The following is a 43,098-nucleotide window of genomic DNA, read 5'->3' on the forward strand; positions in this document are numbered from 1 at the left end:
GACCGGCAGACTTGTGTTCGTCTCGGGGATTATCGTCCCAGCGGTTGGCGTTTCCAGCTTTCCTTCTAGTCTCGCGGCAACGAGGGAGAGGGCGCCATGGACAAGGCGATTGGGTCGGGACAGGCCGAGGAATGGAAGTCGGGCTGGACGCTGGTGCTGGCCGCATCGGTCGGCTTTTCCTTTTTCTCCGTACTACTGGCTGCGACCGGCCTGTTCATGGAACCGCTATCGCGCGAGTTCGGCTGGAATCGGTCGCTGCTCTCGGCCGGACCGGCCATCGCCACGCTCATCACGGCGGTGCTGTCCCCCTTTTATGGTGCTTTGATCGACCGGGCAGGATCGCGGCGGCTCGCTCTCCCCGGGATCGTTGCGGTGATGGCAGCGACGTGCGCCTTCGCCACCGCCAATGGCTCACCCGTGCAGTGGATTGCGCTCTGGGTTGTACTCGGCGTGCTCCTGACCACCATCAAGTCGACCATCTGGACGCTGGCCGTGGCCAGCATGTTCACGAAGGGCAGGGGCCTGGCGCTGGGCTTCACGGTTTCAGGAACCGCCCTCGCGCAGGCCATCGTGCCGCCCCTGGGCAATTTCCTGATCGAAGAAGTGGGCTGGCGCGGCGCGTTCGTGTGGTTCGGGCTGGGCTGGGGCGGTCTTTCACTGCTGCTCTGCTTCCTGTTCCTATACGATGCCCACGATCGCAACGTCCGTAGCGGCAAGGCACCCGCAAGCCGTTCCGGGGACCATCTGCCGGGGCTGACGCGGCAGGAAGCGCTGCGAAGCCGGCCGCTGTGGCAAGTGGCCGTCTCCACTTTCGTCGTGATGTTCCTGACGATTGGGCTTTCCATCCACCTTTTCCCGATCCTGACCGAATCGGGCGTGAGCCGCAGCAATGCGGCCTGGCTGACGTCGCTGACCGGCATCGCGGGGATCATCGGCAAGCTGGCGACCGGGGCTCTGCTGGATCGCTTCAGGCCCAACTGGATCGGCGGGTTGACGATGGGAGTCACCGCCGTGACTTTCTTCCTGCTGACCGTGGCGATGAGTTCCACGCCGGCGATCGTCATCGCGCTTTTGGTCAACGGCTATGCGGCGGGCACCAAGATGCAGATATGCGCCTATCTGACCGCTGGATATGCCGGAATGCGCCATTTCGGCGCGATCTATGGGATGATGTCGGCTCTGGTAGCACTGGCTTCGGGGCTGGGGCCGCTGGCGGCAGGCGCTATCTACGATCGGCTCGGCGGCTATGAGCCCTTTCTCTGGGCCGGAACCGTGGGCTGCCTGATCGGCGGCGCGCTCCTGGTGTTCCTACCCTCATATCCGCGCTGGGATGCCGCGGAATCGCAAGAGAAAGATCAGGTGGCCTGAACGCCTGGTTGAGCCGGGAACACGAGAACGCCCGGTCGGTTCCTAGACCTGCGATGACCAGCACCGACCCCAGTCCTCTAGATCCGCCATTCGGTATCGCGCCGCGTCACGACGGTGTGGGCCGGTTCGCGGTCTGGCGAACGCCTTTGGCGGTTCTGCTGATCGTCTGTGTGATCCTTGCGGCATTCACCGGCTGGCTGGGCGGAGGGGCGGACGAAAAGACCCGGTTCGATACGCCCCTGGCGACGATCGAATTAACGCATGCCGGCATCCTGCGCAGCGGCAACTGGTTCGAGACGCAAGTGCGGATAACGCCCAGGCAGACCCTGTCCGACTTGGTGGTGGGGATTGACGATCCTCTCTGGCGCGGGATGAGCATCGACACGATGGTGCCGGACGCAGAGAGTGCGACCGCGCTGGACGGTGTCTACGCCTATCATTTCGGCAAAGTTCAAGCCGGGCAGCCGTTCGTTCTGAAGTTCGACGGCCAGATCCAGCCCCGTTCGTTCAGGAGCCTGGAGGGCAACCTCCATATCGCCGATGGCCAGGCGGAAATTGCCACGATCCCGCTCCACCTGACGGTCCTCCCCTGATGGAGATCGTGATCCGCGCCTCGGTCATGTTTGCGATCATGTACCTGCTGTTGCGGCTGATGGGAAAGCGCGAACTCGGCCAAATGGCCCCCTTCGAGCTGGTATCGCTGATCGTGATGGGCGACCTCATCCAGCAGGGCGTTACGCATCAGGACTTCTCGCTGACCGGAGCGACGCTGGCCATCGTCACATTCGCGGGCTGGAGTTTGGTGCTTGGTCTGGTCGGCCACCATTCGACGCGCGCGCGCCGCATTCTGGAAAGCGCGCCCGTGGTGCTGGTGCGGGGCGGCAGCGTGATAAAGCGAAACATGGATATCGAGCGGATCGATCGCGACGAACTCGCAGCCGAGATGCGTCTTGCTGGCATAGCCCGGCTCGAACAGGTGGCCTGGGCAATCCTCGAACCGGAAGGCAAGATTTCCTTCATCCGTGCGGACGGACAGGATGTCGATCCTCGCCGGAATGAGGACGACCTAGCGGATTGATGCGAAAAGGGCCGGAAAGCGCATCCGCTTTTCCGGCCCTGATGCGTTTCAAATCAGGCCGCGATCTTGAACGGCTCGATTTCGCCCGAAAGGTAAAGCTTCTTGGCCTTGGCGCGGCTGAGCTTGCCCGAGCTGGTCCGCGGCAGGCTCTTGGGCGGTACCAGTTCGACCACGCAGTTCATGCCGGTGATCGAGCGTACCTTGTCGCGGATCAGGTCGCGCAGTTCGATGCGCTTCACCGGATCGGAGACGCGGCAGTGCACGAGCACGGCGGGAGCTTCCTCGCCATTGTCCGTCTCTACCGAGAACGCGGCGATGTCGCCATGGTTGAAGCCCGGCAGCTGTTCCACGGCCCATTCGATATCCTGGGGCCAGTGATTCTTGCCGTTGATGATGATCATGTCCTTGGCGCGGCCGACGATGAACAGGTAACCATCGGCCATGTAGCCCATGTCGCCGGTGTCCAGCCATCCGTCGACGAGGCAGGCCTCGGTCGCCTCGGGGTCGCGGAAGTAGGAATGCATGACGCTGATTCCGCGACACCAGACCTTGCCGATCTTGTGATCGCCGAGGCTCGCGCCGTTCTCGCCACGGATCACCACTTCCATGTCGCGCACGGGCTTGCCGCAGTTGACGATGGCGCGATAACGAGCCGGGCGGCTGAGATCGCGCGGAGTGCCGGAAAGGCGCTCTTCCTCGACCAGTTCGACGCGGATGCCTTCACCCGGCGGCATGATGGCGACGGCCAGCGTCGCTTCGGCCAAGCCATAGCTGGGCAGGAAGGCCGTGGCCTTGAAACCCGCGTCGGCAAAGGCGTTGACGAAGCTTTGCATCACGTCCGGACGGATCATGTCGGCACCGTTGCCGGCAAGGCGCCAGCGCGACAGGTCGAAGCGGTCGGAAACCGGGCTCTGGCTGGAGATGCGGCGGGCGCAGATGTCGTAGCCGAACGTCGGCGAGTACGAGATCGAGGTGCCCTGGTTGCGCGTGATCAGGTCCAGCCACGCAAGCGGACGGCGAGCGAAGTCCTCGGTCTTGAGGTAATCACCCGAAACCTGGTTGGCGATCAGTGAGAGGAAGCAGCCGACCAGGCCCATGTCGTGGTACCAGGGCAGCCACGAGATGCAGCGGTCGCCGTCCGCCAGTTCCATGCCGTGGCTGTGCGCGGCCAGGTTCGACATCAGCGAACGGTGCGTCACGGCGACGCCATGCGGGAAGCGCGTGGAACCGCTGGAATACTGCAGGTAGCAGATATCGTCCGGGCTGGCCTTGGGCAGCGCGACTTCGGGCGCATCCTTTGCGGCGAAATCGGCCCAGGTGGCATGATCGCAGCCCTGGCGCGTCGCGGCCTGGGCGGTCATCTCGGCGATCTCGTCCGGGCCGACCAGCAGCATCGGGTCCGAGCTGGAAAGCTGGACCGCAAGCTGCTCGATATAGTTGTCCTTGCCGCCGAAGCTGGTGGGCAGGGGCAGCGGCACGGGCCAGGCGCCCGCGTAGACGACGCCGCAGAACAGGGCCGCGAAATCGGCTCCGGTCTCGGCGATCAGGGCCACGCGGTCGTTCGGCTTCACCCCGCGGGCGATCAGCGCATGGGCGACCTTGATCGAATCCGCGCGCAGCTGGCTGAACGGATAGACCTGCTTCAGCGTGCCGCGCGGATCGTGGAAATTGAACCCGCGCTGGCCCTGCGCCGCATAGTCCAGCGCATCGCCAAAGGTGTCGAAATCGGCAAAGCGGCGGGCAAGCGCGTCCTCGTTCGGCGTGGCGACAAGTGCTTCGCTCGCTTGCGGCACCACGTTGATGGTGTCGTTCATTTCGTTCTAACCCGTTGTTGTTTTAACATGTATTCCTGCAGAAACCCGCGCTGCGTCCGGCTTTGACCGTACCGAAGGCAGCAAATCCGCACGACGAGGTTTCGTACGCTCTCCCCAATCCGAGCCGACTGTGGCACGAATAGGGCAAGATGTCCGTCAAGCGTCGCAATCCGCAACCCCTTACCGAACAGCGCCTTGAGGAATTGGCGCTCGCCTATGTCGCGCGTTTCGCGACGACGCAAGGGAAGCTGCGCGATTATCTGCAACGCAAGCTGCGCGAGCGCGGGTGGGCCGAGGAGGCAGACGGAGAGGCGGGCGGGCGGGACGCTCCCGACCTCGATCGTCTGATCGGCCGCTATGTCGAGCTGGGCTATGTGGACGATGCAGGATGGGCGCGTATGAAGGCGGGCAGCCTGCTGCGACGCGGTTACGGCGCGCGTCGTGTCGGCGAGGCGCTCGGCCATGCCGGGCTGGACGAGGAATTGCGAGAGGAAGTGCGCCCCGACGAAGCGGCCGAGCGGAGCGCGGCTCTGGTTCTGGCGCGGCGCCGGCGGTTGGGGCCTTTCGCGGCGGAAACTCCGGACCGACCGGCGCGGGAGAAGCACATCGCCGCGATGCTGCGGGCCGGGCACAGGCTCGATATTGCGCGTCGGATCGTGGAAGCCGACGATGTCGAGGTCGCGGAGCAATGGGTCCGATCGGCCGAAGGAGATTTCTGAATGCGTCGGATGACTATGGCCGTACTGTTCTTTTCGGCCATGCTGGCAGGGTGTTCGCCCGATGGCGCGCAAGCCGTGGACGAAGCGAGGACGGCAGCGTCGGGCGAGGCCGTTCCAAGTCATCCCGTTTCGGGGCTTCCGGTCGTTGCACTCACGATCGAATCGCAAGGTAAGGCGCATTCCTTCGCCGTCGAAGTGGCCAGCACCGAAGCGGAGCAGGCCAAGGGGCTGATGTTCCGCGCGGAAATGGCGGCGAACGAAGGCATGATCTTCCCGAGGAAGGCGCCCGCTCCGGCCGCTTTCTGGATGCGTAACACGGTGATCCCGCTAGACATCATCTTCATCGGCCCGGACCGGCGGATCCTGAACATCGGCGCGAATGCTCGCCCTTATGATGAAACGCCGGTGCCTTCCACCGGCCCGGTTATCGCCATTCTCGAGCTTAATGGCGGCCGCGCCGCCGAACTCGGACTCGCGCCGGGCGACAAGGTCTCGTGGAAAGAACCCGGGAATCGCATGTAGCCCTTGGCATCCCCGACGAACGGCGCTAACGCGCGGCTCATGGGAATCCTGTCCAAGATCTTCACCTGGTGGGACGGCGCCACCATTGGCACCTCGCTCTGGAGTTCGCGTAACGGCGAACACGTCGGCACCGACGCGCAGGGCAACAAGTACTATCGCTCGAAGTCCGCCAAGCAGCGCACGACCGAGGGATGGGACCGTCGCTGGGTCATCTACGCCGGCGCCAACGACGCCAGCAACGTGCCCTCCGAATGGCATGGCTGGCTGCACCACTCCTATGACGAAGTGCCGGAAAGCCATCTGGCGGCGCCCCGCATCTGGGAAGTGGACTATACGCCCAACGCCACCGGCACCGTCACGGCCTATCGCCCGCAAGGCGCGCTCGAGCGCGGCGGCAAGCGTGCCGCCGCTACCGGCGACTACGAGGCCTGGTCCCCGGAAGCCTGAGGGCGGCGTTCGTGAAGCTGGCCCCTTTCGGAAGACGCGTCGCTTTCGCCCCGCTTTCTGCCATTTCGCTTCTGGCCCTCTCGCTTGTGGCCGGCTGCGGCAAGGGTGAGCCGGCGCCCGAAGTGCAGGACACCAGCGTTCCTGACGCGATTGCCGGGATGCAGGCCGGTCCTGCCCAGGCCGCCAAGGGGCAGCAGATCGGTACGCCCAACAAGGACCGCGTGGTCACGCTGGGTGTCCTCAACAAGCGCAATAACCTTACCCAGGACCTGGTGATGAAACCGGGCGAGGCGCGCCGCATCGGCAACCTCGTGGTCAAGGTCGCCACCTGCGAGAAATCGCTCCCCTGGGAGCAACCGCAGGAGGAGGGTGCTTTCGTCCAGGTCTTCGTCGAGGAACGCCGCAGCGCGGCCGAAAAGCTCGGCTGGCGCAAGGTGTTCTCGGGCTGGCTCTTCAGGAACTCGCCAGCGCTGAACGTGGTTGAGCACCCGATCTATGATGTCTGGGTCAAGAACTGCGCGATGAGCTTCCCGGGTGAGGAAGCCTTGCCTTCTTCTGCGAAGAGCGCGGCGAAGGCTTCGGGCAATGCCAGTGCGGCGCCTGCCACTCCGGTTCCTGCGCCGACGGCAACGCCGTCTCCGGCCACGCCTCCAACCCCCGCTGTTGTTTCCGAGCCTGCCGCCGCCGACTGAGCCTGCTGCAAGAGCGCCAGATAGCGCTTCTGCGGCATTTCCACGGCGCCCAGGGAGGCGAGGTGCGGGGTCATGAACTGGCAGTCGAGCAAGGTCGCCCCGCCTAGTCGCAGCGCGGCCACCAGATAGGCCAGCGCGACCTTCGACGAATCGGTCGCTCGCGAGAACATGCTCTCGCCGCAGAATACCCTTTCGAAGCCGACCCCATACAGCCCGCCGACCAACTCGCGATGTCCGCCCCCTTCGTCGCGCCAGACTTCGAGGGAGTGCGCGTGGCCGAGGAAGTGGAGATTCTCGTAGCTTGCCTGGATGCGATGGCTGATCCAGCTTCCGCTCTCGTCGCCGTTCTCCATCTCCTGGTCGGCATCGCGATCGGTGGGGCGGGGGGCGGCGCAGGCTTCCATGACGTCGGAAAAGGCGGCGTTGCAAGTCACCGTATATCGCTCCCGCCGCAATGTCCTCGCCAGCGAATGCGACAGGTGGAAGCCATCGAGCGGGAGAATCGCCCGCAGCCGCGGCTCGATCCAGAAGATTTCAGGATCGTCCCGGCTGTCCGCCATGGGAAAGATTCCGCTGCGGTAGGCCAGCATGAGCAGGTCGGGCTCGATCATCGAAGGGGTGCGGGGCGCGTGCATGATGCTGCCGAAATCCTGATCCGAAGTGCGAGGCGTGCCGGCGTGGCCGGCGCTCAAGACCTTCGTCCGGTTCCCGAAAGCCTTGCGAATTCGGCTATAACGTGCCGCTTCCGGCCGGTAAAATGCAAGGGCGGCAAATAACTTGTCATCGCGGCCTGTAACCCCCTTGTAATCCTCTTCGTCTCCTTCTAGAGGCTCCCTCGCCCGCAGGAGTGTAGCTCAGTTGGTAGAGCATCGGTCTCCAAAACCGAGGGCCCACGGTTCGAGTCCGTGCACTCCTGCCAGCATGTCCTGAAACGCCCGCTACCGAATTGATCGGAAGCGGGCGTTTCGCGTTCCGTGCTGCAATTGCGATAAACGGAGAAGCACGATACCGTGCGTCCCTTGTCATTCGCGGCACTAGGCTTAGAGAGCCGCCTTTGGCGAATCGGGCGTCTGCGCGACCGTGGTCGACGGCCCGGACCAGAATCGTTCGGGGCTTTCTCGAGAAAGAAACAGGCGCTGATGCACGGAACCGCGCGACCGCAGGCGGAACAGATCGAACTGAACAACAGCCGATGGCGCGCCCTGTGGCAGCGCCTGGCCTTGCTGTTGGGACAGGACAAGGCCCTGGTTCTCGGTGTGGTGCTGTCGGCGGTGGCCGCCTTGCCCGCGCTGGTCGCCTGGGCACCGCAGATGACGGATTATCCCTCGCATCTGGCCGGCTACAAGGTGGCGCTCGATCATGGCGCCGATCCCTATCTGACCCGATATTTCGTGTTCAACTGGGAATGGACCGGCAATCTCGGCGTGGAATTGCTGATGGTGCCGATGGCGCCGCTCTTCGGATTGGAGCAGGCGGGCCGAATCATCGTGGCGATGATTCCCTTCCTCACCGGCCTGTCGATCGTAGCTGCTTGCCGTTCGCTTGGCCGCAAGCTGAGTGTCGGACCGATTCTCGCCTTCGCGATGATCTGGTCGCCTTCGCTCTTGATGGGCTTCCTCAACTACGCGCTTTCGATCGCGCTCGGGCTGTTCACCTTCGCCCTCTGGGTGAAGCTGGAGGACAAGCCCTGGCGCTGGGCACCCATGGTTCCGATCAGCTTCGTGGTGTGGCTCTGCCACGTCTCAGGCTGGGGGGTGATGGGCGTGATGCTGTTCGGCTACGAATGGAGCCGTCGTCGCAGCTGGCTCGACTGGCGCCCCTTCATCAAGCCTTGGCCGCTGATCTTCCCGCTTCTGCCGATGCTGGTGGGAATGGGTGCCAATTCGAAGGTGTCGTACGGGCGCTATGTGCTCGAATACAAGTGGGGCATCCTCTACAAGGCGATGCGTAGCTTCGATTTCTACTTCGATATCATCAGCCTGGATCTCGTGCTGCTGGCGTTGGGCTGGGCCCTGCTGCGCAAGCGGATCGATGGGCGCTTCGGTTGGGCGGCGCTGATCCTTCTGGTGTTGACGCTGATCGTGCCGCGCCAGATTTTCGGCGGAGACTATGCTGACTATCGTCTGAGCACCACCGCGCTATTGGTCGCCTGCCTGGCGATCGACCTGCCGATCCGCCGCTGGATGGTGGTGGCCGCAGCTTCGCTGTTCATCTCGCGCACGGCGGTGACGACGGTCGTATGGTACCAGGACGCGCAGACCGCGCGGCAACTCATCGCCGCGCTGGACCAGGTGCCGGAAGGGGCGCGCGTCGCCACCGCCGTGGCGATTCCGCGGATCCAGTGGCGCTTCGGGCCGTTCGAGCATTTCGGGTCCTATGCCGTCGTGCGTCGCAGCGCGATGGAGAATTCGAACTTCGCCTTGCCCGACGTGCACATGCTGTCGATGCGCGATCTGTCCTACCGGTTCGCCGATCCCAGCCAACGCATTCTCTATTCGCCGCGCCAGCACATCGACTTGCGCAAGTTCGGTCCGGCGCGGCACGCCGATTACCTGTGGTACATCGGCCGGATCAAGCCGGTCGCACTGCCGGATGGCGCGCGAATTCTCTATTCGAGCGAGAACTCGTTCCTTGCGCGTCTTGCCGATCCGTCGGCCCCGGGCACTTAAAAGCGCTCTCGGCAGACCTTGCAAATGGAGCGGGCCGAGGCTAAGTCCACGGTTCCTTCCGACATGAGGATCGCATCTGCCCCTCCCGGCCCCGGCCGGGGCGGCGATGACCCCTAGCCGGAAGCCGAGACTTATTTTTCTGCTCAGGCAGCAGGCAAGAGACGCGAGAACGACAGTCATGGCCAAGACCAGTCCCGGCGAATTCATCCGCCAGGTGCGCACGGAAACCTCCAAGATCTACTGGCCTTCGCGCCAGGAGACGGTGACGACGGCGATCTTCGTCGGGATCATGACGGTTTTCCTCGCGGTGTTCTTCCTGGGCATCGATGCGCTGTTCGGCTGGGTCGTCAGCTCGATCCTGTCGCTGCTGTGATCGCCTGAACTAGCTTACGAAGAGAGAATCATGGCCCGCTGGTACATCATCCACGCCTATTCCGGTTTCGAGAACAAGGTGAAGGAATCCATCCTCTCGGAAGCCGAGCGGATGGGGCTTTCGCAGCTTGTCGAGGACGTTCAGGTTCCGCACGAGACCATTACCGAGGTCAAGCGCGGCAAGAAGGTCCAGACCGAACGCAAGACCATGCCTGGTTACGTGCTTGCCAAGCTCGCACTGAACGACGACGTCTACCACCTCGTCAAGAACACCCCGAAGGTCACCGGCTTCCTGGGCTCCAGCGGCAAGCCGCAGGCGATCAGCGAGAACGAGGCCGCCCGCTACTTCGGCGCGGCCGAAGCCGCCGCTGCCGCGCCGCGCAAGACCGTGAGCATCGATTACGAGATCGGCGATTCGGTGAAGGTGCTCGACGGCCCGTTCGCCAGCTTCAACGGCCTTGTCGAGGAACTCGATTTCGACAAGAACAAGGTCAAGGTCGCCGTTTCGATCTTCGGCCGCGCGACGCCGGTCGAACTCGACTTCGAGCACGTCGAACTCAGCAAGTGATCGAAAGGCCGGGCAATCGCCCGGCCTTTTTCTTTGTGCGAAACGGCTAGGGCCTGCGGCCCTCTCGGGTCAGTCCGAAATCGGGTCGTACACCGTGAAGCGCACGCGAGCGCGCTCGACGAAGCCCAGCTTCCGGTAAAGCGCCAGTGCCGTCTCGTTATCGGCATAGCTGTGGAGCAGGGGGCACCGCCCCGAAGCGCGAATCGCGCCGGTCGCACGGAGAGACAGCAAGGCGGCGTAGCCCTTGCCGCGCCCGTCGGGGTGGGTGCAGACCCCGCTCACTTCGACATGACTGGCAGTCCGCACCCGCTGTCCGGCCATAGCCACCAAGCGTCCATTTTCGCGGATACCCCAGAACTGGCCGAGATCGCCAGTGCGCTCCGCAAAGGGGCCGGGCTCGGTGAGGAGGGCGAGTTCAAGCATCTCCGGATAGTCGCGCAGGCCGAGCGGGGCTATGCGCGGATCGTTCGCCGCGCGCTCGATTTCCGCCATTACGTCGTCGCCGCCTTCGAAGACCATCTGCACGCCCTCGGCGCCGCGCAGGATACGGGTGCCGGGAACGGGGATGTCCTCGGCAATGCCGACAAGGCCAAGCGCGGCAGGCCCGGTCGTGCGAACGAGGTTTCCGAAAGCTTCGAGGCTGTCCGGCGAGAGATCCCGGACGCCTGCGAGAGGTCCGATCAAGGGGTGGAAGCGCCGGGCCCGTGCCGTGCCAACGGAGAATTGTGCTTGTTCACCGGACAAGGCGATCCAGATCAGGTTGTCGAGTTCGTTTTCTGTCATATCGCTGCTGCCTATGGCCGGGGTGACAAGCAGCGGGAAGAGGCGAATCCAGCTCTTTCCTTTTGGATCGATCTGGGGTAGGGGCGCGCACTTCGTAACCGGCTTCGTGCCGGTGCGATTCCCTGCGGGAGGATGCCCCGGCGTCCGTAAGACCGCTAAACATGAGCATCTGCCCGGCAGGTGCGAAAGTGTGAAAGGAGCGGCCACATGGCCAAGAAGATCGAAGGTTACATCAAGTTGCAGGTCAAGGCCGGCAGCGCCACGCCGTCCCCGCCGATCGGCCCTGCGCTGGGTCAGCGCGGCGTGAACATCATGGAATTCTGCAAGGCGTTCAATGCCGCCACGCAGGAGCTCGAAAAGGGCATGCCGATCCCCACCATCATCACGGTGTATGCGGATCGCAGCTTCACGTTCGTCACCAAGACCCCCCCGGCGACCTTCCTCATCAAGAAGGCCGTGAACCTGAAGTCGGGCTCCAAGGAGCCGGGCAAGATCAGCGCCGGTACCGTCAAGCGCTCGCAGCTTGCCGAAATCGCGCAGGTCAAGATGGCCGACCTCAATGCCAACGACATTGATGCCGCCACCAAGATCATCGAAGGTTCGGCCCGCGCGATGGGCCTCGAAGTGGTGGAGGGCTGATTCCATGGTTAAGGTAACCAAGAAGCAGAAGTCGCTGACCGAAAAGCTCGGCGAAAACATGAAGCTCTACCCGGTCGCCGACGCGCTGCAGACCCTGCGCGACGTCAAGACCACCAAGTTCGACGAAACCGTCGAAGTCGCGATGAACCTGGGCGTCGACCCGCGTCACGCCGACCAGATGGTCCGTGGCATGGTCTCGCTTCCCGCCGGTACCGGCAAGACCGTTCGCGTCGCCGTGTTCGCCAAGGGTGACAAGGCTGCCGAAGCTCTCGCCGCCGGTGCCGACAAGGTCGGTGCGGAAGACCTCATGGACGACATGCAGGCCGGCAACCTCGACTACGACCGCGTCATCGCCACCCCGGACATGATGGGCGTCGTCGGCCGTCTCGGCAAGCTGCTGGGTCCGAAGGGCCTGATGCCGAACCCGAAGCTTGGCACCGTGACCCCGAACGTCACGCAGGCCGTGAAGGACGCCAAGGGCGGCCAGATCGAGTTCCGCGTCGAAAAGCAGGGCATCATCCACGCCGGTATCGGCAAGATGTCGTTCTCGGACGCCGATCTGCTGACCAACTTCAACGCGTTCGTCGATGCGATCGTCAAGGCCAAGCCCTCGGGCTCCAAGGGCAAGTACGTTCGCAAGATCTCGCTTTCGTCGTCGATGGGCCCCGGCCTCAAGATCGACACGACCGAGATCGCGGGCGCCTGATAGGCACCGGATCCTTCGGGATCACGCGAAACGGATAGAGGGCCGGGGGGAAACCTCCGGCCCTTTTTCGTTGCGGCGATCCCTGGTTGCGCGCCTTCGCCTTGCGCCCGGTCACCGGCGGGTGTATTTCTGCTGAACAACTGTTCAAAACGATAAAACTGGAGAGCGTGCCGCCATGGCCATCCGATTCGAGGACATTAAGGAACACATCGGCTCACGCGTCGTCTGGGACGACCGTTCGGATATCTTCACGCCCGAGGCGGCGCGTGCGATCCGGGCCAAGGTGGAAGAGCGCACCGTGGTGGTCTTTCCTGAGCTGGATCTCACCGATGCCGAACAGCTCGCGATCACGGGCGCCATGGGTGAGAAGGTGCGGCTGACCGCGCGGAACAATGTCCAGAGCAATGATGAGGACGTCTATCAGGTAACGTTGGACGAGAAGATCAATCCACAGCCGGAATATGTGCTGGGTACGTTCTTCTGGCACATGGACGGCATCACCGTGGACATGCCGCCGCCTTTCGCGACGCTGCTGTCGTGCCGCATTGCCCCTGCCATCGGTGGCGAAACGGAATTCGCCAGCACCTATGCCGCCTATGAAGGCCTTCCCGACGAGGAGAAGCAGGCGCTTGAAGGGCTGAAGGCCGTGCATTCGGTGCGGGCCAGCCTCTCGCCGATCGCGGACGCCATTCCCGAAAAGCATCGGGAGCGTGTGCTGGGCATCGGCCTGGTCAAGGAGCATCCGCTGGTCTGGACGCATGAATCGGGCCGCAAGTCGCTGGTGATCGGAACCACGGCGGATCACATCGTCGGCATGGAAGTTCCGGCGGGGCGCGCGATGTTGATCCGATTGCAGGAATGGGCTGCGCAGCCGGCGTTTTCCTTGCGCCACAAGTGGACCAAGGGCGATTTCGTGATCTGGGATAACACCGGCGCGATGCACCGGGCGGTTCCCTATGACAAGTCGACCGGGCGCATGATGCATCGCACGTCGATCGCCGGGACGGAGACAGTGGCGGCCTGACGAGAACCCTCGTCCCCGGCGCAAGTCAGGGGGCGAGGTTGGCTGCCGTGTAGCACTCGACGAGATAGGCCAGCGGACGACCATCAGGCAGCATAAGCATGGCTCTGTGCGTGGAAATGGTTCCCAACGGGCAGTTGAGCGCCGGGCCCGGCACGGTGGACAGGGGCCGGCGCCGAAATTTGAGGTCTGCGACCGCCTTGCCGAAAGGGATATCCGTCGTCCGCAGCTGCTCGTTCATCTGCGGCGTCAGCCTTTGCGGCACATACCAGTTCCACGCCACCGACAGCACCCTGGCGCCACAACTCAGGTGCACGTTTCGCATGACGATACGGTCACCTGGCGTCAGGTTAAGCGCCTTTTGCATTTCCGGAGCCGGTGCCTGATCCTGACCTTCGACAAGCTTTGCGGTAATTCGGGGCGAGGCTGCGAGACCGCGTGATCTGCACCATTCCTCAAGCGCCAGCGTAGCGCTGTCGTGACGGTCGAGCACGGCCTCGAACGCATCGAGGGTCGGCGGTGCCGGGCTCGTGGCGGAGATGGGGGAGCCCATCATCGCAAACATAGCGGCGATTCGGAAGGGAAGCGCATCGAGAGCCAATGCGTCAAATGCCGCCCGGTACCGCCGGACGGCCCATGGCCTCCAGCCCATGCACGAGAGCCCGCGTGCAGGCTGCGAGATCCTCCGCGCTGACGGACCTGATCACGAAGTTGGCACCGGTTCTGCCTTCCGCCCAGAACGGGTAGGAGCCTATCTGGCAGGTTTCATGCGCCTTTTCCGTCTGGCGCAACAGTTCGGAGACTTCGCTTTCGCCTACCCAGCACCCGACCGTTTCGGAGAGCAGCCGGGCGCCGCCTTCAAGCTGGCCGGAAAGCGCATCGAGCATGCCGGCGGTTATGCTGGGCACGCCGGCCATGATGAACACGTTCCCGCAACGGATGCCGGGCGCACCGGTGTAGCGATTGGGGATCAGCCCGGCACCTTCGGGAGTACGCGCCATGCGCAAGCGTGCCTCGGTAAGCCCGCCGCGCGTCTCGTAGTAGGTTTCGAGAATGGCGCGGGCTTCGGGGTGGACGATGACCGGTACGCCAAGCGCCTCGGCAATGGCGTCCACGGTGATGTCGTCGTGGGTAGGGCCGATGCCGCCCGTCGTGAACAGGTAGTCGTTGCGGACCCGTAGCGTGTTCACGGCCTCCACGATCGCGGCGGTCTCATCGGCCACCACGCGAACTTCCTTCAGTCGAATGCCTTGAACCTGAAGCCAGGATGCGACTTGCGCGATGTTCTTGTCGTGCGTGCGACCGGAAAGGATCTCGTCACCGATGACGACGAGGGCGGCGGTGTAGATTCGCAAGGAGTCGGCCATGGCGCATGGCTAGGACAAACGGGACGTTACCGCCAGTCGCGCCTGCAAAAGGTTGCTGCGAGGCCATCCTCACGCACAAAAAAATGGGCCGGTCCGAGGACCAGCCCTTTTGGAAGTTTTTTGGGAGAGGATGCCTGAAAGGCCCGATCCTTATGCTCGCGGAAAGGTTTTGCTGCAAATGCGAAAAACTTTCCTAGAATTGCGTTTCATGCAACTCATCGCTAGGGCGTTGGGAAATCGGACTTGGGCTGAAGGGCGCAACTTTCCAAATTTGCATCCGGCTGGGTTGTTACACGTGACTGATCGTCAACTGCGCCGTCGGAGGATATCGATTTTGGGCGGGTCGTATGCACTCGATACGTGTGGCGGCCGCACCCCTCTCCTCCAAAATTTTCCAACAAAAAAAAGGGCCGGTCCGAAGACCAGCCCATGAAAAGTTTTTGGGAGAGGATGCCTGAAAGGCCTTTTCGATATGCGTCTTTCACCGATTCGCCGCAAATGCGAAAAGATTGGGCAATGTTGCAAGGCGTGCAATCGGGCGATTGCCTCTCCGGAATTCGATCAGCCTAATGTAACAGCGCCATAAAGGTCATGCTCGTCGGCATCCTCGATGAGAACGTCAACGATATCACCGACTTGCAGGTCGCTGCCGGCGCCGCGCAGGAAGACGTTGCCGTCGATTTCCGGAGCGTCGGCCTGCGATCGGCCGGTTGCGCCGATGTCGCCATCCTCGTCCGGCTCGCCGACGTCATCGATGATGACGGGCAGGATGCGGCCCACCTTGGCCTGGAGCTTGGCGGCGCTGATCGCGGCGGTCTTTTCCATGATGCGGGCGTAGCGCTCTTCCTTGACCTCTTCCGGCACCGCGCCGGGCAGGTCGTTGGCGCTGGCGCCTTCGACCGGTTCGAAGCGGAACGCGCCGACACGGTCGAGCTGGGCTTCGTCCAGCCAGTCGAGCAGATATTGGAAGTCCGCCTCGGTCTCGCCGGGGAAGCCCACCACGAAGCTGGAGCGGATGGCGATATCGGGGCAGATCTCGCGCCACTTGCGCAAGCGGTCGAGCACCTTCGCCTCATTGGCGGGACGCTTCATCGACTTGAGCACCGAAGGGGCGGCATGCTGGAACGGAATGTCGAGATAGGGCGTGATCAGCCCTTCCGCCATGAGCGGGATCACCGCGTCGACATGCGGATAGGGGTAGACGTAGTGCAGCCGCACCCAGGGCTTGCGGCCCTGCGAATCGCTCAAGCCGCCCAGCTCGCGGGCGAGATCGGTCATGTGGGTGCGAACCTCGTGGTTCTTCCACATGCGCGTCTCGTGCCGCACGTCGACGCCGTAGGCCGACGTGTCCTGACTGATGACCAGCAGTTCGCGCGTACCGGCCTGGACCAGCTTTTCCGCCTCGCGCAGCACCGCATCGATGCGGCGGCTTGCGAGTTTGCCGCGCAGGCTGGGGATGATGCAGAAGGAGCAAGCGTGGTTGCAGCCTTCCGAGATCTTCAGATAGCCGTAGTGGCGCGGGGTCAGCTTGACGCCTGCTTCGTCGTAGGTCTGCGGGATCAGATCGACATAGGGCGACAGCTCGGGCGGTGCCGCCTCATGCACGGCCTCCACCACGGCTTCGTACTGATGCGCGCCGGTAACGGCCAGCACGTCCGGGAAGCGCGCGCGAATCACGTCGGCCTCGTTGCCCATGCAGCCGGTGACGATCACGCGGCCGTTTTCGGCAATGGCTTCACCGATCGCGGCGAGGCTTTCTTCCTTCGCGGAATCGAGGAAACCGCAAGTGTTGACGAGCACGACATCGGCCCCGGCGTAGTCCGGGCTCATCGTATAGCCGTCGGCGCGCAGGCGGGTGAGGATGCGTTCGGAGTCGACAAGCGCCTTGGGGCAGCCGAGGCTGACCATGCCGACCTTGGGCGGAGAGGGGATTTCGATAGCCATAGGAATGGCGCGCCCGATACGCGCATTGCGACCGAGAGTCACGAAAAACGAATCATGTGAAAACGATTCGCAGCTATTCGCTCCGCATACCGTTAGCGCCCTTGCACCTTGGGGAAGACCCTGTGCAAGGAAGAACCTGTTGGAAAATGGCCATTTGGATAAGGCCAATCGCATAAGGAGCTTGGAGATGGGTCCGGTGAACTGGCTGGCGGTATTTCTTGCAGCGGCGCTGGCCGTCGTTCTGGGGATCGTCTGGAACGGGCCGCCGTTTCAGGACGGACGCAGCCTTTCGCCCGGCAAGTCCACGCGGGCGAGCAATTACGGCCTCGTCTGCTTCGTGTTCCTGATCAGCTCGGTGATGCTGGGCCACAGTTTCGCGCGGATCGGTGCCGAGACTCTGGCGGTGAAGCCCTGGCTCTATTTCATGCAGACGGGCGGCGTCGCGATCGCCTTCGTGCTGCCGGCGATCTGGCTCACCCACGTGCGCTATCGCGCCGAGCCGATGCGCCGGGTCATGGACTGCCTGTTCTGGCTGGTCGCCTATCTGGCCATGGGCCTGGTGTTCTGGCTGCTAGGCTGAATCTTCTCCGGGTTGAGGCCGGTCTTTCGTGGTCGTTGGCAGGATTTCGACGACGATGTCGCCGGCCTTGAGAACGTTCGCCTCGTCTTCCCAGAAGCCGATCGTCCGTTCGCCCCGATAGATTCTTAGACCCTTGCCGCCGCTGGCGAGCCGGTCGAGCGGGTGGCCGATTTCGGAAGGCTCGACCGGCCGCTCCACCAGTTGGACGCGGCCCGCTACCGAGGCGAGGTCGGAGAAGTAGTCCGCCACATGCTGCCCTTCGGCAGACCCGGCTAGCAGTAGCCCGGTGAAGCGCACCGGATTGATGACGTTGTTCGCGCCAGCCTGCCGCGCGAGCAATTCGTTGTCGTCGGCGCGGATCACAACGGTGATCGGCGTTTTGGGTGCCAGATGCCGGGCGGTCAGCACGATCAGGACCGATGTGTCGTCTCGCCCCGCGGAAACGAGGATCGTGCGCGCCGTGCCCACGCGCACGGCGTTCTGCACCTCGTCGCGGGTGGCATCGCCCTGAAGCACGTTGCAGCCGAGCTTCTCGGCCTGTGAAAGGCGCGCCTGCACGGGATCGACGACCACGATGCAGGACGGATCGGTGCCGCGCTCGATGAGTTCCTTTGCCGCTTCCGAACCGCTGACGCCGAAGCCGAGCACGACGATGTGGTCTTCCAGCCTCTCCTGGATGCGCTTCATGCGCCATGTCTCCCAGCTGCGCTTGATGATGAAGTTGTAGGCGGTGCCCACGAAGATGGTGATGACGGCGAGCCTGATCGGCGTGACCAGAACGGCCTCTATCAGGCGGGCCCGATCGCTGACCGGGGCGATGTCTCCGAAGCCGGTCGTGGTGATCGAGATCATCGTGAAATAGACCACGTCGAGGAAGCTGACCTGCCCGTCGTGCACGTCGTTGAGGCCCGCCCGGTCGCTCCAGTGGACCATGATGACGATGAAGATCAGCAGGAACGCGCCGCCCAGTCGCAGCGCGACGTCGGCCCAGACCGGAACCGCCAGCGCGCGGCGCAAGGGCTTGATCGCGGGGCGGCGGAACAGGTTGTGGGAGGAGCGCCTCTTCGACATGCCCGCCGAGTTAGACCTTGTTTGGAAAACGCCCGCAAGAGCGTTTTCCAAACAGACCCTTATCGCGCCTTGGGCAAGTCGGCGAGCGGATCGACCGGCTTTCCGTCCCGGCGCACTTCGAAGTGCAGTTCGTTGCCCTTGGCTAGGCCGGTATGGCCGACGAGGCCGACGCGCTCTCCGGCGGAAACCTTTGCGCCTTCCTTCACGGTGACGCGGCTGAGGAACGCGTAGGCAGTGAACCATCCGTCGCCGTGGTCGACCACGACGAGATTGCCGAACTGCTCCTTCTCCATCCCTGCGAAGCGCACCGTGCCTGGCGCGGCGGCGCGGACCATCGTGCCTTCGGCGGCGGTGATGTCGATGCCGTCATGCGGGTTGGTGCCGGTCTGGAAACCGCGCCGGATGGGGCCGTTCACCGGCCAGGCGAAGCGGGCGGGCTTGCTTGCGGCGGAAGGAGTGGGCGTCGGTGCGGGTGCATCCACGCGTGTGACGGGCGGATCGAGCAGCGTCGGGATCAGCAGCGATTGGCCGGCCTTGACCGGCGCGCCTTCGTCGAGGCCGTTGGCCAGGGCGATCTGCTCCCAGGGCACTCCATACTTATAGGAGATCGAGAAGCCCGTATCCCCCGCCTTCACCGTATGACGGCGGGTGCGGGGGATATGCAGCTTCTGGCCCAGGCGCACCGCGTAAGGCGGCTGCAACCCGTTGGCTTCGGCAATGAGTATGCGCGGGACTTTGGCGGCAAGGGCGATGCTGCCCAGCGTCTCGCCGGGCTGGACGACGTGGACACTCTCTTGTTCCGGCGAGTTGGCCTGTTCCGGCGATTTGGCGGCGGCAATCGCGGCCTTTGCGGTCGAGTTGGCAGCGGCGGCCGCCCGCCTTGCCGGAGCGGCGGGATCGGCTTCCTTCACGGTTGCCTTGGCACGCGGAATCGTCAGCTTCTGGCCGAGCTTGACCACGTAAGGCGGCTTCAGGCCGTTCGCCTTGGCCAGCGCTTCGGGCGACACGCCCGCGCGGTTGGCGATGCCATTGAGCGTTTCACCCGCCTCCACGACATGCACGGCCTCGCCGCTCGGCGCGGCGGCGAGCGGCATCACGGGCAGCGCAAGTGCTGCCAGCAGAAGCGGGAACTTTCGCATCATGCCTCGTAGCGGCTCGCGATCTGCGCCAGAGAGGCGTCGTGGGTGAGGTCCAGCTGGAGCGGCGTCACCGCGATATAGCCCTCGGCAATGGCTTCCAGATCGGTATTGTGGCCAAGCGTGTGCTCGATGCCGTGGAGGCCGAACCAGAAGTAGGGGAAACCGCGCGGGTCAATGCCTTCGACCACCGAGCCGCGGGCATAGTCGTGAAAGCCCTGACGGACGACGCGGATGCCCTTCACGTCCGCTCCGGCGAGCGGGGGGAAGTTCACGTTGATCAGCGTGCGCGGCGCGAAAGGTGCGTCGATCAGAGGCTTGAGCACCTTGGCACCCCATTCCTCGGCGGCCGAGAAGCTGACGTTGTTGCCGAGGCCTTCGCCCGAATAGACCTGGCTGAGCGCGATCGAGCGGATGCCCGCCAGCGCGCCTTCCATGGCGGCGGATACGGTGCCGGAATAGGTCACGTCGTCGCCCAGGTTGGCGCCGCGATTGACGCCGGAAAGGATCAGGTCGGGCGGGCTGGGGAGGGCTTTCCTGAGGCCCATCGTCACCGAATCGGTGGGCGTGCCGGTGACGGAGAAGCGCTTGGGGGCATGTTCGCGCATCCGCACCGGACGGGTCAGGGTCAGCGAGTGGCCCGCACCCGACTGTTCCTCGCTCGGTGCGCAGATCCAGATGTCGTCCGAAAGCTGCGCGGCGATCTTTTCCAGCACGTAGAGGCCGGCGGCGTTGATGCCATCGTCATTGGTGAGCAGGATACGCATCTGTCTAAATTCCTTCGTCACCCTGAACTTGTTTCAGGGTCCATCTCTCCCCCGCGAACCACCGGTCGAGACCGAGCGATGGATGCTGAAACAAGTTCAGCATGACGAGGGGGGGACGGTATGCCTAATTCCTCAGAAGCAGGGCTCCAGCTTCTCGATTCCACCCATCCACGGCTTGAGCGCCTCGGGCACCAGCACGGAGCCGTCTTCCTGCTGGTAGTTCTCCAGCACCGCGACGAGCGTGCGGCCGACTGCGAGACCCGAACCGTTGAGAGTGTGCAGGAACTCGGTCTTCTTCGAGCCTTCGGGCTTGAAGCGCGCGTTCATGCGGCGGGCCTGGAAGTCGCCGCAGTTCGAGACCGAGCTGATCTCGCGGTAGGCGCCTTGACCCGGAAGCCAGACTTCGAGGTCGAAGGTCTTGTTGGCGGTGAAGCCCATGTCCCCCGAGCAGAGCAGCACCTTGCGATAGGGCAGTTCCAGCGCCTGGAGGATCGATTCGGCGGCGGCGACCATCTTCTCGTGCTCGGCTTCCGACTGGTCGGGCCGGCAGACGGTGACGAGTTCGACTTTCTCGAACTGATGCTGGCGGATGAACCCGCGCGTGTCGCGGCCCGCCGAGCCCGCTTCGGAGCGGAAGCAGGGGGTGAGGGCGGTCATGCGCAGGGGCAGGGCCTCCAGATCGACGATCTCGTCCTGCACGGCGTTGGTCAGCGAGACTTCGGCGGTGGGGATCAGCCAGCGGCGTTCAACCTTGTTAGGAATCTTGCGAGTTAATTCCTCAAGAAACTGGCGCATTAATGCTGCTTCCTGTGGGTCATTTTCGTTGAAAGAAACGCCCATGCTCAAATTATCTTGAACGAAATCGACGATGTCGGGTTTTAATGTTGTACTGAACAGGTCTTCCGCGAACTTGGGAAGCTGGCCGGTGCCGAACACGGCCTCGTCCTTTACGAGCAACGGCACGATGCATTCCATGTAGCCGTTGGTGGCCGTCTGGGTGTCCAGCATGAACTGCGCAAGCGCTCGGTGCAGGCGGGCCATCTGGCCCTTGAGGAACGTGAAACGCGCGCCGGAAAGCTTCGCGCCGGTTTCGAAATCGAGGCCGAGCGCCGGGCCGAGGTCGGCGTGTTCCTTGGGCGTGAACGCGTAAGTGCCGGGGGTGCCCCACTTGGCGACTTCCAGGTTCTCGGTCTCGTCAGCGCCTTCCGGCACTTCGGCTACCGGGATGTTGGGCAGGCCGGCCAGGGCATTGTGGAGCTGCTCGGAAAGTGCCTTTTCCTCGGCTTCGAGCGCGGGAAGGGTGTCCTTGAGCTGGGCGACTTCGGCCTTCAGCGCTTCGGCCGTGGCGGTATCGCCCTGGCCCATGGCCTTGCCGATCGCCTTGGAGGCTTCGTTGCGGCGATTCTGCCCTTCCTGCATGCGCGTCGCCACCGAGCGGCGCTGCTCGTCGAGGGCGAGGATGTCGGCGGCCACGGGGAGGGCCCCACGGCGGGCGAGGCCGGCGTCGAATCCTTCGGGATTCTCGCGGATCAGGCGGATATCGTGCATGGCGCGCGCTATGCCGCCTCGGGCGCGGAGGCGCAAGATTCCAGCGGCCGGTTTTGGCGGGCGGAGAGCGGCGATCTTGGGGAAAATGTCTGCCGGATAAGCCATCCCTGGAAAGGGATGGTGGGCGCGGCAGGGATTGAACCTGCGACCCCACCCGTGTGAAGGGTGTGCTCTACCACTGAGCTACGCGCCCGCATATCGCTGCGGAAGCGCGCCTCTAGATGAGTCGGATCGAATTGACAAGCGCCCATCTGGAATTAAATCGCGAGGCATGACCGAAGAGACCAACACCGGCGCGGACGTGCCGCCCGACCACCTTGCCATCAACCCGAAGAGCCCGTTCTTCGATGAGGAAAAGCTGAAGCGCGGCGTCGGCATCCGCTTCAAGGGCACCGTGCGCAACAACGTCGAGGAATATTGCATTTCCGAAGGTTGGGTGCGCGTGCAGGCCGGCAAGACGCTGGATCGCAAGGGCAATCCGCTGACCGTGAAGCTCGCCGGTCCGGTCGAGGCCTGGTACGAGGATCTCGGCGAAGACGCACCCGTCGCGAAGGCCTGAGGGTTTTTCCCGTCAATAATTTCCGGCGATGATGTCGCCGATAGGGTCGCTTCGGCGGCCCTTTTTTCTGGCTTTCGGGGTTTCGGATCTGGCTACGCGGCCATCCTTGCTGTTGTAGATGAAGCCCGAAACCGGCCAATGCGTATTGCCGAGGTTATGGATCGGTGCGTACCAGACGCGCACTTCGCTCCAGTCATTGGCGGGAGAAACGTCTAGCACGGTGACGTTCTTCTCGATCCGCCCGCGCTGGCCCTCGATCGGCGACCAGTTGGCATGGCTGACGAGGATCGTGCGCGAATCCACGACTTTACTGACGGTGGCGACATGCCCGAGTTGCGATCCCGCATAAGCATCCATCGCCATGACCGCGCCAACCTTCGGGGCATGTCCGGTGGCGTAGCGTCCCTTGGCCTGGCCCCACCAGGTATGGGCATCGCCGTAGATCTGGATGCCGGAAAGCTGGCGCGCGTAAGGCACGCATTCGAGGTAGTCGGGGCTTCGTGCAGCGGCGGGCCGGTCGTCGTCCATGCCGGCGAGCGCGTCGTCGATGGCCGAACGGGCGGCAGCGTAATGGGAGGCGGCGGGCGAGAGCGTCGCTCCGGCCAGCCCCAGCATGATTGCGATCCGGTAACCTTTCATGCCCCTCAATTCGGCCCTGTTTGCTTGTGAGAATCCTTCGGGGGATGGTTAATCGCGAAGTAGGATTTTGTTCCCGAGCCGATCCTGCTGCGGTGCGAAAATGCGAAAGTTCCCATTTGCGCGGAATTCGTCTAGGGGCCGGAATCCCTTATCGAGTTATAGCATGTTACCCCAGGTCATCATCATCGGCCGACCGAACGTCGGCAAGTCTACGCTGTTCAACCGGCTTGTCGGCAAGAAGCTCGCGCTCGTCGACGATCAGCCGGGGGTCACGCGTGACCGCCGCTTCGGAGACGCCGAACTGCTCGGCCTGAAATTCCAGATCGTCGACACGGCGGGCTGGGAAGACGACGAGGACGAAACTCTGCCCGGCCGCATGCGCAAGCAGACCGAAGCGGCGCTGGAAACCGCCGATGTGGCGCTCTTCGTGGTCGACGCGCGTGCCGGTCTCACCCCGCTGGACGAGGAAATCGGCCAGTGGCTGCGCGCCTCGCAAGTGCCGGTGGTGGTGCTGGCCAACAAGGCCGAGGGCCGCGCCGGAGAGAGCGGCGTGCTCGAAGCCTATTCGCTGGGCCTTGGCGAGCCGATCACTTTCTCGGCCGAGCATGGCGTGGGCGTCGCGGATCTGTTCGAATCGCTGCTGCCGCATCTCGAACCGCTTCAGCCGGAAGAGCCGGAGTTCCCGGAGGAAGAGGACGAGGAAGCGCTGCTGCGCCGTCCGCTCAAGCTGGCGATCGTCGGCCGCCCGAACGCGGGCAAGTCTACCCTCATCAACCGCATCCTCGGTGAAGACCGCCTGCTCACGGGGCCGGAAGCGGGCATTACCCGCGATTCGATCACCGTGGATTGGGAATGGACCGATCCGAAGACGCAGGAAGTCCGCCAGGTCAGCCTGATCGACACGGCGGGCATGCGCAAACGCGCCAACGTGACCGAGAAGCTGGAACGCATGGCGGTGGCCGATGCGCGCCACGCGATCGACTTCGCGGAAGTCGTCGTTCTGCTGCTCGACGCCACGCGCGGGCTGGAACACCAGGATCTTACCATCGCCTCCAAGGTGCTGGAAGAAGGCCGCGCGCTGATCATCGCGATCAACAAGTGGGACGTCGCTGAGGGCGCTTCCGCGCTGTTCAACGGCATTCGCGGCGCGCTGGACGATGGCCTGGCGCAAGTTCGCGGCGTGCCGCTGCTGGCCGTCTCGGCGCGGACCGGCAAGGGCCTCGACGAACTGATCGCTGCCGGGTTCTCGATTCGCGAGGCCTGGAGCAAGCGCGTGCCCACCGCCGCGCTCAATCGCTGGTTCGACGATGCACTGGCCGCCAATCCGCCGCCGGCACCGGGCGGCAAGCGGATCAAGCTGCGCTACATCACCCAGGCCAAGACCCGCCCGCCGGGCTTCGTCCTGTTCGGCACCCGCCTCGACATGCTGCCCGAAAGCTACCGTCGCTATCTGATCAACGGCATCCGCCGGGAACTCGGATTCGATGCGGTGCCCATCCGGCTCAACTTGCGGATGCCGAAGAACCCCTTCGCCAAGTGACGAAAAGGGCCGCTGGAGATATCTTCAGCGGCCCTTTTCTGTTCAGGATGGATGTGCCGCGGTTTCGGCATCCGATAGTGGCGGTGCGGCGCGTTCTTCCTCGACTTCGATGGCATCGGGCTCCAGCATGCCGTCGCTGTTCTTGATCTCGCGCATCAGCGTCCATACCGCGATGAACAGCGCGGCGATCACCGGGCCGACGATGAAGCCGTTGAGCCCGAAGATCTGTAACCCCGCCAGCGTTGCGATCAGCACCACGAAGTCGGGCATGCGGGTGTCGCGGCCGACCAGGATCGGACGCAGAATGTTGTCGATCATGCCGATGATGAACAACCCGCAAAAGGCGAGCACGGCGCCCTGCCAGACCTGCCCGGTCGCGATCAGGTAGGTCGCCATCGGCACCCAGACAAGGCCGGTGCCGACTGCGGGCAGCAGCGAGAAGAACCCCATCATCACGCCCCAGAGCAGCGAGCCCTGGATGCCGAGCAGCGAGAAGATGATCCCGCCGACCAGTCCCTGCGCCACGGCCACCACAACGGTGCCCTTCATCGTCGCGCGCACGACGATCACGAAATTGTTTACCAGGCGGTCGCGCAAGTGGGGGCGCAGCGGCATGGCGTCGCGGATCAGCGCGCCATAACGCTGGCCGTCCCGCAGCAGGAAGAACGTGAGGTAGAGCATCACGCCCAGCGCCGCGAGAAAGCTCAAGGCGCCCTGGCCGACGGAAAGCAGGCGCGCGACCAGGCCCTGGAGGCCGTTGGCGATGCCGGCGACCAGTTGGCGGCGCAGGCTTTCGAAATCGGCAAGACCGTAGCGATCGATCAGCCGCTCCACCGATTCCGGCAGCGAGGCGCGCAACTGTTCGAACATGCGGGGAAGGTCGATCTGCCCGATCCGGACTTTCTCGTAGATGTTCGAGACTTCCTGGACCAGGCTGATGCCCAGCAGGATGGTCGGGATGATGAACAGCGCCAGCAGCAAAAGCAGCATGATGCCAGCGGCCAGGCTCTTGCGGCCGCCCAAGGCGCGGGTGAGCCTCGCGGTCAGCGGCTGGAAAAGGATCGCCGCGACGACGCCCCACAGCACCGCGCCGAAATAGGGCAGCAGCAGCCAGACGAAGGCTGCGGTGACGAGAATGACGAGGACGCCGAAGCCATAGTCCTCGATCGTGTAGGGGGGGCGCTCGGGTTGCTCCATGACGCCTCCTTAGCATGATTTCGCAAGGGGCAAGCCAGAGGCCTGGGGTGACTGGATTTTTCATCAGGTATGGGCAAGACAGGGTCATCCTCCATTCGAGCAGGAGCCTTCCATCTTGCCACATACCCGTCCGGGCACTTTTGCCCTTCACGCCGCCGCTCTCGCGCTGGCTTGCGCCGCCGTTTCGATCTCGCCGGCTTTCGCCGCCGCCGATGCGCCTGTGACCGGTGCCGGTAGTGCTGCCTCCGAGCGCGGCTTCACACCCGATGACCTGTTCAAGCTCTCGGGCGTCACCGATCCGCAAATCTCGCCCGACGGCAGCCGCATCGCCTATGTGCGGTCGGCCGCCGACGTGATGACCGACAAGGTCGTGCCGTCGATCTGGCTGGTCGACGCGGCGAGCGGCGCGCAGCAGCCGCTGGTGACCGGGGCAGGGGCCCATTTCTCGCCGCGCTGGTCGCCGGACGGCAAGCGCCTGGCTTACGTTTCGAGCGACGGCAGCGGTGCGCCGCAGCTCTATGTTATGTGGCTCGATGGTAGCGCCAGGGTGAAGGTGACGGGCCTTCCCGATAGTCCGGGCAGCCTTGCGTGGTCTCCCGATGGCCGTCAGATCGCCTATACCATGCGGGTGCCGGGAGAGGGGCTCAAGATGGGCTCGCAGCCCTCGGCCCGTCCCGAAGGGGCGCAATGGGCAGAGCCGCTTCAGGTGATCGACCGGGTGAGCTACCGCGCGGACGGCGGCGGCTATGCCAGGCCGGGCTACGACCATATCTTCGTCGTTTCCGCAGACGGGGGCGCGCCGCGCCAACTCACCTTCGGCGATTTCGACGATGGCGGCCCGTTGTCCTGGATGCCGGACGGCCGGCGCATCGTGTTCAGCGCCAACCGCCACGAGAACTGGCAGCATGACATCAACAATTCGGAAGTCTACGCACTGGATATCGCCAGCGGCGCGGTGACGGCGTTGACGTCGCGCAATGGCCCGGACGCCGGCGCGAAAGTCTCGCCGGACGGCCGTTACATCGCCTACCTCGGCTATGACGATGTCAATCGCTCCTATGAGAATTCCGACCTCTACGTCATGAACAGCGACGGAACGGGCTCACGGCTGCTGACGAAAGGCTTCGACCGCTCGATCGACGCGCTCGACTGGTCGGGCAATTCCGCGATCATGGTGCAGTATGACGACCACGCGAAGACCTACGTGGCGCGCGTCGGCCTCGATGGCGGGCTGAAGAACGTGGTCGAGGGGCTGAGCCCCGGCGATCATTTCGACCGGCCCTATACCGGCGGCGCCTTCAGCGTCTCGAAGAACGGGCGGGTGGCCTATACCTCGGGCACGGCGCAGCGTCCTGCCGACCTGTGGCTGAGTAGTGGTGGAGCAGGGCGCAAGCTGACCGATCTCAACGGCACCTGGCTCGACGCCAAGGCGCTGGCGCCGGTGCGCAAGCTGGCTGTCACCGCGCCGGACGGTCGCGCGATCGACGCCTGGCTGGTGACCCCGCCGGGCCTTGCGCCGGGGCAGAAGGCGCCGCTGATCCTGGAAATCCACGGCGGCCCGAACACGGCCTATGCGCCGGGCTTCGCCACCGACTACCAGCTCTACGCGGCGCACGGCTACGCAGTGCTCTATACCAACCCGCGCGGCAGCACCTCCTATGGCGAGGAGTTCGCCAACCTGATCGACCGGGCCTATCCCGGCACCGATTATGACGACTTGATAGCCTCGGTCGATGCCGCCATCGCGGACGGGGTGGCCGATCCGAACAACCTCTTCGTCACGGGCGGTTCGGGCGGCGGCGTGCTGACCGCCTGGATCGTCGGCAAGACCGATCGGTTCAAGGCGGCCGTGACGCAGAAGCCGGTGATCAACTGGATCAGCGAGGCCCTGACGATGGACGCCACGCCGTTCACCTCGCGCTACTGGTTCGACAAGAAGCCCTGGGAAGATCCCATGGAATACTGGCGCCGCTCGCCGCTGAGCCTGGTGGGCAACGTCAAGACGCCGACGATGGTGGTAGTCGGTTCGGAAGACTTCCGCACCCCGGTCAGCGAGGCGGAGCAATACTACGCGGCGTTGCAGATTCGCGGTGTGCCGACGGCGCTGGTCAAGGTTCCGGGAGCAAGCCACGGCGGCATCGCGGCGCGGCCTTCCCAGTCTGCTGCGAAGGCGTCGGCGATCCTGGCCTGGTTCGACAAGTACCGGACCGACAAGCAGCCCGCTAAGGCCGAGTAACAGAGAGTTCGGCGGCGAGCAGGGCGACCAGCTTCGCTGCCGGCATCGCGCGGGACAGCGGTGCGCCCTGTCCCGCCCATTGTGCGCCGAACAGCGGCTCGCCCTGCGCTTTGGCAGCAGCGTTCAGCGCCTTTCCGGCATGGTAGGCGCGCGGATAGGCGGGGACGGGCGGCATGTCTTCCCGCTCGCCCAGTTCGGTGAAGCGGTTGGCGAGGCAGCGGGCGGGACGGCCCGAAATCGCCCGTGTCATTACGGTGTGCCGCGCCGCGTCGGATGCGAGCAGGCTGCGATAGCCCGCATCGGCATTGCTTTCCGGACACGCGACGAAGGCGGTGCCAAGCTGCGCCGCGACTGCGCCCAGGTCCAGCGCGGCCCGGATGCCCGCTCCGTCCATGATCCCGCCCGCCGCGATCACCGGCAGCTTGCCCCAGTGGGCCAGCATGCGGACGAGCGAAAAAGTGCCGAGCCGGTCGTCGCGCGCCGCGGGATCGAACATTCCGCGATGGCCACCCGCTTCCCAGCCTTGCGCTACCAGCACGTCGATGCCGGCAGCAAGGGAAAGCTCTGCTTCGTCTACGCTGGTGACGCTGCCGAGCAGCAGGCATCCGGCCTGTTTAAGCGCGCGGATCGTTACGTCGTCGGGCAGGCCGAAATGGAAGCTGACAACGGCAGGCTTCGCCTCCAGCACGACGTCCAGCATAGCCGCGTTGCCCAGGAAGCTCTCGTAGATTGTCTCAAGGCCGTGTGGCGGCTCCGCGCCGAAAGCAGCGAAACGGGAGGCGAGGGCTTCGAGCCACGCTGCTTCGATCGCCGTATCGACGATTGGCGGCTGGTGAACGAAGAGGTTGAGATTGAAAGGGCGGCGCGTGCGCCCGCGCAGTTCGGCGATCTGCCGTCGCGCCTCATCCGGGGCGATGGCGCCCAGCGCAAGCGAACCGAGGGCACCTGCATCGCAGACTTCGGCGGCGAGAGCGGGCGTGGAAGTGCCCGCCATCGGCGCCTGTATCAGGGGAAGGGAAAGACCGAGGCGCGCGAGAAAATCCATGTCTGCTCGCGCGCCGTCCGGGCTTACTCTTCTTCGCCTGCCGGCTTGCTCTGAAGCTGGCAGTAGTTCTGGATGCCCATGCGGGCGATCATGTCGAACTGCTTTTCAAGGAAGTCCACATGCTCTTCCTCGCTTTCGAGGATGCGGGCGAAGATTTCGCGGCTGACGAAATCGCGCACGGTCTCGCAGTGGGCGATGGCTTCCTTGAGCATCGGAATCGCATCGTATTCGAGTGCGAGATCCGCCTTCAGGATTTCCTCGACGCTTTCGCCGACGCGCAGCTTGCCCAGCGCCTGGAAGTTCGGAAGGCCATCGAGGTAAAGAATGCGATCGGCCAGCACGTCGGCGTGCTTCATTTCGTCGATCGATTCGTGGCGTTCGTATTCGGCGAGCTTCTTGATGCCCCAGTTGTCCAGCATGCGGTAATGCAGCCAGTACTGGTTGATCGCGGTCAACTCGTTGAAGAGCGCCTTGTTGAGAAAATCGATGACCTGCGGGTCGCCCTTCATGGGGATGCTCCTGAATTTGTTCGGGCGGCTTATGGCCTGTTCAGGCGCGCAAGGCAAGCGGACACGCGAAAACACCCGGCCGAAGCCAGGTGTAACCCGCCTTGTTGCAGGGGCTAGGCTGCCGCGCTCAGGGGCGCGTCGGCGCTTGCCGATTCCTCGGCGATAATGTCTTCGGCTTCGTCCAGGCACTGTCCGCACTGCGGTGCATGACCGAGAGCGCCGTAGAGCGCCGTGGCATCGCCGCGACAGCAGCGGGCGACGGTGCGCAGGTCGGTCTCACGGATGGCATTGCAGATGCAAACGTACATGGTGCGAATCCTCTTGGGACCATCATATGCAAATGCAAATGGATCGCAATAGCGTTCTTTATGTCGTCATCAACTGGTTGGGATGAGGCCGTTTTTCATCCGTTTCCCAAGGGTCAGCGATCGCCAGAGCAGCTCAAGAGGGCCTATCCGGTAGCGAATCAGCCAGGGGCGACTCCAGGCCAGCATCGCGATCCAACCGATGAACACGAAAGCCCAGCGATCGAGCGGACCCGGCTTCCCGAACAGATCCGCTCCCCATCCATAGAACAGCGCACACATGAGCAGGCTCGTGCCGATGTAGTTGCTGAAGGCGACACGCCCCGCCGCGACCAGTCGCATTCCGATCCGGGAGACGGAGAGGCGGGGAGCGGCGGAAACCAGGATCGCGGCATAGCCCAGCGCGGTCAGCAGGTGAGCGGGCCATAGTCCCTTGCCCAGCAGCATGGCCATGGCGATCGGCGGAAACTGGCGCGGCCAAGCCCATGCAAGGACGAGCGCGGTCAGTGCCAGTCCCAGCGCGGTGGCGCCGATTTGCAGCCATTTCATTGCGAGCGGGGGCCATTCGCCGAGGAAGAACCCGCTGCGCAGAAGGACCACGCCCAGCAGCATCAGCGGCAGGATTTCGGTCCAGGCATGGCCGGTCATGGTGAAGAGCCAGAAGGGATCGTGTCGCAGCTTGGACATGGCGATGTCGACGAAACCGGAATGATAGAGCGAAGCCTGGGCCTGCGCATTGGCTTGATAGAGGTCCAGGCGGGCCAGCACTTGCGTCTGCTGAGCAAGGCTGGCGCTGCCTAGCCGCACGGCTTCCTCAGCCCGCGCCAGCGGCAGCGCGGACCAGAGGTCGATGGCGGTCGCGGTGACGATCACGCCCGCCGCCAACCCGAGCAAGACCGGGCAGGGCAGGCGCCTGACGAAAAGAACCGCGATGCCGCAGCATCCGTAGACGAACAGGATGTCCCCCCACCACAGCAGGAGATAATGCAAGGTACCGAACACCATGAGCCAGGCCAGGCGGCGAACCTGGATAACGTCTCCATCGTCGCCGGAACGGTCCATCCGCTCGCATTGCAGGGCGAGCCCGGCGCCGAACAGGATGGCGAACAGGGCGCGCATCTTGCCTTCGAAGAACAGGAAGCCGACGGCCCATGCGGCTTCATCGGGAAGGTTTGCAGGCCTCGGGAAGTCCGGCGTGAAAGTGCCCAGGCTGGGTCCGGAAAACCCGGCGATGTTGATCGCGAGAATGCCCAGAACCGCGACGCCGCGTATGAGATCGAGCGACGCCAGACGGCCGTCGGCCCCCGGCAGTTCTCCCGTTGTGCCTGCACGTCGAACCGTCCGGGCATTTGCGCCCGTGATCGCTTTCGGCATTCGTTTTCTCCCCTGTTGGAGAGATTAGAGGATCGAAAGTGCTCCGTCCACGATCAACGGAGTTGAGGGCTGAGTTCTTGGGCGGACTACGAGGTGACGATGCATTCCTGCCCGGTGGCCTTCAGCGCGCCGCAAGCCTTGACGGCCTGGGCCTTGCTGGAAAACCCGGCGGCATAGAGCTTGGTGAGCTTCCCGGCGGGCACGAGAACCCGCCTCGACCCGGCCATCTCGGGCCGTTTCGACAGGGAGGCCCAAAGCTTCTCGGCGTTCCCGGGCACGCCGAAGGCGCCGAGTTGCAGGCGCCAGATACCGCCGCCGGCCGGGGGCGATGGGACTCGGGCGACGGTCTGTGGGGGCGACTTCTGCTGCGCCGTAAGCTTCGGAGGTTGGGAAGGTCGCTGCGCTAGCTGGGCAGAGGGCGCCGTGCCGGGCTTGGCCGGAAGGGGAAGCGATCGCGTCAGCGTGTAGTCTGCCCCGGCACTGGCCGGACTGTCCGTTGCGATCGCTTTCGGACCGGATCCCAGTTCCGCCCCGGCGATCTGGTTGATGCGGCTGGATTCGGCGCGGCTGGACAGTTCGGAGGCGAGCGCCACGCTTTTCTGTCGGTCTTCCAGCGAAACATGGGTGTCCATCTGCGTCAGGGCACTCGCCGCCTGCGGCAGGCCGCCCCGCTGCGCCAGCGTCACCAGCGCATAGGCGCGCACCCAGTCCTTCGCGACGATGTCTCCATTGAAATGAGCGACGCCCAGAAGGTATTCGGCCCTGGCGTCTCCTCTTGCGGCGGAGGCCTGGATGAACGGCATGGCCTTCTGGCGTTCGCCGCGCTGGAACAACATCAGCCCGTAAGTGTCGGAGGCCTGCACATGTCCTTGTGCCGCAGCTTTTCCGTAGAGCTCCTCCGCCTTGCGAAGGTCGAGTGCGACGCCGCGCCCCATTTTGTAGGCTTGTGCCAGATTGAACTGCGCGTCCGCGTCGCCCCTGGCGGCCAGCGGCTGCCATTGCTGGATGGCGGCCGGATAGTCGCCGGCCGACCAGGCATCGACCCCAGCCTTGACATCCGCCGCTGCCGGACTTGCGGCCAGGGCTGCGACGGCAAGCAACAGGCCCGGTCCAGGCGAGGCTGACCTAAGGACTTTGAGCCGAAGGACTTTGAAATTGTTCGGCACTGGGGTGGCCTCGACTTTCTGGTTCCGGTCCGGTCATGGTAAGCGAAGGAGCCTGCCGATCCATCCGCATATCCCCGAGGATGCGCGTTGAAGGGCGAAATTCGCGTTAATCGTGATGGTAAATGAAAAATGCCCTCGTCGGGCATTCCGGTCCGGCGACATGTCAGTTCGATTAACTCTAAATTAGGAACGATCTGCGATCCAGCCTCTTGTGAGCCGCCGATTTTCTCGTGGCGGCTGCTCAGGGGGTTAACGGCTTTGCGCGTACTGGCATTGGCATCGCAGAAAGGTGGTTCGGGGAAGACCACGCTTTCCGGGCACCTCGCCGTGCAGGCGCAGCGTGCCGGTGCCGGACCGGTCGTGCTTATCGACATCGATCCGCAAGGCTCGCTGGCCGACTGGTGGAACGAGCGGGAGGCGGAATATCCCGCTTTCGCACAGACCACCGTCGCCCGCCTTGCCAACGATTTGCAGGTTCTGCGCCAGCAGGGCTTCAAGCTGGCCGTCATCGACACACCTCCCGCCATCACCATGGCGATACAAAGCGTGATTTCCGTTTCCGAGCTTGTCGTCGTGCCGACCCGTCCCAGCCCGCACGACCTTCGCGCCGTGGGAGCAACCGTCGATCTCTGCGAACGCGCCGGGAAGCCGCTGATCTTCGTCGTCAATGCGGCGACGCCCAAGGCCCGGATCACCTCCGAAGCGGCCGTCGCGCTGTCGCAGCACGGCACGGTCGCGCCGGTCACGTTGCACCAGCGCACCGACTTCGCCGCTTCCATGATCGACGGGCGCACAGTGATGGAAGTGGATCCCGAGGGCCGGTCCGCGCAGGAAATGGGCGCGCTGTGGAACTATGTATCCGACCGGCTCGAACGCAATTTCCGTCGCACCGTCTTTTCGGCGCCCGGGCTGACGGGTCAGCCCGTCATGCCCGGTGCGGCACGTCCGGTGGGCGGCTTCGGTCGCCGGATCGCGGGGGCATGAGGATGATCGCGAACAAACCGCTGCGCCATGCCGGCCTTGCGCTCTGCACCGCCATGGGCGCCGTGCTGCTGGTGAGTTGCGCGGGGCAGGCTCCGTTTGCTCGTAGCGGCGCTCCGGCGTCTTCGGTCGGCGTAGTGGAAAAGGACATCCTTCGCGCCGAGCAGCGGGTTGCCCGGTCGCCGCGCGATGCTTCGGCCCGCGCTGCGTTGGCGCAGGGCTATCTTGCCGCCGGGCGCTTCGATTCCGCTGCCACGACGTTCGAGGATGCCATTTCGCTGGGCGACCAGAGCCCGCGCACCGGATTGAGCACGGCGCTTGCCTATATCGGTGCCGGTCGCGAGGCCGAAGCCATGGCGGTGCTCCGGCGCTTCCAGAACCGCATCCCGGGCAGCGACTATGGCCTTGCCGTCGCCCTTGCCGGAAGCGCCGCAGTGGGCGTGGATATCTTGACCAACGTCGTGCGCGGCGGCGAAAATACGCCCAAGGCTCGACAGAACCTTGCCTATGCCTATGCGCTTGACGGTCGCTGGCGCGAAGCGCGGCTGATCGCCTCGCAGGACGTGCCCGCTGATCAGCTCGATGCCCGGCTGAGCGATTGGGCGAGCGCGGCTCGGCCAGACCAATCGCGCGCCCGCATTGCCGGGCTCATCGGCGCTCCGCTGCGTTCGGACCCCGGGCAGCCGATCATGCTCGCGCTCAATCCTGCTCCCGTCGTGCCGCAAATGGCCAAGGCGGAGACCCGCGCTCCGGCTGCGGAAGCCGAACTGCCGCCGGTGCAGACCGGGGAGAGCTTCTGGGGCGTAAACCAGCCTCAGGACGAGCAGCCGGTGCCGCCGCCCGCGTCGGTGCGCAAGGCCGCTGTGCTTCCTTTGCCGAAGCCTGCCCTGCCGAGGCCTTCTCTGTCCAAGGCGGCTTCGGCGCCCCGGACTCAGGCGCCCTCAAGCAAGGGTATTTCGGGCACGCATCTGGTTCAACTCGGCGCGTTCCGGACGATAGATGGTGCAAAAAAGGCCTGGGGAATTTTCCAGTCGCGCAATCCTGCCCTCAAGGGGCATGATCTGCGCATCAGCGAGGCTAAAGTGAACGGCCAGACTTACTACCGAGTCGCGGCTGGCGGGTTCGACCAGCGCACGGCGCAATCGGTGTGTTCCGCGCTGAAGCAGGGCGGAAATCCCTGCTTCGCTTACGCGCAGCAGCGCCCCTTGCCCGGAGGTGTCCGGATGAGCCAGGCCCGCCGCGCCGAATTATAGTGTTTCCGCGAGGTCGTTGCCTCGCACTTGAGTTCCATGTGAACTAAACGGCTCCTGTTTTCGGACAGGAGCCGTCTTTTTTTGTTTTGGGGAAGTTAAAATTTAGAAAGTCCTGGGGGATGATCCCCCAGACCCTCGGAATGTCGTCGTCGCGCCCGACTTAACCGTATCGCGCTCCTTGCGGCGCAGCCAATAAGTCTCCCGACGCAGCCATGAGCGCACGACGGCGTTGGCCTGCATGACCTCTCCATTCCTGGGGTGCAGGGGGGCTTTGCTCCCCTGCTTTATCCTTTCTTACTTCGCCTTCACCGCCACGCCGCCCTTGAACAACGCCAGCACGCGCCCCTGCACGGGCTGCTTGTCGAACGGCGTATTCCCGGCGGCTGCCGCCATCTTGTCCGAATCGACGATCCACGGGCGATCGGCATCGACCACCGCGATATCCGCCTCGGCGCCGACTTCGAGCTTGCCCGCATTGACGCCGAGCAGCCTGGCCGGGTTGGTCGCGATCAGCTCGAAAGCGCGCGAGAGCGAGATCACGCCGTCGCGGACGAGGTTCATGGTCAGCGGCAGCAGGGTTTCGGCGCCCGCCATGCCAGGTGCGGAGTCCGCGAAAGGCAGGCGTTTGTCTTCGGGCCCGCGCGGGTCGTGGCCGGAGGCGATGACGTCGATCGTGCCGTCGCCGATGGCGGCGATAACCGCCTTGCGATCGTCTTCCGAGCGCAGGGGCGGCGAGAGGTGGGCGAAAGTGCGGAAACCGGCCAGCGCGAGGTCGGACAGCATGAAATAGGCGGGCGTGACGCCGGCGGTGACCTTCAAGCCGCGATCCTTGGCGCGGCGCACGAGGTCGAGACCCTTGGCGGTCGTCACTTTACGGAAATGGATGGCCGCGCCTGCCAGTTCGGCGAGGGCGATGTCGCGCGAGATGGCGAGGGCTTCGGCTTCCGCGGGCGCGGAAGGCAGGCCGAGGCGGGTGGCCATCTCGCCGGAAGTGGCGACGGCCTTGCCGGTGATCCCGGCGTCCTCCGGATGGGTCAGCACGACCATGCCGAGCATGCCGGTATATTGCAGCAGGCGCAGCATCGTGCCCGAGTCGCCGATCCACTGGCGGCCGGTGGTTACCGCCTTGGCGCCGGCGTCACGCATCAGGGCGATTTCGGCGAGCGACTTGCCTTCGAGGTTCTGCGTCGCGGCGGCCAGCGGGTGGACCCAGAGGTCCGGCTTGCCCGACTGCGCCGCGAAACGGACGCGCGCGGGCACGTCCAGCGGCGGGTTCTGGTCCGGCATGAGCGCGGCGCGGGTGATGCCGCCGAAGTGGAAGGCAGGTTTGTCGATGGCGAAGACGCCTATATCGACGAGGCCGGGGGCGATCAGCCTGCCGCCCGCGTCGTGAACCTCGTCGCCCGGCTGAGCGGCGAGATCCGCGCCGATGGCGGTGATAAACCCGCCTTCGCTGCGCAAGGCGCCCGGGGTGATGGTGCCGTCCGGCAGGACGAGCTTGCCGCCGGTGACGGTAAGGGGCGTGCTATTGCTCATGCCTGTGCTTCCTTGGCCCAGCCCTCGACGCCGCGACCTCTTCGGGTCAGCACGTCCAGGCAGGCCATGCGCATGGCGACGCCCATCTCGACCTGGGTGGTGATCTGCGAGCGGCCGACGAGGTCCGCCACGTTGCTGTCGATCTCGATGCCGCGATTCATCGGGCCGGGGTGCATGACCAGGGCATTGCCTTCCGCCTTGGCGAGGCGTTCCAGCGAGAGGCCGTAAAGGTGGCGATATTCGCGCGGGGAGGGGATGAACTGGCCTTCCATGCGTTCGAGCTGGAGACGCAGCATCATCACCACGTCGGCTCCCTTGAGAGCGGCATCGAAGTCATGGAACACCTGCACGTTCATCCGCTCGATATCGGCGGGCAGCAGGGCGGGCGGCGCGCAGACGCGGACTTCGGCGCCCAGCGAGTTGAGCGCGAGGATGTTCGAACGGGCGACGCGGCTGTGCAGGATGTCGCCGCAGATCGTCACGCGCAAGCCGTTGAAGGCGCGCTTGGCCTGGCGGATGGTGAGCGCGTCGAGCAGGGCCTGGGTCGGATGCTCGTGCTGCCCGTCCCCGGCATTGAGCACTGGGCAATCGACGAGGTTGGAGATCAGGTGCACCGCGCCCGAGCTGGCGTGGCGGATGACGATGGCGTCGGCGCGCATGGCGTTCAGCGTCCACGCCGTGTCGATCAGCGTCTCGCCCTTCTTCACGCTCGAATTGGCGACGGCCATGTTGACGACATCGGCGCCCAGGCGCTTGCCGGCGATCTCGAAGCTCAGCAAAGTGCGCGTCGAATTCTCGAAGAAGGCGTTGATGATCGTCAGGCCCGAGAGCAGATCGCGCCGCTTCTGCGTGCCGCGATTGAGCTCCACCCATTGCTGGGCCTCGTCGATAAGGAACATGATCTCGTGCGGGGCCAGGCCGCCGATGCCCACGAGGCTGCGATGCGGGAAAGCTGCAGAGCCTTCCGGATATGTGAATTCTGGAGCTGTCATCGAAGAAAGGGCCTTAGGCGCCGGGTGGAGTCGGCTCAAGGTGTATTTTGGTCCTTTCCAGCATCTCTCGTGCTTTGCCGTTTACCCGCACTGGCCGCGTAGGGATTAGGCCGTTATGGCTAGGGATCGAAAGGCTGGTGAATTCATGACGTTCGCGCGCAAGATCTGGAAGCTGCTGGTGGGCGTTAAGGACGCTCTCGCGCTGATTTTCCTGCTTTTGTTCTTCGCGCTGCTCTATGCGGCGCTGTCCTCCCGGCCCGGCCCCGGCAAGATCGTCGACGGCGCGCTGCTCCTCGATCTCAACGGCAGCATCGTCGAGGAGAAGAGCAGGATCGATCCGCTTAGCCTGCTGATGAGCGCGGAAGGATCGGCGGGCGAATTCCAAGCTCGCGACGTCGAACGGGCGCTGCGGCTTGCGGCGGCCGATTCGCGGATCAAGGTCGTCGTGCTCGACATGTCGCGGTTCCTGGGCGCGGGCATGGTCCATATCGAAGAGATCGGCCGGGCGCTCGACGCGGTGCGCAAGGCGGGCAAGCCGGTGCTGACCTTCGCCAATGCCTATGCCGACGACGGGGTGCTGCTGGCCGCGCACGCCAGCGAGGTCTGGGTCGATCCGATGGGCGGCGCTTTCGTGGCGGGGCCGGGCGGCAACCAGGTATATTTCAAGGGCCTGCTCGACCGCTTCAAGGTGAATGCCCACGTCTATCGCGCCGGCACCTATAAAAGCTTCGTCGAACCCTATCTGCGCAACGATATGTCACCTGCCGCGCGGGAAGCCTATGAGGACATCTACGGCGCGCTGTGGAGTGGGTACAAGGCGGACATCGCCCGCGCCCGCCCCAAGGCGCGGCTCGACCAGATGACAGGCGATCCGATGGCCTGGGCCAGGACGTCGGGAGGCGACTTCGCCGAGGGCGCGAAAGCGGCGGGCCTGGTCGATCGCATCGGCGACCGCACCGAATTCCAGAACCGCGTGGCCGAGATCGCGGGCAAGGACGAGAACGGCGACTTGCCCTACAAGGCCAACGGTCTTGCCGCATGGCTCGCGGCCAATCCCGTGAAGGGAGAGGGCGCGAAGATCGGCGTCGTCACCGTCGCGGGCGAGATCGTCGATGGGGATGCCGGCCCCGGTCAGGCCGGCGGCGATCGCATTGCCGACCTGCTCGACGAAAACATCGACGAGGGTTTCAAGGCCCTGGTGGTGCGTGTCGATTCGCCGGGCGGTTCCGCCATGGCGGCCGAGCGCATCCGCCGCGCGATCGAACGCTACAAGGCGCGCAAGATCCCGATCGTGGTCTCCATGGGCAATATGGCGGCGAGCGGCGGCTACTGGGTTTCCACTCCGGCTCAGCAGGTCTTCGCGCAGCCCGAGACGATCACCGGTTCGATCGGCGTCTTCGCGGTCATCCCCAGCTTCGAGAAGACGCTGGCCGACTATGGCGTCACCAGCGACGGCGTGAAGACCACCGCGCTTTCGGGCCAGCCCGATATCCTCGGCGGCTTCACGCCGGAAGTGGAAGGCATGCTGCAGGCTTCCATCGAGAACACCTATCGCAAGTTCGTCGGCCTCTCCGCCGCAGCGCGCAAGATGACGCCGGAGAAACTGGACGGCGTTGCGCAGGGACGGGTCTGGCCGGGCGGGGAGGCGCAGCGAATCGGCCTGGTGGACAAGATCGGCAACCTCGATGCCGCGCTTGCGGAAGCGGCTCGCCTGGGCGGTATCGGCAACGGCAAGTGGCAGGCGGTCTATCTGAAGGACGACGAGGATTCGTTGTCGATGCTCCTCGGAGGTCTGACTTCGGACAGTTCGCGCCAGTCCGCTGCGACGCTCGATTTCGCTAGCTATGTGGCTCTGCGCCGCCAGCAGCAGTTGGCCCGGGTTGCAGATCAACTGGGCGCCATGTTCTCTACGCGTGGAGCGCAGGCCTACTGTCTGGAATGTCCGGTGGTGCCCGGCCGCCTGAAGGCGCCGGACGCGCGGGAAATGTCGATGCTGGAAACGCTGGCGCGCTTCTTTGGCAAGATGTGATTGCGAACCGCGCCGAGCCCTTCCGTTAATTGAGCGGAAGGGCCCGGCGGGGGGTTTCAGTCGGGAGGTGGAAGCTCGACCGGTCCTGTTTCGGGGCGGTCGAAATCGGGGCCTGTCTCGGGGATTTCCGTCGGTGCCGTCGGTTCGGCCGGATCGTCGGGAAGTACCGGGGTTTCGGGCGGGGTATCGCCGGGATTGTCGGCTGGTTGAGTTGCCATGATCGCCTCTCTCATTGACTTTGTGTCTTGAGGATCAACCCGGAACGAGGCGACAAGTTGCCGGGTGAAGGCCGGGCACGGGGCAGGATGTCGCAGGTCGTTGGGCCATTTCCATCCCGAATCGATCGTTGCCGACCTGCATCCTCGCGACTCGCGGCGCTTGCCCTTTTCCGCGTGTGCTTATAAGGGCACGTCCCTTGAGTTTCAGGCTTCGATCTTTGCGGGCGTGGCGGAATGGTAGACGCGCTGGTTTTAGGTACCAGTATCGAAAGATGTGGGGGTTCGAGTCCCTTCGCCCGCACCATTACGCCGCCCTGGGGGAATGAGTCGCGAGAATCGGCCGACAGGCCCGTTGAATTGCACAGGAAGGCATTTGAAATGCAGATCGTCGAAACCACCAACGAAGGCCTGAAGCGCGCCTACACGGTGACCATTCCCGCCACGACCATCACAGCCCGCGTCGAAGGCGAAATCAAGAAGATCGCTCCGCAGGTGAAGATGCCCGGCTTCCGCGCCGGCAAGGTTCCCGCCAACCTCGTCAAGAAGATGCACGGCGAAGCGATCCACCAGGACGCACTGAACGCCACCATCCGCGAAGCCATGGACAAGCTGGTCGCCGACCACGCCCTGCGCCCCGCCATGAACCCCGACGTCGCGCTTGGCGAAGGCTACGAGCAGGGCAAGGACGCCGAGCTGACCGTCAGCCTCGAAGTGCTCCCCACGATCGCCGCGCCTTCGCTCGACGGCCTCAAGCTTGAAAAGCTGACCGTGCCCGTGGCCGAGGACGCCGTGACCGAAGCGGTAGAGCGCATCGCTTCGCAGCAGCAGCGTTTCGACGCCAAGGACGGCGCCGCCGCTGACGGCGATCAGGTCATCATCGACTTCACCGGCAAGCTCGACGGCGTGGAATTCGAAGGCGGCAAGGCCGAAAAGGCTCCGCTGGTGATCGGTTCGAACCGCTTCATCCCCGGCTTCGAAGAGCAGCTCGTCGGCATCAAGGCCGGTGACGAGCGCACGATCACCGTGACCTTCCCCGAGGATTATCAGGCCGCGAACCTGGCCGGCAAGGAAACCACCTTCGACATCGTCGCGCACGAAGTGAAGGCTCCTGCCGAATCGAAGATCGACGACGATTTCGCCAAGGAACTGGGTCTTGAAAGCCTCGAGCAGCTCCAGGGCCTGCTCAAGGGCCAGCTTGAGCAGGAAACTGCCGGCCTGACCCGCACCGCCATGAAGCGCCAGCTGCTCGACCAGCTTGCCGCCGGTCATGACTTCGACGTGCCGCCGACCATGGTGGAAGCCGAATTCGCGCAGATTTGGCAGCAGCTGACCCACGAAGCCAGCCACGAGGAAGACCCGGCCGCCGCTCTCGCCGAGATCGAGGCCGAGAAGGACGACTACCGCAAGATCGCCGAGCGCCGCGTGCGTCTGGGCCTGCTCCTGTCGGAAATCGGCCAGTCGAACGGTGTTGAGGTGACCGCCCAGGAAATGCAGATGCTGGTCGCCCAGGCTGCTCAGCAGTACCGTCCGGAAGATCGTCAGCGTTTCTTCGAATACGTCCAGCAGGATCCGATGATGGCCGCCCAGCTGCGCGCGCCGCTTTACGAGGACAAGGTCGTCGATTTCCTGATCGAGAAGGCCGAAGTCACCGAGCGTGAAGTGACCCGCGACGAGCTGCAGGCCGCGATCGAGGCCGATACGGACGGCGAAAAGTCGGTGGAAGCCAAGAAGCCGGCCAAGAAGGCTCCGGCGAAGAAGGCTGCCGCCAAGAAGGAAGACGCGGAAGCTCCGGCTGAAGACGCTGCGGCCGAGGAAAAGCCGAAGAAGGCACCTGCCAAGAAGGCCGCTGCCAAGAAGGCAGATGATGCTGCGGACGCGGCCGAGGGTGAGGCGGAAGCCAAGCCGGCCAAGAAGGCTCCGGCCAAGAAGGCTGCCGCCAAGAAGGAAGACTGATCGCTTCCATCGGACGGATCGTCACGAAACGGCCCGGTGCAGCGATGCACCGGGCCGTTTTCGTTCGGGCGTCTCGTCTCTTTGCAAATACCTGGAAACGACAATGCAAATCGCGGTTCTCACGTTCGACGGCTTCAACGAACTCGATTCGTTCGTGGCCTCGGGCATTCTCAATCGCATGAAATCGCGGGGCTGGGCGGCGCACATCACATCTCCCACGCTGCAGGTCACCTCGATGAACGGCGTGACCATCGAGCGGCAGAAGCCTCTGGAATTCGCCGCCGAGGCAGACGCCGTGCTGTTCGGCAGCGGGGTTCTCACGCGCGAGATTGCCGCCGACCGGGCGCTGTTGTCGCGAATCAGCCTCGATCCGCAGCGCCAGTTGATCGGGGCGCAATGTTCGGGAACGCTGCTGCTGGCCAGGCTCGGACTGATAGGCGATCTTCCTGCCTGCACCGATCTCACTACCCGCCCCTGGGTCGTCGAGGCCGGCGTGACGGTGATCGACCGGCCGTTCATCGCGCATGGCCAGGTGGCGACGGCCGGTGGCTGCCTTGCCTCGCAGTACCTCGCGGCCTGGGTAATCGCAAGCGGTGCCTCGCGCAGGGATGCGGAGGAGGCGCTGCACTACGTGGCACCTGTGGGCGAGAAGCGACTCTACGTCGAGCGCGCCATGGCGGCCATTACGGCCTATCTGTAGGCAGACGATGGCGGTCGGCGATGAGCCGCGAATGTTCGAAATCGGTGCAAGTTGTGCTGTGGCAGCCGGTTGCCCCCCGATAGTTGTGCGTGGTGCATCGATAGAAGGGTTAAAGCCCTTGAACATCGGGCGGGGGCACGCGACATAGGCGGTCCAAACCAGAAGAGGACTCCCATGCTCGACCTGTTTGGCGCCGCGGGCGCCCAAGGAAAGTTCACTACCGACCCCGTGACGGGCGCACTCGTGCCGATGGTCGTCGAGCAGACCAGCCGTGGTGAGCGTAGCTTCGACATCTATTCGCGCCTCCTGCGCGAACGCATCGTCTTCATCACGGGCCAGGTCGAGGACCACATGGCCTCGCTGATCGTGGCGCAGCTCCTGTTCCTCGAGTCGGAAAATCCCTCGAAGGACATCTCGATGTACATCAACTCGCCGGGCGGCGTGGTTACGGCCGGCATGGCTATCCACGACACCATGCAGTACATCAAGCCGCGCGTGTCGACCGTTTGCATCGGCCAGGCCGCCTCGATGGGCAGCTTCCTGCTGGCCGCCGGCGAGCCGGGCATGCGCATCGCCCTGCCGAACGCCCGTATCATGGTTCACCAGCCTTCGGGCGGCGCCCAGGGCATGGCTTCGGACATCGAGATCCAGGCTCGCGAGATCCTGCGGATGCGCAAGCGCCTCAACGATCTCTATGTGAAGTACACCGGCAAGTCGCTCGACGAAATCGAGAAGGCGATGGACCGCGACACGTTCCTCGAAGCCGAGGAAGCTCTCGCGTTCGGCCTCGTCGACAAGGTGTTCGAAACGCGCCCCGATGGCGATAAGCCGGCCGAAGCCTGAGCATGACCGCAGGGCCGGAACCTGTCCCTGAGCGGGGCAGGCGCCGGCCTTCAGTCCTCGCTGCAAGGTTGTTGGGCCTTTGCAACGGTTATGGGGATACCCATATCGGTCTCAGGATTGCAAAACCGGCCTTGTCCAAGGTAGACTCGACGAGTCGCCTCGAATGGGCCTAAAGACGGAAAATGACGAAATTGAGCGGATCTGACGCGAAA

Annotated in this window: 42 protein-coding genes, 3 tRNA genes and 1 pseudogene; 25 read left to right on the top strand and 21 right to left on the bottom strand. The window is 64.3% G+C overall.

Annotated elements, in window-relative coordinates:
* Positions 1 to 96: 96 nt before the first annotated feature.
* The 3 genes from RT424_RS07415 to RT424_RS07425 are packed head-to-tail and all read left to right on the top strand — an operon-like array spanning position 97 to position 2,446.
* Positions 97 to 1,368 (top strand): MFS transporter, encoded by a 1,272-nt coding sequence (locus tag RT424_RS07415; RefSeq protein WP_313435824.1) that lies wholly within the window; start codon positions 97 to 99, stop codon positions 1,366 to 1,368.
* Positions 1,369 to 1,376: 8 nt separating this feature from the next.
* Positions 1,377 to 1,961 carry a hypothetical protein gene (locus RT424_RS07420; protein ID WP_313435826.1) on the top strand — a complete coding sequence of 195 codons (585 nt, stop codon included), beginning with the start codon at positions 1,377 to 1,379 and terminating at the stop codon, positions 1,959 to 1,961.
* The gene (locus tag RT424_RS07425) at positions 1,961 to 2,446 is read left to right on the top strand and encodes a DUF421 domain-containing protein (protein WP_313435828.1); all 486 of its coding nucleotides are present in this window, start codon (positions 1,961 to 1,963) and stop codon (positions 2,444 to 2,446) included. Before RT424_RS07420 ends, RT424_RS07425 begins: the two co-directional genes overlap by 1 nt.
* 53 nt (positions 2,447 to 2,499) lie before the next feature.
* Here RT424_RS07425 and RT424_RS07430 read toward each other — a convergent pair whose 3' ends face one another.
* Positions 2,500 to 4,260 (bottom strand): fatty acyl-AMP ligase, encoded by a 1,761-nt coding sequence (locus RT424_RS07430; RefSeq protein ID WP_313435830.1) that lies wholly within the window; start codon positions 4,258 to 4,260, stop codon positions 2,500 to 2,502.
* 149 nt (positions 4,261 to 4,409) lie between these two features.
* On the opposite strand from RT424_RS07430, the gene RT424_RS07435 reads away from it, so the two are divergent.
* The 4 genes and pseudogenes from RT424_RS07435 to RT424_RS07450 all read left to right on the top strand — a co-directional run.
* A complete protein-coding gene (locus RT424_RS07435) occupies positions 4,410 to 4,979 on the top strand; it encodes a RecX family transcriptional regulator (RefSeq protein WP_313435832.1) in 570 nt (189 codons plus the stop codon).
* The gene (locus RT424_RS07440; RefSeq protein WP_313435834.1) at positions 4,980 to 5,501 is read left to right on the top strand and encodes a DUF192 domain-containing protein; all 522 of its coding nucleotides are present in this window, start codon (positions 4,980 to 4,982) and stop codon (positions 5,499 to 5,501) included.
* A 39-nt stretch (positions 5,502 to 5,540) separates the two neighbouring features.
* Positions 5,541 to 5,948: an NADH:ubiquinone oxidoreductase subunit NDUFA12 gene (locus RT424_RS07445; protein WP_313435836.1), complete on the top strand. Its 408-nt coding sequence runs from the start codon at positions 5,541 to 5,543 to the stop codon at positions 5,946 to 5,948.
* A gap of 275 nt (positions 5,949 to 6,223) precedes the next feature.
* Positions 6,224 to 6,406, top strand: a pseudogene (locus RT424_RS07450) (DUF2155 domain-containing protein); the annotation flags it as partial.
* A gap of 35 nt (positions 6,407 to 6,441) precedes the next feature.
* Here RT424_RS07450 and aat read toward each other — a convergent pair.
* Positions 6,442 to 7,275 (bottom strand): leucyl/phenylalanyl-tRNA--protein transferase, encoded by an 834-nt coding sequence (aat, locus tag RT424_RS07455; protein ID WP_313435973.1) that lies wholly within the window; start codon positions 7,273 to 7,275, stop codon positions 6,442 to 6,444.
* A gap of 208 nt (positions 7,276 to 7,483) precedes the next feature.
* On the opposite strand from aat, the gene RT424_RS07460 reads away from it, so the two are divergent.
* The 4 genes from RT424_RS07460 (at position 7,484) to nusG (ending at position 10,249) form a co-directional block, all read left to right on the top strand.
* Positions 7,484 to 7,559: transfer RNA gene (locus RT424_RS07460), tRNA-Trp, on the top strand.
* A gap of 220 nt (positions 7,560 to 7,779) precedes the next feature.
* Entirely contained in the window at positions 7,780 to 9,309 is a 1,530-nt protein-coding gene (locus RT424_RS07465) for a hypothetical protein (RefSeq protein WP_313435838.1), read from the top strand.
* A gap of 178 nt (positions 9,310 to 9,487) precedes the next feature.
* A complete protein-coding gene (gene secE / locus RT424_RS07470) occupies positions 9,488 to 9,682 on the top strand; it encodes a preprotein translocase subunit SecE (RefSeq protein WP_086493495.1) in 195 nt (64 codons plus the stop codon).
* 30 nt (positions 9,683 to 9,712) lie between these two features.
* Positions 9,713 to 10,249 carry a transcription termination/antitermination protein NusG gene (gene nusG, locus RT424_RS07475; protein WP_313435843.1) on the top strand — a complete coding sequence of 179 codons (537 nt, stop codon included), beginning with the start codon at positions 9,713 to 9,715 and terminating at the stop codon, positions 10,247 to 10,249.
* A 69-nt stretch (positions 10,250 to 10,318) separates the two neighbouring features.
* Here the strand turns inward: nusG and RT424_RS07480 are convergent, their stop codons facing one another.
* Positions 10,319 to 11,032, bottom strand: coding sequence for a GNAT family N-acetyltransferase (locus RT424_RS07480; RefSeq protein WP_313435845.1), 714 nt, complete (start codon positions 11,030 to 11,032; stop codon positions 10,319 to 10,321).
* Between the two features lie 207 nt (positions 11,033 to 11,239).
* Here RT424_RS07480 and rplK point away from each other — a divergent pair, with 207 nt between their 5' ends.
* The 3 genes from rplK to RT424_RS07495 all read left to right on the top strand — a co-directional run bounded on the left by rplK (position 11,240) and on the right by RT424_RS07495 (position 13,401).
* Positions 11,240 to 11,671 (top strand): 50S ribosomal protein L11, encoded by a 432-nt coding sequence (gene rplK / locus RT424_RS07485; protein WP_021232774.1) that lies wholly within the window; start codon positions 11,240 to 11,242, stop codon positions 11,669 to 11,671.
* A gap of 4 nt (positions 11,672 to 11,675) precedes the next feature.
* Positions 11,676 to 12,377, top strand: coding sequence for a 50S ribosomal protein L1 (rplA, locus tag RT424_RS07490; protein WP_313435848.1), 702 nt, complete (start codon positions 11,676 to 11,678; stop codon positions 12,375 to 12,377).
* Positions 12,378 to 12,552: 175 nt separating this feature from the next.
* A complete protein-coding gene (locus RT424_RS07495) occupies positions 12,553 to 13,401 on the top strand; it encodes a TauD/TfdA family dioxygenase (protein ID WP_313435850.1) in 849 nt (282 codons plus the stop codon).
* Between the two features lie 25 nt (positions 13,402 to 13,426).
* On the opposite strand, the gene RT424_RS07500 is transcribed toward RT424_RS07495, so the two are convergent.
* From RT424_RS07500 to rimO, 3 genes are all read right to left on the bottom strand, one after another.
* Positions 13,427 to 13,954, bottom strand: a complete 528-nt coding sequence (locus tag RT424_RS07500) for a hypothetical protein (protein WP_313435852.1) — start codon at positions 13,952 to 13,954, stop codon at positions 13,427 to 13,429.
* Between the two features lie 49 nt (positions 13,955 to 14,003).
* On the bottom strand, positions 14,004 to 14,765 hold the full coding sequence (locus RT424_RS07505) for a molybdopterin-binding protein (protein WP_313435854.1): 762 nt from the start codon (positions 14,763 to 14,765) through the stop codon (positions 14,004 to 14,006).
* A 561-nt stretch (positions 14,766 to 15,326) separates the two neighbouring features.
* Positions 15,327 to 16,709 carry a 30S ribosomal protein S12 methylthiotransferase RimO gene (gene rimO / locus RT424_RS07510; protein ID WP_313435856.1) on the bottom strand — a complete coding sequence of 461 codons (1,383 nt, stop codon included), beginning with the start codon at positions 16,707 to 16,709 and terminating at the stop codon, positions 15,327 to 15,329.
* Positions 16,710 to 16,896: 187 nt separating this feature from the next.
* Between rimO and RT424_RS07515 the strand changes: the two genes are divergently transcribed.
* Entirely contained in the window at positions 16,897 to 17,289 is a 393-nt protein-coding gene (locus tag RT424_RS07515; RefSeq protein WP_313435858.1) for a DUF1761 domain-containing protein, read from the top strand.
* Here RT424_RS07515 and RT424_RS07520 read toward each other — a convergent pair.
* The 5 genes from RT424_RS07520 to RT424_RS07540 all read right to left on the bottom strand — a co-directional run bounded on the left by RT424_RS07520 (position 17,281) and on the right by RT424_RS07540 (position 22,004).
* The gene (locus RT424_RS07520) at positions 17,281 to 18,360 is read right to left on the bottom strand and encodes a potassium channel family protein (protein ID WP_313435860.1); all 1,080 of its coding nucleotides are present in this window, start codon (positions 18,358 to 18,360) and stop codon (positions 17,281 to 17,283) included. The genes RT424_RS07515 and RT424_RS07520 overlap by 9 nt on opposite strands.
* 59 nt (positions 18,361 to 18,419) lie before the next feature.
* Positions 18,420 to 19,499: a LysM peptidoglycan-binding domain-containing M23 family metallopeptidase gene (locus RT424_RS07525; protein ID WP_313435862.1), complete on the bottom strand. Its 1,080-nt coding sequence runs from the start codon at positions 19,497 to 19,499 to the stop codon at positions 18,420 to 18,422.
* Complete coding sequence (surE, locus tag RT424_RS07530) at positions 19,499 to 20,263, bottom strand: 5'/3'-nucleotidase SurE (protein WP_313435864.1); 765 nt, start codon at positions 20,261 to 20,263, stop codon at positions 19,499 to 19,501. The genes RT424_RS07525 and surE overlap by 1 nt, the downstream gene beginning before the upstream one ends.
* A gap of 132 nt (positions 20,264 to 20,395) precedes the next feature.
* The gene (serS, locus tag RT424_RS07535) at positions 20,396 to 21,811 is read right to left on the bottom strand and encodes a serine--tRNA ligase (protein WP_313435866.1); all 1,416 of its coding nucleotides are present in this window, start codon (positions 21,809 to 21,811) and stop codon (positions 20,396 to 20,398) included.
* Between the two features lie 118 nt (positions 21,812 to 21,929).
* Positions 21,930 to 22,004 (bottom strand) — tRNA-Val (locus RT424_RS07540).
* 78 nt (positions 22,005 to 22,082) lie between these two features.
* Here RT424_RS07540 and RT424_RS07545 point away from each other — a divergent pair.
* Positions 22,083 to 22,370: a DUF3297 family protein gene (locus RT424_RS07545; protein WP_313435868.1), complete on the top strand. Its 288-nt coding sequence runs from the start codon at positions 22,083 to 22,085 to the stop codon at positions 22,368 to 22,370.
* A 12-nt stretch (positions 22,371 to 22,382) separates the two neighbouring features.
* Here RT424_RS07545 and RT424_RS07550 read toward each other — a convergent pair whose 3' ends face one another.
* On the bottom strand, positions 22,383 to 23,009 hold the full coding sequence (locus tag RT424_RS07550; RefSeq protein WP_313435870.1) for a CHAP domain-containing protein: 627 nt from the start codon (positions 23,007 to 23,009) through the stop codon (positions 22,383 to 22,385).
* A gap of 163 nt (positions 23,010 to 23,172) precedes the next feature.
* Between RT424_RS07550 and der the strand changes: the two genes are divergently transcribed.
* A complete protein-coding gene (gene der / locus RT424_RS07555; protein WP_313435872.1) occupies positions 23,173 to 24,549 on the top strand; it encodes a ribosome biogenesis GTPase Der in 1,377 nt (458 codons plus the stop codon).
* A 42-nt stretch (positions 24,550 to 24,591) separates the two neighbouring features.
* Here the strand turns inward: der and RT424_RS07560 are convergent, their stop codons facing one another.
* On the bottom strand, positions 24,592 to 25,746 hold the full coding sequence (locus tag RT424_RS07560) for an AI-2E family transporter (RefSeq protein ID WP_313435874.1): 1,155 nt from the start codon (positions 25,744 to 25,746) through the stop codon (positions 24,592 to 24,594).
* 115 nt (positions 25,747 to 25,861) lie between these two features.
* On the opposite strand from RT424_RS07560, the gene RT424_RS07565 reads away from it, so the two are divergent.
* Positions 25,862 to 27,982, top strand: coding sequence for a prolyl oligopeptidase family serine peptidase (locus tag RT424_RS07565; RefSeq protein ID WP_409521451.1), 2,121 nt, complete (start codon positions 25,862 to 25,864; stop codon positions 27,980 to 27,982).
* Here RT424_RS07565 and RT424_RS07570 read toward each other — a convergent pair.
* The 5 genes from RT424_RS07570 to RT424_RS07590 form a co-directional block, all read right to left on the bottom strand.
* On the bottom strand, positions 27,969 to 29,027 hold the full coding sequence (locus RT424_RS07570) for a nitronate monooxygenase (RefSeq protein ID WP_313435876.1): 1,059 nt from the start codon (positions 29,025 to 29,027) through the stop codon (positions 27,969 to 27,971). The genes RT424_RS07565 and RT424_RS07570 overlap by 14 nt on opposite strands.
* Before the next feature lie 23 nt (positions 29,028 to 29,050).
* Entirely contained in the window at positions 29,051 to 29,536 is a 486-nt protein-coding gene (bfr, locus tag RT424_RS07575; protein WP_313435878.1) for a bacterioferritin, read from the bottom strand.
* A gap of 113 nt (positions 29,537 to 29,649) precedes the next feature.
* Positions 29,650 to 29,844, bottom strand: a complete 195-nt coding sequence (locus RT424_RS07580; RefSeq protein WP_132264026.1) for a bacterioferritin-associated ferredoxin — start codon at positions 29,842 to 29,844, stop codon at positions 29,650 to 29,652.
* Between the two features lie 69 nt (positions 29,845 to 29,913).
* A complete protein-coding gene (locus RT424_RS07585; RefSeq protein WP_313435882.1) occupies positions 29,914 to 31,215 on the bottom strand; it encodes a DUF418 domain-containing protein in 1,302 nt (433 codons plus the stop codon).
* An 86-nt stretch (positions 31,216 to 31,301) separates the two neighbouring features.
* Positions 31,302 to 32,315, bottom strand: coding sequence for an SPOR domain-containing protein (locus RT424_RS07590; RefSeq protein WP_313435884.1), 1,014 nt, complete (start codon positions 32,313 to 32,315; stop codon positions 31,302 to 31,304).
* Between the two features lie 324 nt (positions 32,316 to 32,639).
* Here RT424_RS07590 and RT424_RS07595 point away from each other — a divergent pair, with 324 nt between their 5' ends.
* Positions 32,640 to 33,365, top strand: a complete 726-nt coding sequence (locus tag RT424_RS07595; protein WP_313435886.1) for a ParA family protein — start codon at positions 32,640 to 32,642, stop codon at positions 33,363 to 33,365.
* A 2-nt stretch (positions 33,366 to 33,367) separates the two neighbouring features.
* On the top strand, positions 33,368 to 34,615 hold the full coding sequence (locus RT424_RS07600) for an SPOR domain-containing protein (RefSeq protein ID WP_313435888.1): 1,248 nt from the start codon (positions 33,368 to 33,370) through the stop codon (positions 34,613 to 34,615).
* A gap of 294 nt (positions 34,616 to 34,909) precedes the next feature.
* On the opposite strand, the gene RT424_RS07605 is transcribed toward RT424_RS07600, so the two are convergent.
* Complete coding sequence (locus tag RT424_RS07605; protein WP_313435890.1) at positions 34,910 to 36,151, bottom strand: dihydroorotase; 1,242 nt, start codon at positions 36,149 to 36,151, stop codon at positions 34,910 to 34,912.
* Positions 36,148 to 37,143, bottom strand: coding sequence for an aspartate carbamoyltransferase catalytic subunit (locus RT424_RS07610; RefSeq protein WP_313435892.1), 996 nt, complete (start codon positions 37,141 to 37,143; stop codon positions 36,148 to 36,150). Before RT424_RS07610 ends, RT424_RS07605 begins: the two co-directional genes overlap by 4 nt.
* Positions 37,144 to 37,288: 145 nt before the next feature.
* Between RT424_RS07610 and sppA the strand changes: the two genes are divergently transcribed.
* On the top strand, positions 37,289 to 39,172 hold the full coding sequence (gene sppA / locus RT424_RS07615) for a signal peptide peptidase SppA (protein ID WP_313435894.1): 1,884 nt from the start codon (positions 37,289 to 37,291) through the stop codon (positions 39,170 to 39,172).
* 56 nt (positions 39,173 to 39,228) lie between these two features.
* On the opposite strand, the gene RT424_RS07620 is transcribed toward sppA, so the two are convergent.
* On the bottom strand, positions 39,229 to 39,390 hold the full coding sequence (locus RT424_RS07620; RefSeq protein ID WP_313435896.1) for a hypothetical protein: 162 nt from the start codon (positions 39,388 to 39,390) through the stop codon (positions 39,229 to 39,231).
* A 220-nt stretch (positions 39,391 to 39,610) separates the two neighbouring features.
* On the opposite strand from RT424_RS07620, the gene RT424_RS07625 reads away from it, so the two are divergent.
* From RT424_RS07625 to clpP, 4 genes are all read left to right on the top strand, one after another.
* Positions 39,611 to 39,694 (top strand) — tRNA-Leu (locus RT424_RS07625).
* Between the two features lie 74 nt (positions 39,695 to 39,768).
* Positions 39,769 to 41,343 (top strand): trigger factor, encoded by a 1,575-nt coding sequence (tig, locus tag RT424_RS07630; protein ID WP_313435898.1) that lies wholly within the window; start codon positions 39,769 to 39,771, stop codon positions 41,341 to 41,343.
* Between the two features lie 103 nt (positions 41,344 to 41,446).
* Positions 41,447 to 42,043, top strand: a complete 597-nt coding sequence (locus RT424_RS07635; RefSeq protein WP_313435900.1) for a DJ-1/PfpI family protein — start codon at positions 41,447 to 41,449, stop codon at positions 42,041 to 42,043.
* A 174-nt stretch (positions 42,044 to 42,217) separates the two neighbouring features.
* On the top strand, positions 42,218 to 42,886 hold the full coding sequence (gene clpP / locus RT424_RS07640) for an ATP-dependent Clp endopeptidase proteolytic subunit ClpP (protein WP_021235378.1): 669 nt from the start codon (positions 42,218 to 42,220) through the stop codon (positions 42,884 to 42,886).
* Positions 42,887 to 43,098: the final 212 nt, after the last annotated feature.

The organism is Novosphingobium sp. (assembly GCF_032093395.1).
Taxonomy (GTDB): Bacteria; Pseudomonadota; Alphaproteobacteria; order Sphingomonadales; family Sphingomonadaceae; genus Novosphingobium.

Excerpts from the sequence above, each read along its gene's own strand:
- RT424_RS07415 (WP_313435824.1), top strand. The coding sequence starts at position 97 with ATGGACAAGGCGATTGGGTCGGGACAGGCCGAGGAATGGAAGTCGGGC.
- RT424_RS07425 (WP_313435828.1), top strand. The coding sequence starts at position 1,961 with ATGGAGATCGTGATCCGCGCCTCGGTCATGTTTGCGATCATGTACCTG.
- RT424_RS07430 (WP_313435830.1), bottom strand. The coding sequence starts at position 4,260 with ATGAACGACACCATCAACGTGGTGCCGCAAGCGAGCGAAGCACTTGTC.
- RT424_RS07435 (WP_313435832.1), top strand. The coding sequence starts at position 4,410 with ATGTCCGTCAAGCGTCGCAATCCGCAACCCCTTACCGAACAGCGCCTT.
- RT424_RS07440 (WP_313435834.1), top strand. The coding sequence starts at position 4,980 with ATGCGTCGGATGACTATGGCCGTACTGTTCTTTTCGGCCATGCTGGCA.
- RT424_RS07445 (WP_313435836.1), top strand. The coding sequence starts at position 5,541 with ATGGGAATCCTGTCCAAGATCTTCACCTGGTGGGACGGCGCCACCATT.
- aat (WP_313435973.1), bottom strand. The coding sequence starts at position 7,275 with ATGCACGCGCCCCGCACCCCTTCGATGATCGAGCCCGACCTGCTCATG.
- RT424_RS07465 (WP_313435838.1), top strand. The coding sequence starts at position 7,780 with ATGCACGGAACCGCGCGACCGCAGGCGGAACAGATCGAACTGAACAAC.
- secE (WP_086493495.1), top strand. The coding sequence starts at position 9,488 with ATGGCCAAGACCAGTCCCGGCGAATTCATCCGCCAGGTGCGCACGGAA.
- nusG (WP_313435843.1), top strand. The coding sequence starts at position 9,713 with ATGGCCCGCTGGTACATCATCCACGCCTATTCCGGTTTCGAGAACAAG.
- RT424_RS07480 (WP_313435845.1), bottom strand. The coding sequence starts at position 11,032 with ATGACAGAAAACGAACTCGACAACCTGATCTGGATCGCCTTGTCCGGT.
- rplK (WP_021232774.1), top strand. The coding sequence starts at position 11,240 with ATGGCCAAGAAGATCGAAGGTTACATCAAGTTGCAGGTCAAGGCCGGC.
- rplA (WP_313435848.1), top strand. The coding sequence starts at position 11,676 with ATGGTTAAGGTAACCAAGAAGCAGAAGTCGCTGACCGAAAAGCTCGGC.
- RT424_RS07495 (WP_313435850.1), top strand. The coding sequence starts at position 12,553 with ATGGCCATCCGATTCGAGGACATTAAGGAACACATCGGCTCACGCGTC.
- RT424_RS07500 (WP_313435852.1), bottom strand. The coding sequence starts at position 13,954 with ATGATGGGCTCCCCCATCTCCGCCACGAGCCCGGCACCGCCGACCCTC.
- RT424_RS07505 (WP_313435854.1), bottom strand. The coding sequence starts at position 14,765 with ATGGCCGACTCCTTGCGAATCTACACCGCCGCCCTCGTCGTCATCGGT.
- rimO (WP_313435856.1), bottom strand. The coding sequence starts at position 16,709 with ATGGCTATCGAAATCCCCTCTCCGCCCAAGGTCGGCATGGTCAGCCTC.
- RT424_RS07515 (WP_313435858.1), top strand. The coding sequence starts at position 16,897 with ATGGGTCCGGTGAACTGGCTGGCGGTATTTCTTGCAGCGGCGCTGGCC.
- RT424_RS07520 (WP_313435860.1), bottom strand. The coding sequence starts at position 18,360 with ATGTCGAAGAGGCGCTCCTCCCACAACCTGTTCCGCCGCCCCGCGATC.
- RT424_RS07525 (WP_313435862.1), bottom strand. The coding sequence starts at position 19,499 with ATGCGAAAGTTCCCGCTTCTGCTGGCAGCACTTGCGCTGCCCGTGATG.
- surE (WP_313435864.1), bottom strand. The coding sequence starts at position 20,263 with ATGCGTATCCTGCTCACCAATGACGATGGCATCAACGCCGCCGGCCTC.
- serS (WP_313435866.1), bottom strand. The coding sequence starts at position 21,811 with ATGCACGATATCCGCCTGATCCGCGAGAATCCCGAAGGATTCGACGCC.
- RT424_RS07545 (WP_313435868.1), top strand. The coding sequence starts at position 22,083 with ATGACCGAAGAGACCAACACCGGCGCGGACGTGCCGCCCGACCACCTT.
- RT424_RS07550 (WP_313435870.1), bottom strand. The coding sequence starts at position 23,009 with ATGAAAGGTTACCGGATCGCAATCATGCTGGGGCTGGCCGGAGCGACG.
- der (WP_313435872.1), top strand. The coding sequence starts at position 23,173 with ATGTTACCCCAGGTCATCATCATCGGCCGACCGAACGTCGGCAAGTCT.
- RT424_RS07560 (WP_313435874.1), bottom strand. The coding sequence starts at position 25,746 with ATGGAGCAACCCGAGCGCCCCCCCTACACGATCGAGGACTATGGCTTC.
- RT424_RS07570 (WP_313435876.1), bottom strand. The coding sequence starts at position 29,027 with ATGGATTTTCTCGCGCGCCTCGGTCTTTCCCTTCCCCTGATACAGGCG.
- bfr (WP_313435878.1), bottom strand. The coding sequence starts at position 29,536 with ATGAAGGGCGACCCGCAGGTCATCGATTTTCTCAACAAGGCGCTCTTC.
- RT424_RS07580 (WP_132264026.1), bottom strand. The coding sequence starts at position 29,844 with ATGTACGTTTGCATCTGCAATGCCATCCGTGAGACCGACCTGCGCACC.
- RT424_RS07585 (WP_313435882.1), bottom strand. The coding sequence starts at position 31,215 with ATGCCGAAAGCGATCACGGGCGCAAATGCCCGGACGGTTCGACGTGCA.
- RT424_RS07600 (WP_313435888.1), top strand. The coding sequence starts at position 33,368 with ATGATCGCGAACAAACCGCTGCGCCATGCCGGCCTTGCGCTCTGCACC.
- RT424_RS07605 (WP_313435890.1), bottom strand. The coding sequence starts at position 36,151 with ATGAGCAATAGCACGCCCCTTACCGTCACCGGCGGCAAGCTCGTCCTG.
- RT424_RS07610 (WP_313435892.1), bottom strand. The coding sequence starts at position 37,143 with ATGACAGCTCCAGAATTCACATATCCGGAAGGCTCTGCAGCTTTCCCG.
- sppA (WP_313435894.1), top strand. The coding sequence starts at position 37,289 with ATGACGTTCGCGCGCAAGATCTGGAAGCTGCTGGTGGGCGTTAAGGAC.
- RT424_RS07620 (WP_313435896.1), bottom strand. The coding sequence starts at position 39,390 with ATGGCAACTCAACCAGCCGACAATCCCGGCGATACCCCGCCCGAAACC.
- tig (WP_313435898.1), top strand. The coding sequence starts at position 39,769 with ATGCAGATCGTCGAAACCACCAACGAAGGCCTGAAGCGCGCCTACACG.
- RT424_RS07635 (WP_313435900.1), top strand. The coding sequence starts at position 41,447 with ATGCAAATCGCGGTTCTCACGTTCGACGGCTTCAACGAACTCGATTCG.
- clpP (WP_021235378.1), top strand. The coding sequence starts at position 42,218 with ATGCTCGACCTGTTTGGCGCCGCGGGCGCCCAAGGAAAGTTCACTACC.